The sequence below is a fragment of the Microvirga rosea genome (assembly GCF_020595095.1).
Taxonomy (GTDB): domain Bacteria; phylum Pseudomonadota; class Alphaproteobacteria; order Rhizobiales; family Beijerinckiaceae; genus Microvirga; species Microvirga rosea.
Genome location: NZ_JAJDOP010000003.1, coordinates 1 through 57,671 on the forward strand (window position 1 = coordinate 1; position 57,671 = coordinate 57,671).

Genomic DNA, 57,671 nt, shown 5'->3' on the forward strand with positions numbered 1-57,671 from the left:
CGATGTCGTGCCCTCGACCCTTCTGGCGTTTGCCGGCGGGGCGAGCCCGTTTGCGGTGTCGGGGGTGCCGGTGGACCGGGATGCGCTGGTGGCGGAAGCGGGGCTTTCCTGGCAGGCGAGCCGGAGCGTGAGCCTGGGGGCGAGCTATGCCGGCCAGATCGGCGCGAGGGCACAGGAGCATTCCCTCAAGGGCAACCTCACCTGGACCTTCGATACGCGATAAGGGGACGGCGTCCTCTTGGGAGCGCCAAATCGTCCTCGATACGAGGATCCCGGACAACCAGGATAACTCCTTGGTGTCCGGGATTTGTGACTGCCAACGTTAACCCTAGTTCATGGATTTCGGTCAATGTTCCGCTAACCATGTTAGATCTCCATCTGCCCATGTCTAAACGGCGGATCGAGAGAGTTCCGTGCAGGTTGCAACCAGGATTGACCACGAGGATTTCGTCTTCTCCATCTGGAGAGGGACGATCCATGACGTTCACGCTGCGCGGCAGTCGCATAACACAGGCTCGGTCGAAATCGGTGTCCAGGATGACGAGGGAGCGCGTCGTTCCATTATCGTGAAGCCGCTGATCTTTACGAAGCCGGGTGATAAGCTGTCTCTGGTTTTTGCTCGCCGCGCAGGCATCAGAAGCGGCGTTCTCGTGGGCTTGGTGAACCACTCGACGGGCCATTGGTGCTCGATGCCGCAGGGCGTCTTCGCGATCCGCACCAGTCCGACCATCCTGATGTGCATCATGCGGGAAGCCCAGCGGCTCACGATTCCGGGCACGGGCGTCCTCCTTACGGCCTTTGCCGCCGCATGGCTGCAGTTCACGGGCCGGACCTTCCCGGTTCTCACATGGCTGCTGATCCTCGGAATGATCCTGGCTCTCCTCTGGGCCTTTAACGAGCTTGCGAACTGGCAGGCCGAAGCCGCTGAAAAGCGGGTGTTGTTCCATACCGATGAGTTTCTCGCCGATCTGGCGAGGATGGATCTAGACACTTCCCATCCTGCCTTGACGAACAGTCACGGGCCGACGCGTGTCCTCATGGGCGAGCTTTGGACCCCCGACCTCGAAGCCGACTGGGTCGAGACAAAATCCGACGATGGGGTGCCGACGGTACCCGCGACGGTACCCGGTGCCGTGAGACAGGACTGACGCATCCTCCGGGCTGATCGCAAAAATTCCTGACTTGTCGCGCTGACCGGCACTGACATTTTGTCCGGGTTTGAACGCTCGTCGCCATTGTCGACCCATGCCATAAGGCCGCCGTACATCTTCAGGCCAGAGTCATGATTCGCGTCGAAAACGTCAGCAAGCAGAACAGTCACCGCATCCTCTTTATCGAGGCCTCCGCGACCCTCCAGAAGCAGGAGAAGATCGGTCTGGTCGGCCCTAATGGTGCGGGCAAGACCACGCTCTTTCGGCTGATCAACAAGGAGGATGAGCCCGACGAGGGCCAAGTGGCGGTCGATCGCGGCATCACGATCGGATATTTCAGCCAGGACGTCGGAGAGATGGCTGGCCGCAGCGCGGTGTCCGAGGTGATGGACGGAGCAGGTCCCGTGAGCGCCGTCGCGGCGGAGCTGAGAGAGCTCGAAGCCGCGATGGTCGATCCGGACCGGGCAGCCGATCTCGACGGGATCATCGAACGATACGGCGAAGTGCAAGCGCGCTACGAGGAGCTCGACGGATACTCCCTCGAGGGGAGGGCCCGCGAGGTCCTTGCCGGTTTGGGCTTTACTCAGGAGACGATGGACGGTGATGTCGGGGCCCTGTCCGGCGGCTGGAAGATGCGCGTGGCTCTCGCCCGCATCCTTCTGATGCGCCCGGACGTCATGCTTCTCGACGAGCCGAGCAACCATCTGGACCTTGAGAGCCTCATCTGGCTGGAAGGTTTTTTGAAGGGTTATGAGGGGGCCTTGCTCATGACCTCCCACGACCGCGCTTTCATGAACCGCATCGTCAACAAGATCATCGAAATCGACGGCGGCTCCCTGACGACCTATTCCGGAGATTACGAGTTCTACGAGCAGCAGCGCGCGCTGAACGAGAAGCAGCAGCAAGCCCAGTACGAGCGGCAACAGGCCATGCTGGCCAAGGAGATCAAATTTATCGAGCGCTTCAAGGCACGGGCCTCTCATGCGGCTCAGGTGCAGAGCCGGGTCAAGAAGCTGGAGAAGATCGACCGGGTCGAGCCTCCCAAACGCCGGCAGTCGGTGACGTTCGAGTTCCGGCCGGCGCCTCGCTCCGGCGATGACGTGGTGAGCCTGAAGAAGGTCCACAAACGCTATGGCAGCCGGAGCATCTATGAGGGCCTTGACTTCACGGTGCGCCGGAAGGAGCGGTGGTGCGTCATGGGTGTCAACGGCGCCGGAAAGTCGACGCTGCTCAAGCTTGTCTCCGGCGCGACTTCGCCGGACGAGGGAGCCGTATCCGTCGGCGGAAGCGTCAAGATGGGCTACTTCGCCCAGCACGCCATGGAGGTACTGGACAGCGACCGTACGGTATTCCAGTGGCTGGAGGATTCGTTCCCGCAGGCAGGGCAGGGATCCTTGCGGACGCTCGCCGGCTGCTTCGGCTTCTCCGGCGACGATGCGGAGAAGAAGTGCCGTGTGCTGTCGGGCGGCGAGAAGGCCCGGCTGGTGATGGCCAAGATGCTCTACGATCCACCGAACTTCCTGGTGCTCGACGAGCCGACCAACCATCTCGACATGGCCACCAAGGAAATGCTGATCGAGGCCCTGTCGCGTTACGAGGGCACCATGCTCTTCGTATCGCACGATCGTCATTTCCTGGCCGCCCTGTCCAATCGGGTTCTGGAGCTGACGCCGGATGGGATCCACCAATATGGTGGGGGCTATACCGAGTATGTAGCGCGGACGGGCCAGGAAGCCCCTGGCTTGAGAATGTAAGCACAATCACGCCGCGGCGTACCGCCGGGCGCTCCTGTCATTCCGGAGCGGCCCTTCGGGCCGGGCCCGGAACCCAGAACCGCTGAGGTTTGTGGACGGGTGCACGGGTGCCATCGTGTCTTCTCCGGGATCGTTAGCGGTTCTGGGTTCCGGGCTCTCGCGATGCTCGCCCCGGAATGACAGAGCACCCCCGTCATTCCGGGGCGCCGCAGGCGAGCCCGGAACCCATACACGCTGAGGGTGCTGGAAAGAGAACGCACCGGCTGCCATGGCTCTTTCTCCTGCACGGTCGTGGTTCTGGGTTCCGGGCTCTCGCTGATGCTCGCCCCGGAATGACGGCGGAGCGCATGACGGGCGAGCCCGTGACAGCGGAGCCATCACGGCATGGGGCCGTGTCCTCCGGGCTGGGCAGCCCGGAGGGGAAGCGATCGAGGGTGGCGCGTCGGGCAACCCGGCTCGCGGATGATGAGAAGGGAAGAGCCGAGATGCCTCTTCGCGCACGGTTCTTTTAGGCGGACAGGAGAGGCAAGGCTCAGGTATCGCCGCAGGCGGGATCCGTCTCGTGCGACGGGGGCCTGCGACCGATCCCGACAACCCGCCCAGCATCCTGGGCCTCCCGTCACCCACTCCTGCGTCAAGAGCGAGCACGGGACCGTGTCCGGTCCCGCTCTTGCGACGCCTCGCGAGTGCGCCCCTCGTCAGGACCTGATCTGTGAAACGATATAGCTCAGCTTGCCCCGTCCGTCAAGAACAAAATGAGAACGACTTTGTGACTCCGAGGCCGCTACGCGCGCTCTTCCCAAAGCTTGGCCAGCTCGACGATGGTTTTCACGGCGCTGTCCATGTCCTGGCTGCTGACGAACTCGAGGGGAGAATGGAAAGCGTGACCGCCGGCAAAGAGATTGGCGCAGGGCAGCCCCATGAACGAGAGCCGGGAACCATCGGTGCCGCCGCGAATGCTGCCGCGCACGGGGGTCATGCCGGCCCGGCTGATCGCCTCCACGGCGTAATCGACGATTTGGGGGTGCTGGTCGAGCACGACCTTCATGTTCCGGTACTGCTCCTTCACGGTGAAGGTATAGCTGGAGCCCGGATAGCGCTTCATCGTCTCCTGGGTGATGCTCTCCAGCAGAGCCTCCTTGCTCTTGAGGCCCTCCTCCGTGAAGTCGCGGATGATGAAGCTGAGGGTTGCCTTTTCCATCACCCCGGAAACACCGACCGGGTGGATGAAACCCTGGCGACCCTTTGTCGTCTCGGGCGCCAGGTCCATGGGGAGCTTATCAATGATGGCGCCGGCGATCTTGATGGCATTTTCCATCTTGCCATAGGCGAAACCGGGATGGATCGCCACGCCTTTGATCTGGATCTCCACGCCGTCGGCAGAAAAGGTCTCATCCTCGATGGTGCCGGCGGTCTCTCCGTCGAGGGTATAGCCGAAGTCGGCGCCGAGCTTGCCGAGATCCACCTTGTCGACACCGCGACCGATCTCCTCGTCCGTGGTGAAGAGGATGCGGATCGTGCCGTGCTTGATATCCGGATTGTTGATCAGAACCTCGGCCGCGGTCATGATTTCGGCCAAGCCGGCCTTGTCGTCGGCACCCAGTAGCGTCGTGCCGTCCGACGTGACGATATCGTGGCCGATCAAGTCCTTCAGCACCGGGTGCTCGGCCACGCGAATGACCTGGTTCGAGTCGCCGGGGAGTTTGATGTCGCCACCTTGGTAACTCCGGACGATGTGCGGCTTGACGTTCGTTCCGCTGAAATCCGGTGCCGTATCCATGTGGGCGCAGAAACAGATCACAGGAACGTTGTTCTTTGCCGTATTCGACGGGATCGTCGCATAGACGTAGCCGTGCTCGTCGAGATGCGCATCGGAGACACCGATTTCGAGGAGCTCCTCCACCAGCAGACGGCCAAGGTTCTTCTGCTTCTCGGTGGAGGGCTGAGTTTGAGACTTGGCGTCGGACTGGGTGTCGATGACGACGTAACGGAGAAAGCGGTCAGTAACGCTAGCGGTCATGGGGCACAATCCGGATTGCGAAAAAGGAGAAGGCAACTTGTAGCCGGGCAAAGCCTTGCCGTGAATAGGCTGTCGCGAATTCCTCGCTCCGAGGTCCTGTCGCCGTCTTCGGCAAGGGAAAAGGGAAGCCGACCGTGACGGGTCCCCAGCCGATGCACCTGCGCACGTCATGAACAAGCCAATTTGTTGGAACATGCGCATTGCCCAGGAACAATTGGCCGTGGACTTGGTTGAGGGCCAGATCTCGGTACAGGTATTCTCTCATCCCTCGGCGCTTCCCAATACCCGTCGCTCGCCCAATCCTTCGCTGAGATCCTTTGAGTAATCGTGCAAATCGACCTGCCGGTAGTCCGGTATTGCCCAGATCAATTCTAGGATCGTGTGGAATGATTACGCCTGTCCCCATCTCTTCTTTCCGAAGCTTCATCCTCGGAGGATTCGAGTGCTCGACCCACCGGCGTTGCGACGGCCAGCGCCTCGACCTTGTCGCTTCAACGGGGCACGCCGCCCTTGCTTCGACCGATTATCGGGCCCTGTCCCGTCATGGCATCGATGCGACGCGGGACGGCCTTCGCTGGCATCTGATCGAGAAGGCGCCCGGCGCCTACGACTGGTCAAGCCTTCTGCCCATGCTCACGGCGGCGAGGGACAGCGGAACCCAGGTCATCTGGGATCTCTGTCACTATGGCTGGCCCGATGACATCGACATATGGTCACCCGAGTTCGTGACACGCTTCGCCGGTTTCGCCGCCGCTGCCGCCCAGGTTGTCCGCAGCGAAACGACAGGCGACACCGTTTATTGCCCGATCAACGAAATTTCGTACTGGGCGTGGGCCGGGGGCGAGACGGGACGCTTCAACCCCTGTTGTCACGGCCGTGGAGCGGATCTGAAGCGCCAGCTGATCCGAGCGACGCTTGCGGCCATCGATGCCATTCGCCACGTCGACCCACAGGCGCGCTTCATCACGGCCGAACCTATCATCAATGTTGAAGCGGGCCTCGGCGATGAAGACCATAGCCGAGGCGCAGAGCTCTATCGCCAGGCGCAATTCGAGGTGTTCGACATGCTGTGCGGCAGGATGGAACCCGAGCTAGGCGGGAGGCCGGACTACATCGATGTCATCGGCGTCAACTATTACCCCGACAACCAATGGTACCATGGCGGACCGACGATCCCCATGGGGCATCACGCCTATCGTCCCCTGAACGAGATGCTGGCGGAAGTGTTTCGGCGTTATGAGCGGCCCCTCATGCTGTCCGAGACCGGCTCCGAAGGATCAGGTCGCGCAGCTTGGCTGCACTACGTCTGCGCCGAGGTGCGGCTGGCGATGGAAATAGGCGTGCCGATCGAGGGCATCTGCCTCTATCCGATCCTGGATTATGCCGGCTGGGACAATGGGCGGACATGTCATGTCGGGCTCCTCTCCCATGCGGACGATCATGGCCAGAGACATCCCTACGCCCCGCTCGCACGGGAACTCAGCCGCCAGGATGACCTCTTCAGGGAACTCGAGATTACGGCCGGCCGGCACGCGAATGTCCTCGCGGTTGCGGAGTGAGAACACCATGTGGAAACATGTCAGACGCGGGGTGTTCGCCCGTGCCGCCGGAGCCGTACGGCCAGCCGCGACCACAAGACCTCTCCCGCCGTTTCTGCGCGGCCCCAAAGTCTTCCTTCTCCATTATGTCCAGCGACACTCCCTGTCGTTCGTTGCTCTCTTCACGATGATCCTCGGCGCGGCGAGTTGCGCTGTCGCCGTTCAGTACACGATGAAGCTTCTCGTGGACGCGATGGCAGGTCCTCGCGAAGGCAGCGATGCCGTCTGGATGGCGCTGGCCCTGTTCGTCGGCCTGATTACGGTCGAAAGCGTGCTGTGGCGTCTCAGCGGATGGCTGGGATGTCGGACCACCGTCGGCATCGGCGTGGACATGCGCCTCGATTTGTTCGACTACTTGAACGGCCAGCCGATGCGCTATTTCGCCGAGAATCTCGCTGGCTCCCTGGGGCAGCGCATCACGGCGACAGCGGGCAATTTCGGGGCCCTCACCAACACGATCATATGGCGGGCTCTTCCGCCTTTCATCGATTTCCTGGGGGCTTTGGTGGTCTTCGCACTCGTCGACTGGCACATGATGGTGGCTCTTGGCGTGTTCGTCGTCCTGGTGACCGGCGGCCTGATCTTGTTCGGAGAGCGCGGCCATCACTATCACCGAACCTACGCCAGCAATTCCAACCGGGTGGGAGGTGAACTGATCGACGTCATCTCGAACATGTGGGCGGTCAAGGCCTTCTCCGCACGAGGACGCGAGCGCGAGCGGCTGGCACGCGACTTCGCGCAGGAAGCCGCCGCCCAGCGGGCGAGCTGGATGTACACGGAAAAGGCCCGCGTCCTCCACGATATTTCACTCTGGATGATGGCGGGGCTGATGCTCGCATGGTGCGTGCGTCTCTGGAGCAACAGCAGCATCACGCCAGGCGATGTGGTCGTGGTCAGCGCATTGACCTTTCGCATTCTTCACGGTTCGCGGGACATGGCTCTCGCGTTGGTCGACATGGTTCAGCAATTCGGCTTCATCGACGACACGTTGCGTGTCATCGGACAACCGCAGACCGTATGCGACCGGCCCAACGCTCCGGACATCCAGCGTCGGGGCGGCACGGTGGAATTCAGGGACGTTCACTTCGCTTACAGCGACGGGCGAGAGGCCGTGCATGACATCAACCTGCGGATCCCCGCAGGACAGAAAATTGGAATCGTTGGTCCGTCCGGCGCGGGCAAGTCGACGTTGATCCATCTTCTGCAGCGTCTCTACGACGTGCAACAAGGAGATATCCTGATCGACGGGCAGTCCGTCGGAGCTGTGACGCAGGACAGTCTGCGGGCGACGCTGTCGGTGGTTCCGCAGGAGATCGCTCTCTTTCATCGGAGCATTATGGAGAACATTCGCTTCGGCCGGCCCGATGCCTCGGACGAGGAGGTCTTCGCGGCGGCATGCGCCGCCTATTGCGACGGCTTCATCCGATCGTTGCCGCAAGGCTACGACACCATTGTGGGTGAACGGGGAATGCGACTTTCCGGAGGGCAGAGACAGCGGGTCGGAATAGCTCGCGCCTTTCTCAAGGACGCTCCGATCATCATCCTCGATGAAGCGACATCCGCTCTCGATACGGAATCCGAAATGGAGGTGCAGCGGGCCCTGGTGCGGCTCATGCGGAACAGAACGGTGATTGCCGTCGCGCACCGGTTGTCCACGCTTACGGCCTTCGACAGAATCGTGGTGATGATGGGCGGGCGCGTCGTCGAAGACGGCAATACCACGAACCTTCGTCAAGCGAAGGGCGTCTTCGATCGCATGTGGCGCCTTCAGGCCGAGGGCCTGTCTCTGGACGAGATCGTGGAGGATGCCGCTTAGCCGGCCAAAGCGAGCTCGCGTGAACGCCAGCGCCGTTCAACGCGGCGCCCGCGCAGCGGGCGGCACTGCCATGGCCGGCGCGAAGGCGCATCGGTACGGAACCGATACGGCGCAAAGTCATTTTCCACTCGTCAGGCAAGCGATGGAGCCGATAGGCGCGTGAGGTTCAAAAATGGTTGCGGCTGTAAGGCAAGTTTCAAGCGACAGATATCGCGAGCAACGCCGGAGCAGGCGCATCAGAGTTCGCCAGCCCGCGAAAATCGTGCTGGATCACGATACGATGATCCACTGCGAGGTTCATAATATTTCAACAGGTGGCGCAAAGCTTGACCTTGGGCCGATCGGGCCGCTTCCGGAAACCTTTACGATCTACATTGCTGGATACAGCATGATGATTCATGAAGCCCGCGTGCGGTGGCGTAAGGGTAATTACGTCGGGATCTCGTTTGAATCCTAGAGCCCGGGTTCCGTCAAAACCCTGAACTGCGTTGGCTTGTCGCCAAACGAAGAAGCCGCCTTTTCGGCGGCCCATCACAGACTTCACGACAACTTACGCTCACTCGCGGCACAGATCTGACATTGTCGCGTGGCGTGAAGTCCGGCGCGGTCGGAACCCTAACTGCGGGAAGCGGCGGGGTCTCCGGCAAGCCCTTCGTTCTTGGCCGCCTTTTGTTTCGGAACCTCGAAGCGCCCTTCCTCGGCCTTGTGGAAATACTGGCTCGCCACCAGCATGCCTTTGAAGGGCCGAATGGGAGGAATGCAGGTCAGCAACATGAACGGCACCGTGGTAAGCAGATGCACCCACAGGGACGGCTCATAGGTCAGTTCGATCCACACGCCGAACCCCGTCGCCGGAATAGCCATCGTCATCATGACGAAAAAGGCGGGTCCATCCGCCGGGTCGGCGAAGGAATAATCGAGACCGCAGGCCTCGCACCGCGGCGCGAGGGTCAAAAAGCCGTCGAACAGCTTGCCTTGGCCGCACCGGGGGCAGCGACATCTGAATCCGTACTTCAGAATGGCATCCTTCGCACTCGGGGTTGTGACCATCTCGGAACCTTTACGCTGGACCCTGATCTTCTAGGGTGTGGATTATTGTATGGATTGACATGCATACAATAATCTCTAAGAAATACTCCAGGCTGCCAATGTTTCTGAAGCTCAGGGAAGGAATTCGGAAGTTCTTGGCGCCTTGTATGCTGGCTATGACCCATACAATTGTAAGACAATGAGGTCAAGGAAACATGTTGTCCTGGTTGCCGCAGATCCGGAGCGGGGGAGGGCCGAGATATCTCGCCATCGCCGAGGCTCTGCTGTCCGATATTCAGTCCGGGCGGCTCAAGCCGGGAGACCGCTTGCCGCCGCAGCGTGAACTCGCGAAGGAACTCGGCCTCGACCTCACGACCGTCACCCGCGCCTTCAACGAAGCGAGACGGAGGGGACTGATCGAGGCCAGCCCGGGGCGCGGCAGCTTCGTCCGACGAAAAGCGTCCTTGTCTGAAGGCAACGCATCCGCCGAATCTCCGATCATCGACCTGAGCATGAACATGCCTCCGCAGCCGCCGGAGGCGCAGCTGCGCGAGCGGATCCATGCCGGCATCATGGGGGTCCTCTCCTCGCCCCATGGCCTAATGCATCTGCATTATCAGGAAAGCGCCGGGGCCCGGCCGGATCGCGCTGCGGCCGTCCAATGGCTCACGCCTCGCCTCGGGCCGACTTCCGTCGACCGGGTTGCCGTCACCGGTGGCGCCCAGGAAGCGCTCTATGCGATCGTGAGGGTTCTGGCCCAGGCCGGGGACGCCATTTGCGTTCCGGATCTCACCTATCCGGGCCTGCGCGCGATTGCCGAGCAGCTCAAGGTGCGGCTGGTCCCGGTTGCCATGGACCGGGAGGGGATCGATCCCGACGCCCTTAACGAGGCCTGTCGATGGGAGACCCCGAAAGCGGTTTACTGCGTTCCGACCATCCACAACCCCACCACCGGGACCATGTCGCCGGAGCGGCGGGCCGGGATCGCCGCTGTTGCCCGGCAGTATGGAGTAGCGATCGTCGAGGACGACGCCTACGGTGCGCTGCCGCGTCAGGCCCCGACTCCGATTGCGGCCATCGCGCCGGAGATCAGCTGGCATATCGCGACCTTGTCGAAATGCGTGACCCCCGCCTTGCGGACGGCCTATGTGGTCACACCGCGCCTGTCCGACACCTTGCGTCTGGCGGCGGAACTTCGCGCCATGACCCTCATGATGCCGCCTCTCATGGCGGCGCTTGCCTCGAGGTGGATTCTGGACGGCACCCTCGATGCCATCACGGCGGCGATCCGCCAGGAAAGCGCGGTCCGGCAGCTCATCGCGAAACGGGTCCTGCACGGGCTCGAGGTACAGGCCCATCCCGATGGCCATCATCTCTGGCTGAGGCTGCCGGAACGCTGGCGTCATGCCGATCTGAGCGTTTATGCACGGCAGTCGGGCCTCGCTCTCGTCCCGAGTCAGGCTTTCGCCGTCGGACCTGCCCCGGACGCGATCCGCGTGTCCCTGGGCGCTGCCCAGAACCAGGCCGTGCTGGAAAGGGGATTGACCCTTCTGGCAACGGTCCTGTCGCACGGACCGAGTGCTCTGTCGTCGATCGTGTGAGGGCGATATTCCGGATGCCGTCCTTGCCGGAGCCGTTCACGAGAGGCGCGGCGGAGCCCCACCCGTCGATTGAACGGAGAACGCGCCGGCCTTGATGCCAGCTGACAGGCTTCTCTCGAGATCTCGCGTTTGAAGCCAGGAATGCAGGAAGCCGGCATTGAAGGCATCACCCGCTCCGGTCGTATCGACCACGCGGACAGGGAGCGCTTCGGCCGAGAGCGAAGTTCCGCCGGAACAGGCGAGGGCGCCGTGCTCACCGCGCTTCAGGACAACCAGCGGGAACTTCTCTCGCAGACGCTGCACGATCGCCTCGTCCGTACTCTCGCCGGTCAGCGCCTTTCCTTCCTCCACATTCGGGAAGAAGACATCGACTCCGGTGCAGATGTCGAAGAAATCCGTGTTCTGGCGGATCAGCTGATCGTCCCAACTCGGGTCGAGGGAGACCGTGAGGCCGAAGCTCCGCGCCATGGCGATCGCATCCGGGATATCCTTGAGAGTGGCAAACTCCGCAATGTGCAAATGGGCGACATCGGGGGATGCGAGAGCGTCCCGCAATGTGGATGGCCGAGAGCCGCCTGCGCGCCGGGATACGAAGGCCCTCTCGCCATCCTTGACCAGGGCGACGGTCGGCTGCGGACCCGCATCCCCGGCTCGCTCGATGAAAGACAGGTCGATCCCGCTGGCTTGGAGTTCCGGATCGAGGCTCCGCGACAGGGGATCGGTTCCGAGGCGGGTCAGCAGCGCAGTGGAGCGTCCGAGGAAGGCCAGATGAGCCGCCGTGATGTAGGCGCCGCCGCCGGCCGTGATCGTGACGTCCTGCGCAAAGCGTTCCCGGCCCAGCACCGGCATGTCGGGCAGACCCGTGAAGATGATGTCGCAATAGGTCCGCCCAAGGCACACAACCCTGCTGCGTTCGGAGGGCATTCCGCTCATGGGGCTGTTAGTGCTTTCTCTGTGACCTTGTCGAAGTAGTAAAGCCTCTCCGCAGGAGCATGAAGAGTCAGCTTGTCGCCGATACGCGGGATCTGCCGCCCCGGTGCGGATCCGATGATGGTCTGCCCGGAATTCTCGATATGGACGAAGGTCTCCGAGCCCAGGGTCTCCACGACCGCAACGGTTCCTGTCACGCTCAGGCCTCGGGCTCCGGCGGTCGGGACGAGGTCCTGCGGACGAACGCCAACGAGGATGTCGGATGTCTTCGGCGAGGAGCGGGGAACCTCGATGGTGCCGCCAAGCGACAACTCGGCTCCGCCTTCCCGGAGAGACGCGGGCATCAGGTTCATGGTCGGGCTGCCGATGAAGCGCGCCGTGAACACGTCGACCGGCTTTTCGTAAAGGTCCAGAGGCGTGCCGACCTGAAGGATGTGGCCGTCGCGCATAACGACGATCCTGTCGGCCATGGTCATGGCTTCGACCTGGTCATGGGTGACGAAGACGGAAGTCGTGCCGAGCCGGTGGTGGAGCCGCTTGATCTCGATGCGCATTTGCGTGCGCAGTTGCGCATCCAGGTTGGAGAGAGGCTCATCGAACAGGAACGCGGCAGGATCACGGACCATTGCCCGGCCAATGGCGACGCGCTGGCGTTGTCCACCGGAAAGAGCCGAGGGGCGGCGCTCCAGGAGCTGCGAAAGGCCGAGCGTCTCCGCAGCCTGTTCCACGCGCCGGCGCTTCTCGTCCTTTGTGAGTTTGGAGCGGTAAAGTCCGAAGGCGATGTTTTCGGCCACGGACATGTGCGGGTAGATCGCATAGTTCTGGAACACCATGGCGATGTTCCGGTCCTTGGGCTGAAGATTGTTGACGACGCGGCCGTCGATGCGGATCTCGCCTCCGCTGATTTCTTCCAACCCGGCGATCATCCTGAGCGTGGTGGACTTGCCGCATCCCGAAGGGCCGACGAGCACGACGAATTCGCCGTCCTGAATCGACAGATCGATTCCATGCACCACGGTTGTCTGTCCATATCGCTTGACGAGGCGATCAAGTTCGATAGTCGCCATCAGCTGGCTCCAAGAAGTGCATTGAAACGGGATTGAAGATCCTGGGTGGACGCCTGCTCGCGACGCGCTGCGTCCTGCATGCGGTGGCGGACGCCCGCGAGTTCCTGATTGTACCCGGCGATCGCCCGAGACAGCGCCTCGGGAGCCGGCCCGCCGAAGCGATTGCGGACGGCAACGAAGGTTTCGGGCGAGACGATTTCGGAAAACAGCGCCTTGTCGATGGTCGTCTGCCGCTTCGTACAATGCAGAAAAGCTTTTTGAAACGCCTCGAAGCCGTCAGCCGCGATGTTACCGTTGATCGCGACGACCGAACGGGCGACTTCCGCAGCGATTTCATGCGCCTCACGGAATGAAAGCCCCTCGCGGCGCACGAGGCTGTCCGCGAGTTCGGTCACTGTAATGCAGCTGCGGCGAATGTTCTGGCGAACCCTCTCGGGGTTGATCTGGAGAGCAGGAACAAGCGCTGCGAGCAGGTCGAGCACGCGTCCTCCGCTCTGGAACGCGCCATAGCCGAAGCCCTGGCTTTCGCCTTCGCTGTCGTTCATGTCCGTGAAAGGCGTGTTGTGCATGATCGTCAGCATCGCCTGCGCCCTTCCGACGGTTTGCGATGCCAGATGCCTCATATGCTCGATGGGAACGGGATTGCGCTTTTGCGGCATGATCGAGCTGATCTGCACGAACGCATTCGGAACATAGATCTGCCCGACCTCGAAGCTCGTCCAGAATTGCAGGTCCTGGATGAAGCGGCCGAGATGCAGGAAAATCAACTCGATCGCCGAATAGGTGGAGGTGAGGTAATCGATCGAGGCGATGCACCCGTAGGAGTTCTGCAAGGGCCGGCTGAACCCGAGGAGATGGGCCATCAGATCCCGGTCGATGGGAAAACCGCTCGTTGTGATGGCCGCGGCCCCCATGGGGCTGCGGTCGACGATGTCGCGCGCCGCTTCCAGGCGGGCGATGTCGCGCAGCAGCGTTTCCAGGACGGCGGAAAGATAGTGGCCGAAAACGGTGGGTTGGGCCGGCTGGCCATGGGTGTAGGCGACGATGAGCGTCCGGCTTTCCCGCTCCGCTACCGACGCCAGGGTTTCCGCCAGTCGCGTCAGGCGCTCCAGCAGGGGATCGATCCGGTGCTTGAGACCGAGCTTGAACAGGGTATGGTCGATATCGTTGCGGGAGCGCGCCGTGTGGAGGCGGCCCGCAAGATCGGGTCCCAGGCGGGCGCGAAGCTCCTTTTCGATCAGGAAGAAGAAATCCTCGACCTCGCCGGTATAGGTCAAGGCGCTGGTGTCGACTTCCCGGTCGATCGCGTCGAGCGCCTTGGCGATGGGACGCGCCTGCTCGATGGCGAGGATCCCGGTCTCATGAAGCATGACCAGATGTGCCCGGTCGATCAGCCGGAAACCCTCGACATGATGATCCTTTGCCCCGTCGAAGAGGGGGCGGAGAACCGTTTCCTTGTAGACAGGATCCGGAAAGACGGACGTATCTTGAAAGGTGCCTGCAGTCATCGGCTCAGCCTTTAAGTCCGGCGAGCATCACGCCTCGGACGATGTAGCGTTGGAGGAACAAGAAAATGATGAGGGTCGGCAGTGTCGCGATGCTCGCTCCCGTCATGATCTTTTCCCATTGAATCGATTGCTCGACCGCGAAGCTGGAAAGCCCCACCGGCAATGTGTAGAGCTCAGCGCTGGTGGTGACGATGAGCGGCCAGAAGAATGCCGTCCAATTGCCCAGGAACGTGAAGATCGCGAGCGCCGACAGGGCAGGGGTTACCAGCGGCATGGCAATCTTCCACCAGATGGTGAACTCGTTGAGGCCGTCGATCCTGGCCGCTTCCAGGAAGTCATCCGGAACGCCTTCGAAGAACTGCTTCATCAGGAACGTGCCGAAAGCCGTCATCATGCCCGGGAACATGATGCCCCAGTAACTGTCCAGCCAGCCGAACTGGCTCGCCATGAGATACCAGGGCAGAACCAGCATCTCGGTCGGGATCATCAGGGTGGAGAGAATCGCGACGAACACGATGTACCGGCCCCGAAACCGGAATTTCGCGAGCGTATATCCAACGAGACTGTCGAAGAAGACGTTCGACAGCGTGACGATGACCGCAATGATCATCGAGTTCACGAACCATCGCGTGAAGCGTCCGTCACCCAGGATCTCGATATAGTTGTCCAGGGTCGGCGTTTCCGGGATTACACGCAGGTCGTAGACTTGCGAAGCATCCTTGAGGGACGTGGAGAGCATGAAGAGCAGGGGCGTCACCATGATGACGCCGCCGATGAACAGAAGCGTCCACGCGAGGATTCGGCCGGGCCTGATCCGCGACATGGGAAGACCTTCGAAAGATGCGGCTTTGCTCATCAGCGGTCTCTCATGATGCGCAGTTGAACGAGGGAGATCACGAGCAGGATCATGAACAGGACGACCGTTTGTGCCGCCGCGTATCCCATCTCGTAGGAGCTGAACGCCGTTTGGTAGATCATCAGCACGAGCGGCTTGGTGGAGTTCAGCGGACCGCCCGGGTCATTCGAATTGATGTTGTAGACCTGATCGAAGATCCGCAGGAAGCCGATGGACGAGAAAACGACCAGGAAGACCAGGGTCGGCTTGAGCAGCGGCAGGGTGATCTTTCGAAGGATCGCGCCTTCCGAGAGGCCATCGATGCGGGCGGCCTCGTAATAGGTGACCGGAATCGCCCGCAGGCCGGCGAGAAAGATGATGATCTGAAAGCCGAGCCCGGCCCAGACGGCGGGGGCGAGCACGGCGGGCAGCGCCTGCGTGGTCGAACGGAGGAAAGGCTGCTGCGGGATGCCGAAACTCGCGAGAAAGTCGTTGATCACCCCGATGGGGACGGGCTGGTAGAACCAGCGCCAGACCCACGCCATTGCCGCTGCCGTGGTCAGGAACGGCAAAAAGTAAAGGGCTCGGATGAACGCGTGCATGAAGCGCACGCGGTCGAGATAATAGGCGACGACGAAGGAGATGCCGAGGCTGATCGGCGTCCCGAGGATCAGATACATGAAGGTGTTGCGGAACACCTGCCAAAACAGGGGATCCGCAAGCAGCCTCTTGTAGTTTTCCAACCCCACGAAGGAGGCCGGACGCGTGATGGTCCAATCGGTGACGGAGAGGTAGAATGCCTGGAAAGTCGGCCAGAAGCGGATGACGGCATAGAAGATCAGTGGGACCGCGAGGAAGCCCCACGCCCACATCACCTGCTTCTGGCCAAGACTCATCCTCGACCAGAGGCCGCCTGGGGCGGCCTCTCGCTGTGCGATAGTGGCCATCGGTTCGTTCCTCGCGGACTTCGGTTCAGCGCTTGGCGCGGTCGATGATCGCCTGCTCCGCCTCGGCAGCCTTGGCGAGAGAAGCCTTCGGATCTTCGCCGCCGATCAGCACGCGGTTCGCCATGTCGATGGCGACCTGACGCTGAGCTGCCTCGTCCTTGAACAGGGTCGTGCGAGAATATTCGAGTCCTTTGAGGAAGGGACCGTAGATCGGGTGCGCGGTGTTCTCAGGCGTCAGCGCCGCCGCCCGGCGCGCCGGCAACTCGCCCACCACATCCATCCAGATCTTCATGGCTTCCGGGGAGGAGACATAGGTGAGGAACTTCTCTGCGGCCGCCAGTTTCTCGCCATCCGCTTTCGTGGTGATCGCGTTGGCGAAATAGCTCGCGTAGTTGCTGCGCACGCCTTGCGCATTGGCCGGAAGTTCCGTCACGCCCCATTCGAAGCCCTTGATGGTATTGAAGGACCCGAGCCGGAACGTGCCGTCGATGGTCATGGCCGCAAGGCCCGCCCGGAAGGCCGCCTGTCCCTCGTCCATGAAGCCGACTTGGCCGACCTTATGTTTCTTTTGAAGGTCAGTGTAGAAGGTGAGGGCCTTCAGCCCGGCTTCGTCGTTGTAGGCGACCTTCGTGTCGTTGTCCGTGTAAGGCACTCCGCCATACTGACGGACCAGCACTTCACGCCACCATTGGTGATCCTGCCCGGCCATGTCGAGGGTAAGGCCGGCGGAAACGATGTTGCCGCTGGCATCGCGCTTTGTCGTCTTCTCGGCGGCCGCGACCAGTTCATCGAGGTTCTTCGGAGGATTGTTCGGATCGAGCCCCGCGTCCTTGAAGGCCTTCTTGTTGTAGAACAGTGCGAGGGAGCGAACTGCTGTCGGCAGGCCGTAATAGTCGTTGCCGCGCTTCATGGCGCTGATGATCGGGAAAAAGTCGCGCTCGATATCGGCTGCCGGGAACGCTTCGGCCCGCAAGGGACGGATCATCTTGCCGGCGATGAAGTTGTCGGTCCACCCGTAGAAGAGCTGCACCACGTCCGGTCCCTGACCGGCCAGGATCGCAGCGGCGACCTTGGTCTGGTAGTCCGCGTACGGGAAGGTGGTCTGCTTGACCTTGATGTCGGGATTGGCTTCCTGAAACTTCGCGATCAGCTGGTTCATTGCCTTGACGCGCGTGTCGAAGACGTATTGCCAGTACTCGATCTCGACGGCCTTGGCGCCGGTGGCCGCCAGGGCGGCGACGCCCAGTGCGACGCTCGCAAGCAAATGACGAAAACGCATATCCCTCTCCATTTATTGCTGGCGCGGGGCGCCGACTTTCCTTTGATGGCGGCCTTCACTGTGCGGCCTTCCCGGGTTCAAGGCTCCCCCAGAGTTAATGTCCTGTCAATAAGATAATTCACTTGAGTTATTCTTATGCGCACGGCATCGTTATGGCGTGGAGAGCAAGGCGATGCCGAGAAAATCCAAACCCGGGGCCGAGGCGACCATCGGAAGCAATCCTGAGCGCAACCGCTCGCACAACCGCCGTGTCGTGTTGGACGTGGTGCGTCAGCTCGGGCCCGTGGGGCGCATGGAAATTTCCCGCCATGCGCATCTGAGCACCCAGGCGGTTTCCAACATCGTCGATGATCTCGTCGCGGACGGACTGCTCATCAAGACCGGCCGCCTCAGGGTCGGCCGCGGGTTGCCGCCGATTCAGTTCGCGGTCAATCCGGACGGCGGCATGACCGCCGGGGTCGAAATCGCCGCCGATCATATCTCCACCCTTCTTGTGGATATCGGAGGCCGTGTCCGGTCGCAGCGGAGCGTTGCGCTTCTCAGAAACGATCCTGAAACGGTGCTCCCCGTCATCAGACAGGAGATCGAGAAGGCGCAGGCAGGGTTGAAGACACCGATTCCCCAGCTTCTCGGAGTAGGCGTCGTGATGCCGGGTCCCTTCAATGTCGAGGGCATGACATCCGTCGGCCCGACGACCTTGTCCGGTTGGTTCAATTTCGACGCCACCGCCAGCATCGGGCGCATGCTGGGTCTTCCCATCACCCTTGAAAACGATGCCACGGCCGCCGCCGTCGGCGAGCGCCTGCACGGCGCGGCCAAGGATCTAAAGAACTTCTGCCTCGTCTATTTCGGGCAAGGCCTCGGCTTGGGCATCATGATCGACGGCCGTCCTTATCGCGGGGCCAACGGCAACGCCGGCGAGATGGGGCATGTGCTCGTGGAGAAGCAGGGGCGCCTCTGCTCCTGCGGCCAGCACGGATGCCTTGAAGCCTATGCTTCCATTCATGCCCTGACCGAGCGATTGGCGGCGGCCGGGATCCGGAATGTCGACTATGCGCATCTCGAAGACCTTCACCGCGAAAAGCACCCTGTCGTCGAAGCCTGGATCCGCGAGGCGGCCGGCTACCTCGCGCCGCAAATCGCGATGCTCGAAAACCTGTTCGATCCGGAAGCCATCGTGATCGGCGGCGCCCTGCCGCCGGGGCTGCTCGAGGATCTGACTCAGGCGATGCAGCCGCTTCCTCTCTCTGTCGCACGCCGGAGAAACCGGAACGAAGCGCGCCTGATCCATGGGCGAACGGGGCGGATGACGGCTGCTCTCGGCGCCGCCGCCCTGCCGCTTTTGGAAACGATGACGCCACGGCTCGACACCGCGCAGGCGGTCCACCGGGAGCAGCCCTACGAGGAGATTTCTCTTGTCGGATGACCATCGCCGCCTCGCGGGCGCGGTTCACCAGCCGGCCCTGGTGCGCCTGCACCGTGCTTTGAGCAGGCTGAAGTCCACCGTGACCGTCATGAATACCGGTGCTCACCCGGACGACGAGGCCAACGGCCTCCTGGCGGCCCTGCGGTTTGCTTATGGCATGCGCGTCGTGGTGGCCTGTTCCACGAGAGGCGAGGGCGGCCAGAACGCGCTCGGCTCGGAGCGGGGCGGTGCCCTCGGTGTGTTGAGGACCGCCGAAATGGAGGAGGCAGCGCGCCGGATCGATGCGGACGTGGCATGGCTCGGTCATGGTCCCGACGATCCGGTCCACGACTTCGGCTTCTCCAAGAACGGGGACGATACGCTCCGGCGATGGGGAGAGGAGCGGATCCTCGAAAGGCTCGTCAGAGCGTATCGCCAGTACCGGCCAGATATCGTCATCCCGACCTTCCTGGACGTGCCGGGACAGCACGGCCACCACCGGGCAATGACGCGGGCGGCGGAACAGGCGTTCGTCCTGGCGGCGGATCCCACGGCCTTTCCAGAGCATGCGGAAGCCGGTCTGGCGCCTTGGCAGGTTTCGAAGTTCTATCTGCCCGCATGGTCCGGTGCGGGCTACGCCTACGATGACGAGGTGCCTCCGCCTCCCGCGACGCTGAGCGTCGAAATTCCCGGCGGCGATGATGTGACCGGACTGGCATACCGCCAACTTGGAGAATGGTCGCGCGCCGCGCATGCATCGCAGGGCATGGGCGTGTGGCGAGATCACTCGGCCGATCAATGGAGCCTTCATCTGAAACGTCGGGCTCAAGGTTCGGCCGGCCTTGAGAACGATATTCGCGATCAGCTCCCTGCAAATCTTGGAGACATCGCTGCCGCATCGGGCATCACGAAGGAAGCGGCTGCGGCCCTGCGCATGGCGCAGCAGCATATCGATGCGGCGATCATGGCGTTCCCGAACCGGCCGCGGATCCGCGAGGCGCTCGTTCAGGCGGCGCGGCTCGTCGAAACGGCGAAGAGCGGCTTTGATCAGGATGCAGCGGATCGCTTCGGCCATCGCCTCCGTCGCACGCTGCGGGAAATCGATGCGGCCATCTTCGAGGCACATATGAATACGGCGCGAGCTTTCTTCAGCGGCTCGTGCCATCCGGGGGCTCGGATGAGCCTCGATGTCCATCTCGATGCGCCTGACCTTCCTGACGTCTCCGTCCTCCCGCGTCTTCCGGAGGGCGTCGAGGCAACGGAGACAGCCAGGAAGCCCGGACATGTTCACTATGAGATCACGGTGCCTGCATCTGCGTCCCACACGGGCAATTATCCGGCCGGTTTCGATCCTTTAGGGGGCAATGGCGAAGCCGGGATCCGCTTCTCCGGCCAAATCGACGGCCGCGTCGTCGCGATTGATCTCGACTCTGAAAATTCGTTTGGAATCGGGCCTTCGCAATCGTTGGTGCTCGACCCCACCATGATCCTGCGGAAGTCCGGCGAGGCTACATCCTATATACGGGTTCAGACCCGGGGAGCTGAACCGACGGAATGGCTGGCGCCTGAAGGATGGGGCGTCCGACGGGAGCATGGCGAATGGATCGTGGATCCACCGCCCCAGCAGGCAACTGGGCTTTCCAGTCTCGTTCCCATTGTGGACGGCCGACCGGCAAGCCGGGTCCAGACCATTGCCTACTCCCATATTGAGCCGGCGACGTTCGTTGCACCTTCGGAGCTCAAGGTTCTGACGCTCGACATCGATCTCCCGGCGAACGCGCGTATCGGTTATGTGGGCGGCGGGAGCGACCATGTCGGCGACCACATGCGTCGTCTCGGCCTCGACGTAACGGATCTCGAAGAGGCGGATCTCGCGACAGGATCCCTCGCGCGGTTTACGACTATCGTCGTCGGCATCTTCGCGTTCGGGCTGCGGCGCGACCTTCAGGCAGCGACAGCGCGCCTGCACCGCTTCGTGGAGGAGGGTGGACATCTGGTGACGCTCTACCACCGGCCGACGGACGGTTGGGATCCCGACCGCACGCCACCGCGCCGTCTCGTGATCGGTTCACCCTCGCTCCGCTGGCGCGTGACGGATCCTGCCGCCCCTGTGCAGGTCCTGAGACCGGATTCTTTCTTGTTGACCACTCCCAATAAGATCGTCGATGCCGACTGGCGGGGCTGGGACAAGGAGCGAGGACTCTACTTCGCGGCGGAATACGATCCCGCTTATGAAGAACTGCTCGCGCTGAACGACCCGAGCGAGAGGGCCTTGAAGGGCTCCCTCATTTCAGCCCGGATCGGAGGTGGGCGTCATACCCATGTGGCGCTCGTGCTGCATCATCAGTTGGACAAGCTCGTGCCCGGTGCGTTCCGTCTTCTGGCGAATCTGGTTCAGCCGGCTTAGTTCCGACAGGAGATGACGGCCCAATCCAAAACCGTCCCGACATCTTCCTCGGCACCCTTGTGGCGGAGCGTGGGATGGCTTTTGCTCGACATGGCTCTGGTCACGGTCATGCAGGCCATCGTGAAGGCAGAAGGGGATACGTATCCGGCCATCCAGCTGGTCTTCCTGCGCTCACTTGTCGGCTTTATCTCGGTATTGCCCCTGGCATGGCATCATCGGGCCAAGTTGACGGATCTATCGAACGTTCGTGGTCATCTCGCGCGGGTCGGCTTCAACTCGATTGCCCTGACCCTGAATTTCGCGGCCTTCGCGTCCCTGCCGCTGGCATTGGTGACGGCCATCGGGTTCACCCGGCCACTCCTGCTACTGATCATGGCGGCGCTTCTCCTTAAGGAGAATGTGAGCAGGATCCGTTATGTGTTTGCTCTGTTGGGGTTCTTTGGTGTCGTCATCATGGTTCGGCCGGATGCGATAGCGTGGAATCTAGGATTGGCGGCCGCGTTCGGATCGGTCTTCTTCGGCTCCCTCGCCGTTGTCCAGACCAGGCGCCTTGCCGATGAGAATACGGTTGTGCTGATGTTGTTCTACACCATTGGCCTGACGGCACTGACCGCGATCCCCGCCGGGATCGTTTGGATGCCGATCCCCTGGAACGAAGCCCCGAGCATCATCCTCATCGGCATCCTGGCTCAGATTGGGCAGTATTGCTGGCTCCAGGCCTATCAAAAGCAGGAGGCGCGGCTTCTGGCTCCGATCGGATATCTCTCAATCATCTTTTCGGGAGCCGCAGGCTGGCTCTACTTTGGGGAAATTCCGTCGTCTTCCCTGTGGCTCGGCGCCGCCGTTGTGATCTCGGCCACTCTCCTAGCATCCCCCGCCGAGCGGTGGTTCGGCCGCAGAAGACGAATGTGAACAGCGGCGTTGCGTTTCTCAAATGGCAGGACCGGATTCGTTCCGCACCGCCCTTGGTGCCTTCGGAGCGGCAACAGGGTCTGGGGATCAACTATTGTCTAGGTGGGGTTAAACAACGGAAGCTTGACGCTTTCGACGACGGAACCCAATGTTCAACCTCGGGCTCGAGACAGACCGGCTTCCCCTTTCCATGCAGTACAGCGACGTGCTCTCCATTCTGCCCAGCGGGCGCCCCTTCTTGAAGATGCACGGTCTTGGCAACGATTTCGTCGTTGTCGATGGTCGGGAGCAAGCCTTTCGACCCAGGCCCGAAGAAATCCGTTGGATCTGCGACCGCCACGTCGGCGTCGGTGGTGATCAACTGCTGGTGATCGAACCGTCAGCAGCAGGTGCAGACGCCTGGATGCGGATCTACAACGTTGATGGTGCCGAGGCGCAGACTTGTCTCAACGCAACGCGCTGCGTTGCATGGCTCCTTTTGAACGAAAGTGGCGGCGATCGCCTGGTTCTTGAGACCCTTGGAGGCATGATCGAGGCCGCGCGCACGCACGATCATGCGGTCGCTCTACGTTTGCCTGCCCCCAAATGGGATTGCTGGAGCATTCCCCTTGCGTTGGAAACCGATACCCTCGCCCTCGATCTTGCCTCAGGTCCGCTTCAGCAGCCGACCGCGGTGAATGTGGGCAACCCGCATCTCGTTTTCTTTGTTGCAAGTCGCGACGAAATTGACGTGGCTCGTTGGGCTCCGGCCATCCAGAACGATCCCATGCTCCCCGAAGGGGCCAATGTCGGCGTCGCCGAGATGGCATCACCGGATGTCATCAGGCTGGTAGTATGGGAGCGTCCAGGGATCCTGACCCGCGCCTGCGGCAGCGGAGCCTGTGCGGCCGTGCTCGCAGCTCGACGCCGTGGGCTGACACAGCATCATAGGGTCATGGTCGACATGCCCGGAGGGCAATTGCACGTCGAGGTTCACGATGACGAGAGCCTGACTCTCACCGGAACGGCGACCGTCGCATTTTCGGGGCGGCTTCCTGTGGATCTGACGACCGCCTGACGGTGGCGATCGTGCAGGCCAGGCCGTGCTCGGCTTATCGGGGATCCCTGTTTCGGTGTTAACGACGCCCTTCGCAATCACATGGCCGGAAGCACTTCGGCATGAAGGGCAAGGCCATCCTGCACCTGTCGCCGAATGTTCATGATGGCTTCGACGCATTGATCCGCAAAGGTGTTGAGAGACCGCGGATTGCCGGTGCTCTGGTTCCTATGCAGCCGGACGATATAGGGAATTGAGAAGGAGAGGCGACGCATCTCCACGCCTTGGTTGAGGCAATGGGCGGCGCTGATCGGGTTGATGATCGACACCCCGAGTCCTTGCGCCACCAGGGAGCAGACTGCTGCCGCCGTGGACACCTCCATCCTGAGCCGACGGGTGACGCCATGCTCGCGGAACACATTGTCCAGCTTTCGCCGATACATATCCTCCGCCGAGAAGTAGATGAAATCGACGCCCTCGAAGTCTGCGGGACCAAGAATGCTCTTGCGGGTGAGGGGGTGGCCCTTGGGGGCAATGCATACCTGCTCCCCGGCATTGATGCTGGTCGAACTCCAACCGGCGAAACCAAGATCCGCCTCGATGAGGCAAATGTCGTAGTGCTGCGCGGAGGCACCGGCCGACAGAACCGAATTGCCGAGGGCGTGGATGCTCAGACGGATGGCTTCATTGTTCTGGAGGAAACCGCGGCACAGGGATGGAAGGAGGGCCGTGCTGTAGGCCGGCATGCATACGATCTTGATATGGGAGGATGCATTCGCCCGGATGGCTTCCGCGGTCCGCCCAATCTCTTCCAACCCGACGAAGGACCTGCGGACTTCACCGTGCAGGGAAATGGCGGCCTCGGTGGGAACGAGGCTCCGGCCTTTTCGGGTGAAGAGCAGAAAGCCCAGGGAGCGCTCGAACTCCTTGATTTCCCGGCTCACGGTCGGCTGGGAGGTCCGCAGCGCTATGGCGGCCTGGGTGACGCTGCCGGACAACATGACGGCATGGAAGATTTCGATATGCCGAGGAGATAATGTCACACTCAGAGAGCCTCATATCAAAAATGAATGAATTGAGCAGAAGTTGATATTTGCAGAAATTATTTGCCTTTGTCACCATCCCTCAAAGGCCAGCCCCGTCAATCGCCTCGGAGAAGGTGTCGTGCGGCTAGGTCGGTAAGCGGCTTCGAAGGCCCGTGGGAGGGAGAAAAGCAAGATGGTGAACCGCGTCCTTGTGGCTGAGTTCATGCACGAGACAAATACGTTCAGCGTCCAAGTGACCGACGAGAACGCATTCCGGAACAGCTGCTACTATCTCGATAACGATATTCCTGGCGCGTTCGGCGGCACGCGCACCTCGATGGGCGCTGCATTCGAGGCGGCCGAGAAGTATGGCTGGAGCGTCGTTCATCCCATTGTGACCTCCGCGAATCCGTCCGGCCGGGTCACGGACGATTTCTTCGACGCGGTCTCCGAGCGGATTCTCAATTCCTGCCAGGGAGTGGATGGGGTCCTGTTGCATCTGCACGGGTCGATGTCCACTCAGACGCATGACGACGGGGAGGGCGAGCTGCTTGCCCGTATCCGCTCACGCGTAGGTCCGAATATACCGATCATGGCGGTGCTGGATCTGCATGCGACGCTGACGCAGAAGATGGCCGCCAATGCAAATGCCCTGATCTCCTACCGGACATATCCGCACATCGATCAATACGAGCGGACCTGGCAGGCGGCGGAGCTCCTCGAGAAGGCCATGGGGGGAGAGATTAGCCCGAAGGTTGCGGTGTCCCGCCGGCCGATCCTTTATGCGTTGGATGGCGGCCGCACGACCTCGCCGCCCATGATGGAGCTTCTGTCCCGGGGAGACCGGATCGAGGCCGCAGGGCAGGCTCTCGTGGTCAGTGTTCAGGCCGGCTTTTCATCTGCGGATGTGCAGGATATCGGGCCGTCCATTGCGGTAACGGCTAATGATCTGACATCCGCACAATCCATCGCCGACGAATTGATGGACTATGTGTGGGAGCAGCGGACGTTTTCATCGATCCACTTCACGCCTCTCGAGCAAGCGATTGCGAAGGCCAAGGCGGGCGAGGGGAGAGCCGACAAGCCGCTCGTCATCGCGGATTATTCGGACAATCCCGGTTCCGGTGCCTACGGAGACGCGACGCGCCTTCTTCAAGCCGTGCTGGATGCGGATCTGCAGAATGTCGGATTCTACGCCATCTGCGACCCCGAAGCGGCCTTGCAGGCTCAGGCCGCCGGTGTCGGAAACAGCGTGACTCTCATGCTGGGTGGCAAGGTCGATCCATCCATGGGCGGCGGTCCCATCAAGGTGACGGCGCATGTGGCCGCACTGACGGACGGCAGCTTTATCGCTTATGGACCGATGGGCGGCGGCGCGCGACGCAATTACGGTTTGAGCGCCCTGCTGCGCGTGGGCGGGGTCGAGATCATCGTGATCAGCCATAATGGTCAGGCGACGGATCTTGGACAGTTCACCTCGCTTGGTGTCGATCCTACGCGAAAATCGACGATCATCGTCAAGTCGATGCAGCATTTTCGTGCGGCGTTCGAGCCGATTTCGCGGGAGGTGATCGAGGTCGACACGGGAGCGTTGTCGACACGGAACTTCTTGGAGCGCCCCTATAAAAATATCCGCAGACCCATTTGGCCCCTCGATCCGCTGTGACCGGCCAACCCTCGCTCGTTCCTACGCACGAATGAGCATCCAAGGATGCGTTGAAGGAGAACTCTGTCGTGTCGCCTAAAGCAGATGTCGTTTTGCAGAATGGTCCGATCTGGTGCGGACGGGAGGAGGGGGTCGCCGAGGCCCTTGCGGTGTGGCAGGGCCGGGTCCTGGCTGTCGGGAGCCAAAAGGAGATTGCGCCGCTCATCGGGCCCGCAACGCGTGTGATCGATCTCAACGGACGCTTGGCGACCCCCGGACTCAACGATTCACACCTGCATCTGGTGTCTCTCGGCTTCATGATGGACTGGGTCGACGTGACTCCCGCATCGGCGCCGACCCTCGACGGACTTCTTTCGCAAGTTCGGGAGCGGGCGTCCAAGTCGCGCCCGGGTGAATGGATTCTTGCTCGCGGCTATGATCAGACCAAGCTCGACGTCGAACGTCACCCGCACCGTAGCGAACTCGACACGGCCGCGCCGGATAATCCGGTTATGGTCGTACGGACGTGCGGTCACGTGTCGATCTGCAATTCGCACGCGCTGCAGCTCGCAGGGATCGACGAGAGCACGCCTGCGCCCGCCGGCGGCCTTATCGAGCAACGCAACGGAAGTCTTACCGGTCTCCTGGCCGAGAACGCGCGCGGACCTGTCTGGGCCGTCATCCCATCCCCAACGGAGGACGACCTCGTCGCCGCCATCGAGCGGGGCGGGCGCTACCTCCTGTCCTACGGCATCACGAGCTGCATGGATGCGGCGGTCGGCCAGCGAGGAGGATTTTCGGAAATTTCCGCCTATCATCGCGCCAAACGGGAAGGGCGACTGCCTGTCAGAACATGGCTGACGCTACTGGGAGATCCTGATCGCACGATCGTTCCGCAATGCTACGAAGCGGGCCTGATCTCCGGCACGGGCGACGACATGCTGATGATCGGCGCGGTCAAGTATTTCCTCGACGGTTCGGCTGGCGGTCGCACCGCATGGATGTCCGAGCCTTATCTCGGCGAGGATCGGACGACCGGGGTCAAGATTCTGACGGATGACGAGCTCGACGCTCTGGTCATGGACGCGCATGCCAAAGGCTATCAGCTTGCCTGTCATGCCATTGGCGATGCCGCCATCGAGCAATTGATCGGCGCCTATGAACGCGCCCTCGAGGAGCTTCCCGATCCGGACCGGCGGCACCGCATCGAGCATTCCGGCTTTTCCACCCCAAAACAACATGAGCGCATGCTGAAAGCCGGCATCTATCCGTGCCCGCAACAGGTTTTCATCTACGATTTCGGCGATGCCTATGTGTCCGTGCTCGGTGAAGAAAGAGGATTGAGCAGCTATCCCTTCAAGACATGGTTCGATCTTGGTCTCAAGCCTGCCACGGGAAGCGATGCGCCAGTCTGTGATCCGAATCCGTTCCCGAATTTCTACAGCATGCTCACACGCAAGACATGGAAGGGAACCGTCATGGATGCCCGCGAGCGTGTCACGATTGAAGAGGCGCTTCAAGCTTACACGGAGTTCGGCGCGTTCTCGCAGAAACTGGAAAATACCAAGGGACGTCTCGTGGAAGGACAACTGGCGGATATCGCCGTGTTCTCGCGAAACCTCCTGACTGCGAAGCCCGAGGATCTGCTTGACAACACATATTGCGATCTTACGATCCGAGGAGGTGCGATTGTTCACGATCGTCTTGGCGTGACTTAAAAAACAAGAGGGACGCGCCTGGACGCCAAAATGCACTGACGACGGAATGCTTGTGGCCGAGCGGTCCGGCTTTAGCCGGCGACGCCGTGGACGCCAAACGTCATGGAGGATCAACTGTGTGGAAGAAGCTAATCGCAACAACGGCGCTTGCCCTCGTTATCGGTGGGGTTGCCGAGGCGCAGACCCCTCGTAAGGGCGGTACGATCCGCTTTACGGCGCCCTACGGCTCGAGTTTCGCCAATCTCGATATTCATACGTCCAACCGCGCCCAGGACGAAATCTGGGCCAAGGCCATTCATCGCACGCTGTATAATTGGGATGCGGTCAACAACAAGCCCGTACTGGAGCTTGCAAAATCGGTGAGCGTATCGAGCGACGGCTTGGTTTATACCTACAAGCTGCGCGACGATGCGATCTTCCATCATGGCCGCGCGATGAACGCGGATGACATCATCTGGACCTTCACGCGTCTGATGGACGGAAGCAAGGCCTATCCGGGCGCGCGCTATATCCGCATCATCAAAGGCGCGGTCGAGGTCGAGAAGGGGCAAGCCAAGGAAATATCCGGTCTCAAGAAGATCGACGATCACACCATCGAAATGACCCTGACCGAGAAGGTGGATCCCGGCTATTACTTCTACCAGTCGATGCTCTCGATCTATCCGGCCGATGAAGCGAGCAAGGACTCGTTCAACTCGAAGCCGATCGGCCTTGGTCCCTACAAGTTCTCGGAATATGTTCCCGGTTCCCGCCTGGCGGCGGAGCGGTGGGAGAAGTTCTATAAGCCGGGAATGCCTTATGCGGACAAGGTGGTGATCTCGATCATCGGCGAGGCGGCCGCGCGCGACGTCGCTTTCCGGAACAAGGAGATCGACGCCTCGATCCTCGGACCGGCGCAATACGTGGCTTATAAGGCCGATCCGGCGCTCTCGAAAGGGATTCTCGAAGTCGCGGAGGTCTATACCCGCGTCATGGGTCTGAATCCCACCTTCAAGCCCTTTGCCGACAAGCGGGTTCGGCAAGCGATCAACCACGCGATCGATGCCGATCTGATCATCAAGCGGCTGAACAAGGAAAAGGCTTATCGCGCCACGAGCTGGTTGCCGTTGTCCTCACCGGCGTACGACACCGGCCTGAAGCCTTATGCCTATGATCCCGAGAAGGCCAAGAAGCTGTTGGCCGAGGCAGGCTATCCTCAGGGGTTCGAGTTCGAGTGGACTGCGACTTCCAATGAAAGCTGGGGCATTCCGATTGTCGAAGCGGCGATCCCGATGCTGGAAAAGGTGGGCATCAAGGTCAAGATCAAGCCTGTCGAAGGCACGGTGCTCTCCGAGGTTGCACGAAAGGGCGAGTATCAGGCTTTCATCTGGTCGCTCTCGACGGGACCGGATCCCCTGGCCGCGCTGAAGTGCTTCCACTCGGCAACGCCACAGACGGCCTGCAATTACACCTTGTTCAAGAACCCCGAGTTCGACAAGCTTCTCGACGAAGCGAGTGCGACCTCCGATCCTGAGAAGCGTATCGAAAATCTGAAGAAGGCCAACGCCATCGTCTACGAAGAAGCGCCGATGTGGTTCTTCAACTACAACAAAGCGGTGATGGCATACCAGCCCTGGCTCAAGGGGCTGCAGCCGAACGCGACGGAACTCGCCATTCAGAACTACGAGGAGATGTGGGTCGACGAGTCCTCGCCAGCCTCGAAGTAGGCGAGGTTAAGTGCAGACGATCCACTAAATCGTGAATCCTGACGCCACGGGCTCCGCGCCCGGGCGTCAGGCTGGAGTCCTGAATGCTGACATTCATCGTGCGGCGCCTGCTGCAGACATTGCCGATCATTTTTGCTGTCGCGGCTCTTATTTTTGTCCTGTTCAGCGTAATTCCCGGCACTTTCGCATCGAGTATGAGCGAAGACGGACGCAGCGTGCTGGACCCTGAGATCATGGCGCGCATGAACAAGGAGTTCGGCTATGACGATCCGGTCTATGTCCGGTTCGGAAAGTACATCAGACAGCTTGCAAGCTTCGATCTCGGGACATCCTTCAGAACGCGTCAACCTGTGATCAGCGTGATCGCAGACCGGCTGTGGCCTACGGCACAGCTTGCCTTCGCGTCCATGGTGTTTGCGATCGTGATCGGAGTGCCGCTTGGGTTCATCGCAGCGCTGAGGTCGGATAGCTGGGTCGACATGGTGTCCATGGTGACGGCTGTTTCCGGCCTTTCATTGCCGAAATTCTGGCTCGGATTGATGCTGATGTATCTATTCGCGCTGGTTCTCGGGTGGCTTCCGAGTTTTGGATATGGCGACGGCAGCTTTCGCTATCTGATCCTGCCGGCAGTTGCTTTGGGCGTCGCACCCATGGCTCTGCTGGCGCGAACGACCCGAGCTGCGGTACTCGACATCATGAATGCCGATTTCGTCCGCACCGCGCGGGCCAAGGGAATGAGCGAACGTCGGGTGGTGCAATGGCACCTGACGCGGAATGCTCTCGTTATCGTTCTGACCACGATCGGCCTTCAGTTTGGAACCGTCATCGGCCAAGCGGTTGTGGTCGAGAAGCTCTTTTCCTGGCCCGGTCTCGGATCGCTGCTCGTAGACAGTGTCACCTTGCGCGATATCCCGGTGGTACAAGGATCGATCCTGGTGATCGTGTTGCTATTTCTGCTGATCAATACTCTCGTCGATGTCCTCTGCGCGGTCATTGATCCACGCATCAAGTACAGCTGAGGCAACGGCATGAGAATCAGAGCCAATCTTTTGATCGGTGGAGTTCTTTTTACGACCGTGGTCGTTACGGGCCTGCTTGCCCCGTGGCTGGCCCATACCGATCCGGTCATGGACGCGAACCTCATGTATGCGGAGGAGCCGCCAGGAACCGAGTTCTGGTTCGGCACGGATGCTCAAGGCCGGGATATCTATAGCAGAGTGCTTTACGGCGCCCGGGTTTCCCTCACGGTCGGCATCGTCTCTCAGTTGATCAACACGGTGATCGGCGTTTGCCTCGGCCTGTCGGCCGGTTACTGGGGCGGTTGGTGGGACGATGTCGTCAACGGCCTCACCAACATGATGCTGGCGATCCCGTCCCTGATTTTTGCCCTCGCCATCATGGCCATCCTCAGCCCGGGGCTGACCAGTCTCCTGATTGCATTGGGGCTCACCAATTGGTCATTCACGTGCCGCCTCGCGCGAGCGTCGGCTCTATCGTTGAAAAGCCAAGGCTATGTTCAGGCGGCAAAGGTCCTGGGCTACAGCGATATTCGGATCATGCTGACGCAGTTGTTGCCGAATATGCTCGGACCCATCATCGTCATCGGAACGCTTGGAATGGGTGGCGCGGTTCTTGCAGAAGCGGCGCTGTCTTTCCTTGGCCTTGGCATACGCCCCCCGTTTCCGAGTTGGGGAAGCATGCTGTCCGATGCCCGCGATCAGATCACCACGGCGCCTTGGATTTCGATTTTTCCGGGACTTGCCATTTTCATCACTGTTCTGGGGTTGAACCTGCTCGGTGACGGATTGCGCGACATTCTCGATCCTCACTCACGGACACGACGTGCATGAGCGGGAACCCCCTCCTCGAAGTCGAGAATCTTCGGATCGACCTGACTGTCGGCGACACCAGGTTTCCGGCCGTCCAGGACATCTCATTTACCATTGAGCGCGGCGAAACCTTCGGCCTCGTCGGTGAGTCCGGTTGCGGGAAGAGCATTACATCGCTTGCTTTGATCGGTCTTCTTCGCCACCCCCTCAGCATAGGCGGGGGAAAGATCCGGTTTGATGGCCGCGAGATCCAAAATCTTTCACCCGGTGAGATGCGCAAGCTTCGGGGCAATCGCATCTCGATGATCTTCCAGGAGCCAATGACGGCGCTTAACCCGCTTTCGCCGATTGGCCGGCAGATCGCGGAAATGTTCGTGCTCCACAAGGGAGCATCCTGGCGAGAAGCCGAGCGAATGTCGGTTGAGGCTCTGGCGAGCGTCCGGGTGCCTGCTCCCGAGCGACGGATCAAGGACTATCCGCATCAATTGTCGGGCGGAATGCGCCAGCGCGTCATGATTGCCATTGCCCTGGCTTGTGAACCCGATCTCTTGTTGGCCGACGAGCCGACGACAGCTCTCGACGTTACGGTTCAGGCTGAGATCCTGGAGCTGATACGGGATCTCTCTGCCGCCCGGGGAACCGCCGTGCTCATGATCAGCCACGATCTCGGCCTGATCGCGAATATGTGCCGGCGCGTTGGCGTCATGTATGCCGGGCGTCTCGTGGAAGAGCGCTATGCCGATGAGATCTTCCAAAACCCGAGCCATCCCTATACCAGCGGGCTCGTCGCCTCTCTTCCGTTGCTCGGCGCGCGCCTGAAACACGGACGTCAACGGCTCAAGGAGATCGCGGGTGTCGTCCCGCCCGTGGCAGCGTTTCCGGCCGGCTGTCGTTTCAATCCGCGCTGCTATGCGGCGACCGATATTTGCAGGGGCCAAGATCCTGGTGTGACACCTCTCGCCAATGGCGGTCTCGTTCGGTGCCATCATCATGAATAATATGTCAGACGATGTGATCCTGCGGATCGAAAATCTCGCCGTGCACTTTCCTGTCGGAGGGGGCTTCCTCGGAAAGCCACGACGCCATCTGCATGCGGTGAATGGGGTCGATCTGGAACTCAGGCGCGGCGAATGCTTGGGCCTTGTGGGAGAGTCAGGCTGCGGAAAGTCGACGCTGGCGCTCTCGATTCTGGGGTTGCAGCAGCCGACCCATGGAAGGGTCGTTGTCGGTGGTCGCGCGATCGACGACGGGCTTGACCGCATGGCCCGGGCACGGATCACCCAGATGGTGTTCCAGGACCCATATTCCTCTCTCAATCCGCGCCAGACCATCCGCAAGACACTTGAAATCCCTCTTCGTGTCCACGGTGTCAAATCCGCAAGCGAGATCGATGGTCGTATCGCGGACATCCTCAAGCGCGTGGGACTGCGTCCGGAAGCTGCCGACCGTTACCCGCACGAATTCTCCGGTGGTCAGAGGCAACGCATCGGTATCGCCCGCGCCCTAATCCTCGAACCCAAGATCGTCATCCTCGACGAACCGGTTTCCGCGCTTGACGTCTCGATCCGGGCACAGATCATCAACCTGCTGCTTGAGCTCAAGGAAACCCTGGGGCTGTCTTATATCATGATCAGCCATGATCTCGGGGTCGTCGAGCATATGAGCGACCGAGTGGCCGTGATGTATCTCGGACGCATTGTCGAGACCGGCACCTGGGAGACGATCTTCAGCAATCCGGCGCACCCCTACACCCGCGCCCTGATCGCCGCAATTCCTGATCCATTCCAGCGCGGCAGCAGCGCCAAGATCACGGGAGAAATTCCAAATCCGCTGCAGCCGCCCACAGGGTGCGGCTTCCATCCCCGCTGTCCGGAGATGGCAGATATCTGCCGCATGCCGCCCACGCCGGAGCTGGAAGAAGTTTCAGCAGGGCATTACGTGCGCTGCCGGAGAGTGCACGAGCTCTTTGTTCCGAGGCTGAAAGAAGAGCAAATTCATGGATAGCGTCCCTATGGCTCAAGTCCCGACAATTTCCATTCGTGCTTCTCGTCCAGATGAAAACCCGTCGATCGGCACTCTCAGCATCGGCGACTGGAGTATCCCATGCACTGTCGGCGCAGGCGGGTTGGCTCCCATGACGCTGAAGCGGGAAGGGGACAAGCGAACGCCCATCGGGGTTTTTCCTCTGCGCTACGGCTTCTTCAATCCCGAGGCTCTGCCTGACTTCCCTGGTAATCTCGCTTTTCCCTTCGTTCCGATGACGCCAGGCATGATCTGGGAAGAGGAAGGTGAAAACTACAACCGGCTCGTTTATGCGGCAGGCGGTGAGCGCCCTGAGGACGAGCTTTCCCGCGCCCGAGACGAGAACCTGTTCGATGTCATCGTCCCGATTGGGTATAACGACGCGGTGCCGGAGGTGGGGCGAGGCAGTGCATTGTTCATTCATGCTGCACGGAGCGACATGAGAGGCACAGCAGGATGCATTGGCGTTCCACAGGAGAAAATGACGGAGTTCATACGCCGTCTCAAGCCCGGCATGGTTATCGATATCAACTATGCGGAAGCGCCAGACGAGAAAGTCTCAACCCCTGATGATCCGTTGGAAGCGATACGGTTCGTCGGACTTCAGCCTGGACCTAAGCTGATCATCATGGGAGCGGTCCATGGGAACGAGCCCTGCGGGCCGCAAGCCATCATGCGGGCGATTTCCGATTGCCGTTCCGGCCGCCTGAAGATCCGCCGTGGCGAAGTGACCTTTGTCCCGATTGCGAATCTCAAGGCCTATCGTCAGCGCACCCGCGAGGGTGATCGGAATCTCAATCGCGATCTGCGGGACAAGCCGGTTCCTGAGAACTATGAAGATCGAGTCGGCAACAGGATTTGCGCTTTTCTACGGCAACATGACGTCCTTTTGGATATTCACTCATTCCGTGGAGAAGGTGAATCTTTCGTGTTCGCGGGTCCTTTAGACAATTCCGGGGCTATTGAACCTTTTCGATATGCGAAGCCGGAGGGCGAGTTTGCCGTTCGTCTTGGCACGCAAACGGTCATCCATGGATGGCTCGGCGTCTACGATCAATTCCTGAAGAAGCGGGCGAACCTCGGATTGACCAATCCGAGCAGTGCGGAAGGCGTCGGCTCCACTGAGTACATGCGCTTTGCGGGAGGATATGGGGTCACGCTGGAATGCGGGAGCCATGACGACCCCGCCTCCGTGGAAGTCGGGTATTCGGCTATCCTGAACGCCCTGTCCCATCTGCAGATCATCGATGCGCCGCCGCCGCAGGTCTCCGCTCAAAACGCCATCCAGATTATCGATGTACTCTTATGCGAAGCCGAAGGCGATTGCCTGGCGGGTCAATGGAAGACCGGGGACGCAGTCCACGCGGGGGAAGCGCTGGTCTCGCGAGCCAACGGCGACACTGTCGTTGCACCGGGCCCGGGTTTCATCATTTTTCCGAACGAGAATCCGAAACTCGGCGATGGGCTTTGCTATTTCGGCGTGGCGAGCGAGCGAGTCTTCTAGAACGGGAGGTCGGCTCAGCCCGATCCCTGGCGGATTCATGGAATCCGCCAGTCGGGCATTCCGGTCGAGAAGACCAGACCCACTTTCATTGGCTTCTCCCTTGTCCCCGAGCAGTGAATTGTGGAGACGCTCCTTTGTCGCCGAGTGTGACGGAGCTTGATGGATACCTTAATAGAAAGTCCAGAGAAGGCTTTCACTGAGTTCCTTCAATGCTTCGACTGCATCTGGCCGCTCCCGCGCAACAGCGATGATGATTGCGTCAGCGAGCGCGAACATCGCTGAGGGAGAATTGGGCAGAAGTCGATTTCGCGCGGGGGCAAACAAGGTCTTGTTCGCGATGCGCGCCAGTGGCGATGTCGGTGCATCGGTTAGTGCGATCAATGTCGCGCCGCGCTTCTTGGCAAGACTTATCAATTCGACGGTTGCCCGAGAATAACGCGGCATGGAAATCGCGAGTATGAGATCGTCCGGGCCCGCCGACATCATATGCCGTATGGCGTGCTCCGGCCCCACGCGAGACGATGCGAAGATGACGCTCGCATCAAGATAAAGCGCGAGGCCTTCTTCAAGGTAGGCGGCCACATGATGGCTCGCGCCCGATCCAACGATGAAAATCCGCCGGGCCTGCAGGAGCGCATCGATAATCTGGGAGCAAGTTTCCTCATCCAAGGTGGAGATGGTGTCTGCCAGATTCGCGGCCTGATCCTTGAGGGCGGTAACAAAGGTTGTGAATGTCGATCCGGCGGAGGCACGGGCGTCTGCGAGGTCGTCTACCGGGCCCATCGCAAGTTTGAGGGCGGTTGAAAGGGCGGCGCGAAACTCGCCGTAACCGCCATAACCCAAACTGCGCACGAAACGTGTGACGGTTGCGGTCGAAGTCCCGCTTCTCTCTGCTAACCCTTCGATGGTCATTGTCGCCGTATCGAGCGGATTTTGCAGGACAAAATCCGCCGCGCGACGATGAGCCCCGCTCAAGGAAGAGTAGACGCCCCCAATGCGATTGGCGAGGTCCGTCGTCGGCTTCAGAGGAGGTGACATCGGTACTCCGGATAGGTTGACGTCATAATTTTTTCATGATTTCTAAAGTTCGAAAATAAATCTGTCAAAGACAGTAACAAGGGAACGGAGATCATCCATGCGTAATCGTATGTTATTTGCGTTTGTGGCCGGCACCTGCCTGCTGAGCGGGCCTGCCCTGGCCCAGACTCTGCGGATCGCACTGAGTTCGGAGCCTACCGCAATTGATCCACATTATCATGATTTGACCCCGAACAACGCCTTGGCGGCTCATATCTTCGAAGGATTGACCAAGCAGGACGAGAAGCAGAAGCTTCTCCCCGGACTTGCCACCTCTTGGGAGAACGACGGGCAGAACAAGTGGACGTTCAAGTTGCGTCCGAACGTGACGTTTTCAGACGGCAAGCCTTTTGTTGCTGAGGACGTCATCTTCACTTTCTGCCGCACTTTGAAGAATGAGACGGCCATCGCCGGATCCTTCGCCGACATCACCGGCAACTTTGCGGCCGTCGAGGCGCCTGACCCCCAGACACTCGTCATCACGACCAAAGCACCTGATCCGCTCCTGCCGAATTTCCTTTCAAGCGTTGGCATCCTGAGCTCCTCCATCGTTCCTCATGACAAGCTCACATTCGATCCTGCCAAGAACTGCGGCGTCACCGGGAACTGGCCTGTCGTAGGGGACTTCAACGATGGTAAGCTCGCCATCGGCACCGGCCCGTACAAGTTCAAGAGTTACGTGCGTGGCACGGGAATTGAAATCGAGCGCAACGAAAAATACTGGGGTCCGGCAGAGCCCTGGACCAGCGTGCGTTTCATTCCCGTTCCCAACCCGGGTCCGCGGCTCGCAGGCTTGCTCGCGGGAGACTACGACGTGGTCGAGAACCCTGCGGCGCGTGATCTTGGCCGGATAAAGGACGACAAGCGTTTCAGCTATGTCGTTACCCCATCGACGCGCGTGATCTATTTCCAGCTCGACGTTGGGCGTGAGCAGAGCCCGTTCGTCAAGGCGGACAATGGAAAGAACCCGCTTCAGGATCCGCGGGTGCGTAAGGCAATGTCGCTGGCGATCGATCGCGACGCGATCGTAAAGCGCATTATGGATGGCGCGGCGGAGCCGGCCTATCAATTCCTGCCGACAGGGATGTTCGGGACGCTTCCGAACCCGCCGGCGCTGCGGTACGATCCTGCAGAGGCGAAGAAGCTGCTCAGCGAGGCCGGCTATTCGAAGGGATTCCAGGTCACTCTTGCGACGACGAATGACCGGTATATCAACGACAGCCAAATCGCACAGGCTGTCGCGCAGTATCTCACTCAGGTCGGCATCCGCGCGGATGTGGATGCCATGACGCGCGCAATCTATTTCCCACGCAGATCCAAGAAAGAGTTTAGCGTCGCGCTTGGAGGGTGGGGCTCCACGAGTGGCGAGGCATCTTCCTTCCTGAAGCAGTGGCCGGCAACGCCTGACGAGGCCAAGACTATCGGCGGATCGAACTACGGCGACTATTCCGATGCCGAATTCGATAAGCTGATCCGGGCTGCGATCACGACTCTCGACGATGCCAAGCGGTCCGAGTTGCTTCAGAAAGCCGGTGCACGCGTCCTCGAAAGCAATGCATTCATTCCCTTGCATTTCGAAAGCAGCGTCTGGGCCTACAAGTCCAACCTGGCTTATACCGGTCGTGCTGATCAGTTCACCATGGCGATGTCGGTAAAGCCGAAACAGTAGGCTATGCGTGAGAGCGTCTGCAGTCAGGAGCACATGAAATGATAGCTTATGTTCTGCAGCGCCTCATCCAGAGTATCCTGGTTCTCCTCGCAGTCTCGATCGTCGTCTTTCTCGCAGTCTACGGCATCGGAGATCCGATCGAGCTGCTTGTCCCGCCACAGGTCAGCGCTGCCGAACGTGCAGCGATGATCCGTCGACTCGGCCTCGATCTGCCGGTCGTGCAACAATATCTTATGTTTCTTGGTAATGCTCTCAAGGGCGATCTTGGACGCTCGTTCGTACACGGCGTGCCGGCGGTGGAACTCATTCTGGCGCGGCTGCCGGCGACCTTCGAGCTTGTGCTCCTCGCCATGAGCGTGGCGGCTGCCGTTGGCGTTCCACTTGGTCTTCTGGCCGGGCTCAACCCCGAGAGTCGTTCAAGTCGTGCGATCATGGCCGGGACCGTCCTCGGTTTTTCGCTGCCGAGTTTTTGGAAAGGGATGATGCTCGTCCTTCTCTTCAGCGTTGCGCTCGGATGGCTGCCCACCGCGGGCCGGGGCGAGACGGTCTCTGTCCTCGGTATCCAAACGAGTCTGCTGACTTTGGACGGTCTGAAGCACCTCATTCTGCCTGCTCTCAATCTCGCGATCCCCAATATGGCTCTCATGATCAGGCTTGTTGCGGCAGGAACGTCCGAAGCGATGTCTCAGGACTACGTCAAATATGCTCGAGCGAAGGGAGTCCGGCGCAAGCGTATCGTCGGACGCCATGTGCTGCGCAATATTCTGGTGCCCGTCGTCACTGTAGCGGGAATGGAGTTTGGCAGCCTTGTAGCCTTCTCGACGATTACCGAGACGGTCTTCGCATGGCCCGGCATGGGAAAGCTGCTGATCGACAGCATCTATCAGCTCGACCGGCCGGTGGTCGTCGCCTATGTACTGCTCGCGACGTTCCTCTTCGTCGCTGTGAACTTCCTGGTCGATATCCTCTACGCTGCGCTCGACCCGCGTGTGAAGCTGATCGGTGAAATGGCATGACCTCGCCGAAACCAGCCCCTCCTGCTGTCCCTCCGTACGCCGATACGTCGGTTCGAGAGAGCGTGTTGCGACGCATTCGCAATCGGCCGACGACCCGCGGAGCGGCGATCCTTCTCGGCGTCCTTGTCCTGCTGGCAGTGCTGGCTCCGGTCATAGCCCCGCAAAATCCACACGACCTCGCGTCCCTGAGCGTCATGGACAACCGCCTTGCGCCAGGTTCCGAGGGCATGAACGGCATGACGTACTGGCTCGGGACCGACGCGCAGGGCCGAGACATGTTAAGCGCTATTCTCTATGGCCTTCGCACCAGCTTGCTTGTCGGGTTGTCCTCGACTGCCGGAGCCCTTGCTATTGGTATTGCAGCGGGCCTCATCGCCGCGCAATTCGGAGGCGCCGTCGACGCGGCCATTATGCGCGTCGTCGATTTCATGCTGGGTTTCCCGTCAATTCTGATCGCGCTCGTTCTTCTGGCTTCGATAGGCCGAGGGGTCGACAAGGTCATTATCGCGATAATCTTGGTTCAGTGGGCGCAGTATGCCCGGTTGATGCGGGCTGCAGCGCTCGTCGAGCGTCGCAAGGAATATATCGAAGCCGCGATAAACTTCGGTCTCCCCACGCGTCATATTATGTTGGCGCACTTGCTGCCGAACTCGATCGGGTCAGTCCTTGTGGTTTCAACAATCAGCATCGCCGGAGCGATCACGCTTGAGGCAACGCTGTCCTTCCTGGGCGTGGGCGTACCGGTGACGCAACCGTCCCTTGGCCTTCTCATCGCCAATGGTTTCGAATTTCTGCTTTCTGGCGAGTACTGGATCTCCGTCTTTCCGGGAATTGCCTTGGTTCTGCTGATCATGTCGCTCAATCTCGTAGGGGACCGCCTCCGCCGCAGCTTCAATGTGAGGGGGCCATGACGTCGCCTTTGCTCGAGGTTAGCGGTCTCAGAACCGTATTCCATGACCTTAGAGGATCCTGGCCGGCGGTTAACGGTGTCGATCTTGTCGTGCAACCGGGCGAGATCGTGGGACTTGTCGGTGAGTCCGGCTCCGGGAAATCCGTCACGGGTTTTTCGCTGGTCCAGCTGATCGACCCTCCGGGTGAGATTGTCTCCGGCGACGTGAAGTTCAAAGGGGAGGATCTCCGGCAGGCGTCAGAGGAACGGATGCGGCGCCTGCGTGGTGATCGCATCGCGATGATCTTTCAGGATCCGCTGATGACCCTCAATCCGGTTCTGAGTATCGGCGAACAGATGTGCGAGGCCATCCTCGAGCACCGTGTGATGAGCCGGAAGAATGCCATGCGGGAGGCGGCCCAGGCGCTTTCCCGCGTGGGTATCTCTTCTCCGGAGGCCCGCCTCGAGCAGTTTCCTCACGAATTCTCAGGCGGCATGCGTCAGCGGGTCGCCATCGCGACGGCGCTGTTGAACTCCCCGGATTTGATCATTGCCGACGAGCCGACCACCGCACTCGACGTGACGATCCAGAGCCAGATCCTCTTTGAAGTCCAAAAACTGAGCCGTGAGACAGGAACGGCGGTGCTTTGGATCACTCATGACCTCGCAGTTGTCGCTGAACTCGCTGACCGCGTCGCCGTCATGTATGCGGGACGGATCATCGAGACCGGAACAGTGGACGATGTGCTGGATCGCCCGCGCCATCCTTACACCCTTGGTTTGCTCGGTTCGTCGGCATCGACTGTTAATCCCGGTGAACGGCTGAGGCAGATCAGCGGAGCCGCACCGAGTATCGATGCGCGTCCGAGCGGATGCCCCTTCCGCCCACGCTGTGAAAGGGCTTTGCCTGTCTGTGCTGAGATCGACCCGGCGCCGGAACACGACCGAGGACACAGTTATTGTTGCCACAATCCAATCCCCGAGGGGCCGGTTCCATGACGGTGCCTTTCTTCGAGTTGCGGGGTGTGGAACGGCACTTCCGTGGAAAGTCGACATTCGCTCAGCGCGTCCTGACGATGGTTGGCCAAGCCTCGCCCCCGCCTGTCTTGAGGGCTGTTGACGGCGTCGACCTCAAGGTGGCCCGTGGGGAAGTGCTCGGTCTTGTGGGCGAGTCCGGTTGTGGCAAGTCGACTCTCGCACGCGTGGCCACCGGAATTCTGAAGCCGACAGCCGGTGACGTCGCGTATGACGGACGCCCGGTAAGCGAACTGAAGGGGCGGGAGCGATTGGACTTTCTGCTGAAGGTCCAAATGATTTTTCAGGATCCGTACGCGTCCCTCAATCCACGTATGCAGGTGCGCCAGATCGTTGGCGAGGCTCTGCGCGTACACCGTCTCGTTCCCCAGAACGAAGTCGATCCCGCAGTCGATAAGGCGCTCACCGAGGTTGGTCTCGATGTGGCCTACCGGAACCGCTACCCGCATCAATTCTCCGGCGGGCAGCGTCAGCGCATCGGTATTGCCAGGGCATTGGCGGTGAAACCCGATTTCCTGGTTTGCGATGAGCCGGTTTCGGCACTCGACGTCTCGATCCAGGCACAGGTCATCAATTTGTTCATGGATGTCCGAGAGAGGTATGGGCTGACCTATCTCTTTGTCAGTCACGATCTGGGCATCGTTCGCCATATCAGCGATCGCGTCGCGATCATGTATCTTGGACGTATCGTCGAGATTGGGTCCGCTGCCAGCATCTTCGCCGAGCCGGCACATCCCTATAGCGCCGCTCTTATCGCAGCGAGCCCGTCGGCAGCCCATCGGAAGCGCGCTTTCCAGCCGCTCAAAGGCGAGCTCCCATCTCCACTCGCCCCGCCAAGCGGCTGTCCCTTTCACCCGCGTTGCGAGCACGCCATGCCGGTATGCCGCGAGGATCGTCCCGTCCTCAGGGAAATTTCTCCCGGACGCAGCGCAGCCTGTCATTTGCACCATTCGGACAAAAGATGATCACGACCACGCTCACGCCCGAAATCGGCCGTACGATGCTTCCTTTCGTGGATCGGTTCCACCCGGAACGTCCACTTGAGGTGCATTTCTATCGGCCGGCGGCCCACGGCCCCGATGATCCTGTCGTCATCGTTCAGCATGGAATGCTGCGCAACGGCGATGAGTATCGCGACTTCTGGATCCCGGCTGCGGAAAAGCACCGTCTTCTTATTGCGGCTCCGACGTTTTCGAACGAGTGGTTCCCTGGTGCCGAGGGTTACAACAACGGCATGGTCATCGGACCCGACGGGACGGTTCAGTCCTCTACGAACTGGATCTATTCCGTACCAGCCCGTGTCTTTGCCGCGCTTCAGAAAATCGGCGTGACCCGTCGTTCGAAGGCGTATCTGTTCGGTCATTCCGCGGGCGGGCAATTCTCGCACCGTTTGCTTGCGACGCAGCGCGACATTCCATTTGAGGCGGTCATCGCGGCGAATCCCGGCTGGTACACTTTGCCGACCTTTGAGTATGACTTTCCAGAAGGTCTTGGCAGTATGGCGCTCGACGAGTCGAGCCTTGCCCGATGGCTGGCCTATCCAATGAACATTTTTGCGGGAGATCAAGACATCAGTGCCGATGATCCAAACCTCCCGGCCCAACCGGAGGCCTTGAAGCAGGGGCCGACCCGTTATGCCCGCGCCCATTTCGTTTATGATTTCGCCCAGCGGGAAGCTCGACGGCTCGGCCTTCCGTTCGCATGGCGGTTGGTGCAGGTTTCCGGCGTTGGGCACGATGGTGCTGCGATGTCGCGTGCCGCGGCCGCCTATTGGTTCGAGGGACGCATCCCGGTCGCCGAGGAGCTGATATCGGAAGAACCCGCCGCCCTGTGACGTTCCGATCAACGTGAGCTCGGGGGATGTCTGTCGAGACGACTTGGTGTTTCCCTTCGTGTCGCGCTTCTCCGCACCGGGATCTGCGTCTATTCCTGTAAACTATGGAGCTGTAAATGAACGTTCGGAATGAGATTTGGCAGCATGTCGATGCGGCCAAGGACAGGCTTGTCGCCATGAGCGACAGGATCTGGGGCATGCCGGAGGTTTGTTACACTGAGGTGCGCTCCGCAAGCGAGCATGCAAAGGAACTTCGGCACCAGGGTTTCCGGGTGACGGAAGGGATCGCGGGCATCCCGACCTCCGTCATTGGCGAGGCGGGCGCGGGGGGACCCGTTATTGCATTCTTGGGCGAGTTCGACGCACTCCCCGGCTTGAGCCAGGAGGCGGGTGTTGCAGAACATCGGCCGATCGAGCCCGGAGGAAACGGGCATGGATGCGGCCACAACCTTCTGGGCGCGGGTGCCATGCTGGCAGCGGTCGCCCTGAAGAACTGGCTTGCCGAAAAAGGACTTCCCGGGCGCGTCCGCTACTACGGATGCCCTGCGGAGGAGGGCGGAGCCGCCAAGTCATTCATGGTCCGGGCAGGCGCTTTCAACGACGCCGATATTGCCATTTCCTGGCATCCGTACAGCTTCTGGGAGGTTGCGCCGGCCCTGTCTCTCGCTAACACCCGTGCCGACTTCACTTTCACCGGTCGCGCCGCCCATGCGGCGGCCTCTCCCCACCTGGGTCGCAGCGCCCTCGATGCAGTGGAGCTGATGAACGTGGGCGTCAACTACATGCGCGAGCACATGCCGTCCGATGCGCGGGTGCATTATGCTCTGCTCGACACCGGAGGCATCGCGCCGAATGTCGTTCAGGCTCATGCGCGTGTTCGCTACTCCATCCGGGCCATGGATCTGCCTGGAATGCTCGAATTGGTTGATAGGGTCCACAAGATCGCGCAAGGCGCCGCTCTCATGACCGAAACGAGTGTCGAAATGCGCATCGTCAGCGCCGTATCGAACATTCTTGGCAACGAACCTCTCGAGCGCGCACTGCACGGTGCAATGGAGGAACTTGGGCCGCCTCCCTTCGACGAGGCCGACAGGAGCTTCGCCCGTGAAATCCGTGCGACTTTATCCCCGCAGGAAATCGCGTCGGTTTACCGTGCGGTCGGTCAGAAGCAGGGCGATGCGCCTCTTGCGGACTTTTTGGTTCCACTCGACACGCCACGCAAGCCGATGGTCGGCTCCACCGATCTCGGTGACGTGAGCTGGGTGGTTCCAACCGTTCAGGCTCACGCGCCGACGGTTGCCATCGGCACTCCCTTCCACACTTGGCAGGTTGTCGCGCAAGGCAAGACGCCTGCTGCACACAAGGCGATGATCCATGTGGCCAAGGCCATGGCAGCAACCGGCATGGCGGCCGTCACGGATCCTACTCTTGTGGCAGCGGCAAAAGCCGATCTTGCGGATAGAACACGGGAAACACCTTATGTAAGCCCGTTGCCGGAGGGGGTTGAGCCTCCGCTCACCATGTCGGTCAACTAAACGAACTGTTTGACCACATCGTGCCCGGTAGACTCACGAAAGAGAACTGATTTGGACCTTTGCTGGCGATTAACGGCTCCGAGCCTGATGACCGCCGGCAGAGAAATGGCCACGTCACCTTATGCGCCCGATCATTTCCAACCGTCAAATTCGTGCTCAGGCCTGTATTTCGGAACAAGGTGACGGGACATCGTCTGATTGAGCGATCTCAGTCGAGCCCCGTCCAGGATTCAGCAAGCTCAGCAAGACCAAGATCAAGAAGATCGATTGCTCTCCGCGCCGTGTGATCAATAATCTCGGAGACAGATTGTGGCCTGCGATAGTAAGCCGGGACCGGGGGCGCGACGATGGCTCCCATCTCGGTCACCGCTGCCATCGCGCGAATATGGCCCAGATGCAACGGAGTTTCCCGGGTCAACAGTATGATCCGGCGCCGTTCCTTGAGATGAACATCTGCTGCTCGTACGAGTAAATTATCGGACAGGCTGTTCGCAATGGCGGACAGAGTTCTCATTGAGCAGGGAGCAACGATCATTCCCGCAGTTCGGAACGAGCCGCTGGCGATGGTGGCGCCCACATTGCCGATCGGATGACAACAGGAAGCAATGCTCCGCGCTTGATCCAGCGCATCGCGTCCAACCTCGTGAGCGATGGTTCGCTCGGCGCTTTCTGAGACAACAAGATGGGTCTCGCATCCAGCTGAGGCGAGAAGTTCAAGGACACGGATCCCAAGCATAGCGCCAGATGCGCCACTGATACCGACGACGACGCGGAACGGTGTCATCAGGGTACTCTCCTGAAAGGCAGGGATCCCAAGCCGAATTCGGGCCAGAGGGCGTCGATCCGGTCGGAAATCGCGGCGTCCATCTTGAGAACCTCGCCCCAGTCGCGATCCGTTTCGGGCGGGATCTTGTTTGTCGCGTCAATGCCAAGCTTGCCGCCAAGTCCTGCCTTTGGTGAGGCGAAATCCAGATAATCGATCGGAGTATCGGCGATCGACAGCAGATCCCGAGACGGATCTGACCGGGTCGCGACCGCCCACATCACGTCGTCCCAGGATCGAATGTCCACGTCTTCGTCGACGACGATGAGAAGCTTCGTGTAGGTGAATTGGGGAAGAAGCGACCACAGGCCAAGCATTACACGGCGTGCTTGGCCGGGATAGCGCTTGGAAATGGACACGATGGCAATTCGGTAAGAGCAGCTTTCCGGCGGCAACCACACATCCTTAACCTCCGGAAGCTGGCGCTGGAGAAGCGGCAGGAACAATTGGTTGAACGTCTCACCGATCCGGGACGGCTCGTCTGGAGCTCGTCCGGTAAACGTCGAAAGATAAACGGGATTCGGACGCGTCGTGACCGCCGTCACATGAAGAACAGGAAAATCCTCGACGGAGTTGTAGTAGCCCGTATGATCTCCGAAAGGGCCTTCCGGCGCCGTTTCGTCCGGCGAGACATAGCCTTCGATCACGATTTCCGCTTCGGCCGGCACCCGTAAAGGTACGCTTACGCAGGGCATGAGCCTCGGACGCTGCCCGCGCAGCAGACCTGAGAAGCGAAGCTCTGACAAGTTTTCCGGGAGCGGAAGAACAGCTGAGAGAATGGTGGCTGGGTCGGCCCCGATCACGACGGCCACTGGCATCGGTTCGCCGGTCGTCTTCCATTGATGATGATGACGAGCACCGCCCCTGTGTGCGAGCCAGCGCATGATCGCGCGGTCCCGTCCGAGGACCTGCATGCGATAGACACCGACATTGTAGTCATCCACTCCGGTTCCGTCCGGCGGACACGTGACAACCAGGGGCCAGGTGATCAGCGGAGACGGCTCTCCGGGCCAGCAAGTTTGGACTGGGAGCCTCCCAAGGTCGATGTCGCTTCCCGTCGATACCAACCGTTGCGTGCTCTTGATCTCCTTGGCACGCATGGCGAGGGCCGCCCGCGCCAGAGGAATTTTATTCCATGCGTCGGTGAGGTTCTGCGGTGGGCGCGGCTCGCGCAGTTCGGCGAGGGTCGTTCCAAGCGCGGAAAGATTATCGCGATGGACGCCAAGTCCCCAGGCGGTCCGTTCGACGGTGCCGAAGAGGTTGACGAGAACCGGCATCTCCGCGCACTGACCGTTCGGTTGAACAGGCCTTTCGAACAGCAGGGCGGGACCCTGATTCCGCAGGACGCGGCGGTGAATTTCGGTGATCTCGTGAGTGAGGGAGATCGGCTCCCAGATGCGCACGAGTTGGCCTTTCATCTCCAGAAAGGACATGAAATCGCGAAGGTCCGAGAAGGGTGGCAGATCACGGTGTGACATTAGCGTCCTTGAGGCATGACTGACCTCGTTGAAGGAAGGAAACGCTTCCGTCTTTGCGCCAGCTCAAACTCAAGCTGAGCAGTATCGTCTAAGACAGCCCCGCAAGGAAAATCGCATGACGATATCGCACACGCCTGCTGGAGCCTTCCCGCCTCTCATCACTCTCGCTCTGAGACCACTTCCGCTGCTTCCTCTTCAACTGTTCCTGTCGGCGGTCCTTCGCCGGATCCTAGGGCAGCACCCGCGCATGTTCGAGCGTCTCGGGCCGTATGCAGGACGATCCTATGGGTTGGCTCCGTCCGATCTTCCCTTCGCATTCGTGCTTCATACGGCATCGACGGCGCCGACAATCACTGTGGTCCGCTCCTTGCCGCCAGGGCTCGACGCCAGAATTTCTGGTCCCTTCAGTGCACTGATCGGCATGGCGAACGGGAATTACGACGGTGATGCGCTGTTCTTTTCCCGAACGATCGTGGTCGAAGGGGATATCGAAGCGGTTCTTGCCCTCAGGAACGCTGTCGACGACGCGGATCTGAACATCCTGCATGAAGGAGCCGCTCTTCTGGGTCCGTTGCGACAGTTCGGAGAGATCCTTCTGACGCGCCGCAAGTCGAGGCCTGCACCCGATGGCGGGGAGGGGCCCAGCCGAAGTGACAGGAGCGTGCGATCATGGAATTGATCTGTCCTGCTGGAACACCGTCTTCCCTGCGTGCCGCCGTGGACGCCGGCGCTGATGCAATCTATTGCGGTTTTCGGAACGAGACGAACGCTCGTAACTTCCCAGGTTTGAATTTCAGCCCCGAGGAACTCGCAGACGGGGTCGCTTACGCGCACCGGAAGGGCGTGAAAGTGCTTGTGGCGATCAATACATTCCCGCGGGCAGGAGCCATCGAGTTGTGGCGCAGAGCGGTCGGCGACGCCCTTGGGGCCGGCGCTGATGCCCTTATCCTATGTGATATCGGCCTCATGTCCTATGCGGCAGAGCGGTATCCAGCGGCTCGCCTGCATGTCTCCGTTCAGGCCGCCGCGGCCAATGCCGACGCGATCCGCTTTTATATGGAGCGATTCAACGCAAAGCGGGTGGTGTTACCACGCGTCCTGAGCGTTTCCGAGATTGCAGCAATCGTGCGTGAGGCCGGCTGCGAGGTGGAGGTGTTTGTTTTCGGAGGGCTCTGTGTCATGGCGGAAGGCCGGTGCTCGCTCTCGTCCTATGCGACAGGTCTGTCCCCAAACATGAACGGTGTCTGCTCGCCCGCCAGTCACGTTGCCTATGAGGAAAAAGGCGGCGCTGTCGTCTCTCGTCTCGGCGATTTCACCATCAATAAGTTCGGCAAAGAAGAACCCGCCGCCTACCCGACGCTCTGCAAGGGCCGTTTTAGAACCGAAATTTCGACTGGTTACATCTTCGAAGATCCTGTCAGCCTCGATGCCGCGACGCTTTTGCCGAGCCTTCGCAAGGCAGGGGTGACAGCTCTGAAGATCGAAGGGCGGCAGCGGAGCCGCGCTTATATAGAGAATGTGGTGCGTTCGTTTCGCGAGGCCTTGGCTGCCTTGGAAAACGAACAGCCGATCTCGGAACGGATGCTTGAGGCGATCAGCGAAGGGCAAAGCAACACCCTCGGCGCCTACCGCAAGACTTGGCGTTGAACCGGAGAAAGCCAACATGAAGCTGACCCTCGGCCCGGTGTTGTATAACTGGGAGCCAGATGTCTGGCGGGATTTCTATTTTAGGATCGCCGACGAGGCTCCGATCGATACCGTCTGTGTCGGTGAGGTTGTGTGCTCGAAACGCCTGCCTTTTTATCAGGATCTGATACCGGAGGTCATCGACCGGCTCATCGCTTCCGGGAAGGATGTGATGCTGAGTTCACTGGCTCTCGTCACTTTGGAGAGGGAGCGGAAGCAGACTGCGTCCCTGGCGAAGGGATCGGATATCGTCGTCGAGGTTAACGATATTACGGCCCTGAAGCATGTTGCAGGACGTGCCCATGCCATCGGCCCTTATGTCAATGTCTATAACGAGACGACACTGGCCTGGTTGGTACGGAATGGGGCTTTGCGGGTTTGTCTGCCGCCGGAACTTCCCGCATCGTCTATAGCGACTTTGGCCAAGGCCTGTTCCGACGTGGAAATCGAGGTCTGGTCGTTCGGACGTGTTCCGTTGGCGATTTCCGCGCGCTGCTATCACGCTCGTCTCCATAAACTGACAAAGGACAATTGTCAGTTCGTCTGCGGCAAGGATCCCGATGGATTGTCGGCCGACACTTTGGATCAACAGGCGTTCTTGACGGTAAATGGTGTGCAGACGCTGTCTGCGAGCTACGTCAGCCTCATCGAAAACCTTTCCGACCTCGCATCCATGGGTGTCAGGTCATGCCGCATCTCGCCACAGACTTGCGATATGGTTGCTGTCTCGCGCACCTTTCGTCAGGCTGCGGACGGAGCACTCGACCCTCAAGAGGGTCGGCGTTCCTTGGATCTGATCTGCGAGGGTATCCCTTTCTCCAACGGCTTCTTCAATGGGAGCGCCGGCGTCAGGTATCGCATCGCCAATGTTCTCAGATAGCCGGAGAAATTCCTGAGACTCTCTTTGTGCTGGCGCAACGTTGCATTGGAGGATTGTGCCAACATCATTACAAACCACGGAGATTCTTCCATGGGTATGATGAACGCAATTGCGAATTGGCGAGCCGTACGAACCGCGGAACGGGAGCTCGCAGGCCTCGATCCGGAGGAGTTGCGAATTCTTGCAGAGGATGTCGGACTTTCCGTTGACCGTTTGAGCCAGCTGACGGAGCATGGCGTCAAAGGCGCGGATGAGTTGCCGCTTCTCATGCAGGCTTTAGGCATCGATCCTCAAACGACTTCTCGTATGTATCCTGACGTCATGCGTGATATGAGGATCGTTTGCTCCAGCTGCCAAGCTGCGAGCCATTGCCGACGCGCCATTGAATCCGGTTGGGCGCCCGTCGTACAGCGTTACTGCCCGAACGCAGTTACCATCAAGGCGCTCTTGGAGGAGAAATAGTCCTTCCAAGCCTAAGCCGTGATCACACGTCTTTGCCCTTCAGACGTCGTCAAGTGGACATCGCCTTTGCCGATCTTGCCGACAATGGCGCGAATATCCGCCTCCGGGAGAAGGCTGAACGCCGTCGACAGTGCATCAGCCGCCGTGGCGGTAGGCATCCGGACGGTCACGCTCCGATACAACGTGGACGAAGTGCCGGTGCGTGGATCAAGGAGATGGTTGAAGCTGCCGGCAGGATCGAACCGAAAGCCGTATGCTCCGGACGTCGCCACGGCCTGATCGATGGTTTCCAGCGTTTCACTGATCTTTTCCGGCTGGCTGGGATCAGTGAGGCCGACCTGCCAGGGCGTTCCGTCGGGCCGGGCATCAAGCGCTCGGGTCTCGCCCATATCGATCAGGCTGTTGGAGATCCCGTTCGCACGCAGGATGTCGACGACGCGATCCGTAGCGTAGCCTTGTGCAATACCGTTGAACGTCAGGCTCATGCCACGCTGTCTGAACGCGATCCGGTTTTCATCGAACAGGACGCCGCCAAAGCCGGTCTGCCCGAGTGCCTTGCGGATCATTGCCTCAGGAGGGCCGTTCGGATCTGCGGATGGTTTCGAGAAGTGATCACGGTATAGCACCCAAAGAGCCTGTACGGTCGGGTCGAAAGCACCGCCTGTCAGTTCAGAGTAACGGTGGCATTCAGACAGAAGCGCTACGAGTTCCGGGGGAGGCGCAACAAGCGTGCTTTGACGATTGAGAGCGGAAAGAACCGAGTCTTCCCTATAGAGGCTGAAGATCTGTTCCAGGCGACGCACTTCTGCGAGTGAACGCTCGATCAGACGTTCCGCGGTCGTCCGATCATGATGATGGATCTGCATGGTGGCGAGCGCACCCATCGCGTGACCCTGCCAGGTGACGAGATGCGCCTCCGCCTTCGCGCGATGGCCAAATGAAATGAGACTCAATCCGGCTGCGGCTGCCGAGATCCCGATAATGCGCCTGCGGGTGAGGAGAGGGGACATCACGAGGCTTTCAATGGGCGTGATTTTGCTGGGACGGGGCTTGATCATGCTGCCCGGCTGCACCTTGCTCCTCCACGGAACTAGTCGTCTCTCCAGCCCCTAGAATGTAGTCTCGCGGCATCCCTTCGAAGGTGACGATGCGCCCGCCATTCTCGACTGCGAACTTCTCTGCGGCCGCCTTCTCAGAGAAAGGCACGGCTTCCTCGGCTCCCATGCCGCTTTTTACGCGACTTCCGATTACAAATGACGCCTGTCGCGCATCGACCCAGTTCGTTGTCCCGGGCTCATTCCAAGATGGCGCCTTGGCCATGTCTGAAACATAGATCGCGCGGATGTCCTTTGGCTCTTCGGGAAGCATGGTGAAGGAAATCGCGTCCCTCGCGGACGAGAACCAGACTGGATCCTTTCGGCTTGCGAGAATGATCTGACCTTTCGGGCCTGCATGCTCGAGAACATTCATGCCGCAGTAATGACCGATAGCTGCGGCGGTCAGCACTTTCGGAAGTGGAACGGGCTCCGCGGTTCTCATGTCGTTGCAGCCTGCCAACGCCAGCATGCCCGCCAGCACCGTCACGAATGTGATCTTCATCATAATTCCCTCCTGGAGAAGGCGAATGTTGCGAGGCTGAGCGGGATGACGACCCAGACAAACAATGCGGTGAGAAGGGTGGGCGACGTTAAGGTCGCGTTCTGTGCGACTCCGGCCATTCCAGAGAAGGAGCTGATATTCGCAAAGCCTGTCAGATTGAATAGGCGATACGCGTCTGTCGGATTGAACAGGAGCAGGCCGTTGAGTACTCCGCCAGAGATGGTTTGGCCTTGATCGACGACCAGAAGGCCGAGGAGCGCCATATCATAGATCAGAACGAAGACGAGCCAGATGCCGATGGCGATCCCGCCGGCGGTGCCGCGCTCCCGAACGAGAGAACTTACCAAATAGCCGACCGCAAGGAAAATGGAGCCGAGCAGCACCGACGATGCAATCATCGATGCAAAAGCTATCCAGCTTTCCAGGTCGATGGTGACACCGGTCGCCATAAGGGCTCCTGCTGCGGCACCGTAACCGAGCAGCGTCGCAAATGCGAGGATGGACAGGTGCCCGACGAATTTGCCGATCAACACCTGCCACCGTGCAACTGGATAGCTCAGGAGCAACAGCATGGTGCCACGCTCCATTTCCCCCACAATGGCGTCGTGAGAGATCAGCAAGGCGATCAGAGGAAGCAGGAAGATCGTCAGACTCGAAAGGCTGACAATCACGACATCAAGCGCTCGGACGCCAACATTGCCTGTCGGTGCGCTCCCGAGGAAGGTGAGAGAGAGGGCAAGGGCCGCAAGAAGCAAAGTGGTGGCGAGAACCCAGCGGTTACGCAGCCCTTCTTGGATCTCCTTGCGGGCGACAATCAGAATATTCCTCACCGTGCCGTCTCCTGGGTGAGAAGAAAATGAGCATAGAGCTCGTCCAGACTCGGCGGAATCACGTCGAGGTCGTCGATCGGGGAGCCCAGCCCGACGGCCTGCCGCAAGACATCGATTTTTTGCTCCGGTGCGACGTTGACTTCAACCATGTTGCGGTCGACCTGGCGCAGGTCGCCGATTGGCCTGAGCCATTTCGGGATATCGGGAATCCCAGGGGCCGAGAACTTCAGCCGTAGGCGGGTCGGCAGTTGGGCGATGCGGCGCAATTCATCCAGGGTTCCATCGGCGACTTTGATCCCGCGATTCATGATGACGACGCGGCTGGCACGCTCTTCCAGTTCGGTCAAGGCGTGGGAGGACAAGAGAACAGTTGCGCCGTGACTGCGGAGTTCCTCGATAATCTCGTAGAAACTCTGACGCAGGGCCGGATCCAGCCCGGTCGTGGGTTCATCGAGCAAGAGAACCCTTGGTTCGCCCAAGAGTGCTTGGGCAAGGCCAAGACGTTGGCGCATGCCTTTCGAATACGTTCCAACCCGTCGGTTCGCGGCATGGGTCAGGCCGACCCGATCAAGAAGTGGCGGCACCGCTCGCATCGACTGGCGCTTGAGGCGCGCATAGAATGCGAGCGTTTCCTGCCCTGTCAGAGCCCCATTGAAAGAAACATTTTCCGGCAGATATCCCAGTTGCCGCCGAGCTCGGAATTCCCCCGCTGCGGGATCGTCGCCGAGGACCGTGATACTGCCGCTGGTTGGTCTGATCAGACCTAGCATCAGCTTCATGAGGGTCGTCTTGCCGGCGCCGTTGTGGCCGACCAGAGCAACAGTCTCGCCTTCGGGCAGGCTGAAAGAGACTTCGCGGACTGCGTCAACCTTGCTGAAACGCTTGGAGACGCGGCGAACTTCGAGTGTACCCGTCATGGCCGGTCTCCTTCGGCGAATTTCGGGCGCGAGGGTGGCGCCATGAGGGGGTGGCTATCAACAACACCACCAGGGAGGAGGGCAGGGAATTGCGCCTGCGCCCAGCGGATCACCTGCACGGCAGGGCTGTTCATCAGAACCTTAGCCTGTGGTGCCGTCCAGAGCACTTTGTCGACGAGATCGTTCGGGCGATATGCGCTATCCCCAAGCCCATCGCCGTTCAGATCAAATGCCGGATTGTCGCTCCAATAGTTCCCGCGTCCGCCCTTGGACCAATCGAGATAGCGAGTGCCGACATACTTCACTTGGTTTCGGTTCTTTACGAACGCATTGCCGGCGATTTCGTTACCCTCCGAGCCGGCGGTAAAATGGATGCCGATCTCACAGCCTTCAAACCAGTTGTCTTTGAACGAATTCTTGTTTGCGTTGTAGATAAAGACGCATTTTGTGGGTCCAGGCCGGGCGCCCGCCGCGAGATCCGGTTCGTCGTCCTTGGCAGGAAGCCCATGCTCGCCAGCACCCTTCGACCGTATGCCAGATGCCGTCCATCTCTCTGCAGGTTGAAGACGCCCGAGGACGGTATTGCCGGAAATCTTCGAGTTATTGGCGTAGTTGAACAGGAAGCCATGATCGCGATCACCATTCGACGTGTTGCCAGCGACCTTCAAGCGATGTGAAAACATAATCGCAAACCCGACCGTATTGTCGGTTGACACGTTGTCGGTGATTTCACTGTCGTTGGTATACATATAATGGACTGCAAATCGCATGTCGCGGAAGCGGTTGCCGCTGAATACATTATTCTTGCTTGTGACGACGAAGATTCCGTCTCGCCCGTAGCGGACATCGTTGCCGATGACTTTGGCTCCTGAAGCGTTCCACACCGAGATCCCGTTCCCGGCCTCGTTCACCCGACCCTCTTGCAAGCCGACTATTCGGTTGCCTCGGGCGACGGAATTTTCAGCGCCGTGCAGGTAGACGCCATAAAGATTGCCTTCGATAATGTTGTTCTCGACCAAGGCCCCTGTGGCAGATTTCTCGACAAAAACGCCGGAATCCATCTGCGGGAGATCCATGCCGGAGCCGCGGATTGTCAGGCCGCGAACCGATGCGCCGGGAGCCACGATCGTGACAACGCTGCCCGACCCTGAACCGATCAGAGTTGCACCAGGATCGCCTTCGACCGTCAACTTGCGTCGCAAGTGGATCGGGCCGCGATGCTCGCCGGCTTTAAGAATCACAACATCGTTGTCCGCGGCTTGGTCCAGAACGGACTGCAGATTCGCTTCGCCCGGAGCAACGACAATCTGCCCGGCCAGCGCGGGCAAGGAAGGGCTGGCAGCAAAAGCTGCCGCCAGTCCCAGGCACAAAGATGTGCGGATGCGATACATATCGTCAGGCGCCTTGCGGCTCGACGAACATGCGGCCCTTCATCTCCATATGCATGGCATGGCAGAACCACGAGCAGTAATACCAATATACGCCTGGCTTCGAAGCAGTGAACGTCACCGATGCCGTTGCTTGTGGAGCGACTTCCATGTTGACGCCATAGTTGGTGATGCAGAATCCGTGAGTCAGATCCTCGACTTCGTCGATGTTGGTTACATAAACCGTCACCTCGTCGCCTTGCTTGACTTGGAAGCTATCGAGGCCGAAGGCAGGTGCGGACGATGTCATATAGACTCTGACCTTGTTGCCGTCGCGAACCACCTTGGAATCTGCTTCCAGAGTCACGCCATCGGCCTTTGCCTGCTTTACCGCATCCGCAAAGAAAGCATCGTCGCGCTTCCAGATGCTGATCGGGTTGATTTTCGACCGGTGAACGATGGTGGCATCGTGCGGTTCGGCAAAACTCGGCCCGTCATGGACCAGAATCATCTTGTCCCCGGAGATGTCGATAAGCTGATCGTTCTCGGGCTTGAGCGGACCCACGTTAAGGTACCGGTCCTTCGAGAACTTGTTGAGCGAGATCAGCCACTTGCCGTCGGCCTCCTTGGTCTGGCCCATGGAGGTGTGGTTATGGCCGGGTTGATAATGGACATCGAGTTTTTGAATGACGGGATTTACCTTTTCACCTTTAAAGGCTCGCTTGGCGAGGTCGATGTTCCACTTTACGATCTGACTGTCGAGGAAGAGCGTAGTATAGGCGTTGCCCTTGCCGTCGTAGGCTGTATGCAACGGGCCAAGGCCGAGTTCGGGCTCTGCTACTACAACGTCACGCGGCTTGATCTTGTCGTCGAAAAGATCGTCAAGCCTGCGGGCGTCAAAGACAGTCACGGTCGGCGAGAGCTTGCCGTTGGCGACGAAATGGATGCCGTCCGGCGCAGTGTTGATGCCGTGTGGGCTGTTCGGAACAGGGATATAGCGCGTGTATTTCGAACCGGCACGACCATCGAGAACCGGAACACCGCCAATGGTCTCGAATTCACCCCTCTTCACGGCTTCTTCGATGCGCTTGAGGTTAAACACCACGACCCAGTCCTGCTCCTTCGCCATCATCTCGGCGAGGGTCACGCCTTCTTCCGAGTTGTAGCAGGTGGCCCAGGCATATTTGCCCTGGTAGTCGCAATCTACGTTGTCGAGATTTCCATCGACCCTAACCTGCCAGGCGACCTTCATGGTGTCTCCGTCGACCGCAGAGAAGATCGAAGCGTACTTCTTCGGGTCGTCCAAGACCTTGCCGTCATTCGGGATCGGCACGCGGTCTTCGCCGTTGCAGAACACGTAGCCTGTTCTCGGGTACTTCTGCACGCGCAGCCCGTGGACCGTATATTGGTTGGGCAGCTGGATGATCTTGTCGCATTTCATGACGTCAAGGCGAATGCGGCAGACGCGGGTATTGGCCTTGTCGTTGGCAAAGAGATAGCGCCCGTCGTAGGAGCCGTCAGTGAACGAAAGGTGGGGATGGTGCAAGTCGCCGTTGAGGAAGACGCCGCCTTTATCCTTGAGAAAATCCTGGCTTTCCGGCGTCAGGCCTTCCGTCAGGATCTTCCGGCTCTCGTTCGTCAGCCCCCAGCCCGTGGCGCTGTCGCGATTGAACACGGGAATACGCATCAGTTCGCGCATGGAGGGCAAGCCGACGATGCGGACCTCGCCAGTCTGTCCGCTGGAGAAGAAGACATAATACTCGTCGAGCTCACCGGGCTTGACCTCGTACTTGTTGGCAGCGGTTGGCCGGGAAGCAGGAGCGTTGGATGGCGTTTGCGCCTCGGCTGCCCCGATGAGCCCTGTTTTCGAGACTGTCACGCCTCCGGCGGCTCCCGCTGCGCCAGCCACGGCGACTGCCGCGGTCGTGCCGAGCATGTCGCGTCGGCTTAAGCCCTTTTTCTCCTGATTTGCCATTAGAATCTCCTTCCTGTTTAAGAGGTCGTTGTCGGAACATCCGCTGTGGACGGCTCACCGATCGGTTTTCCCATGTGAGTGATGAGAGGCTTAGCGGGTCCTTTGCCGTTGTCTTTGTCCCCGCGCATAGAAGGAGACGAAAGAGCATCACGTTTCTCGCGCTTGAGACGGACTTGGATCATGTGCGGACAGCGATGATCGTCGTGATAGAGTTCCTGGCAGTGCATGCAGTAGATGCACTCGTTGACATTGATATGTCCTTCGGGATGGATCGATTGCACCGGGCATTCCTTGGCGCAGCGTTGGCAAGGAGAACCACATTCCGGCCAGCGCTTTAGCCATTCGAAAGTGCGGATACGGCCGGGGATCGCGAGAGCCGCCCCTAAAGGACAGAGGTATCTGCAGAAGAAGCGCTCGATGAACAAGCCGGCTGTCAGCAATGTCAGGGCATAGATGATGAATGGCCAGTCACGGACGAATTTCAGGATAATGGCTGTTTTGAAAGGTTCCACTTCCGCCAGGGTCTCGGCGAGGGCGACGGAATAGAACGACAGACCAAAAAGCCCGAGGAAAAGGATGTACTTGATTGGCCAAAGGCGCTCATGAAGACCCCAGGGCACGGTGATCTGAGGGACCTTGAGCCATTGAGCAATGTTGTTCAGAAGTTCCTGCAGGGCACCAAAGGGGCAGAGCCAGCCGCAGAACGGCCCGCGTCCCCAGAACAGCAGCCCCGCGGCGATCGCCGCCCAAAGAATAAAGATGAGAGGTGCTGCCAGGAAGAATTCCCAGCTGAAATGCGTCAGCAGCGAATTGGTGAAGGTCAGCACGTTGACTACGGAGAGTTGCGCATTGGCGTACCAGCCAAGCCACACCAGCGTGAAAGTCAGATAGGCCCGACGTACCCAGGTATAGAACATGGGGCGGCGTACCACGCTGTCTTGAAAGAAGAAGATCGCGGTAAGAATGAGAAGTGCGAGAACCGTGATGCCAATAGAAACGGTGTTCGTTTTCCAGATCTTAAGCCAGAGAGGCTCTTCGATGAGCCCAGCGGCGAGCACATCCACGTCGTTCAACGAGGGGGGTGTGATGGTGGAACTGGGAGTAGGCGGAGCCGTCTGGGGCCGAGCGGTAGCCGCCTGGACTTGATCCGAGGACACGACAGGAGCAGAAGGCTGCTCAGTGCGCAGATATGCTTCGGGCAGGGTGTAGCCGAGGTCGAAGGTCAAGAACGCCTTGTCGCGTGCGCCCACATTGCGCTGTACGAGCAATTGCAATTGCCAAGGCTCTGCGAGGTCGAGCTTGAAGTCTTCGGGGACGATGAAAAGGCCGATCTCGCGTATGTCCGGCGCGCCCTCTGCCGCGAGGGCTCCAAGGCGTGTGTGACTGCGATCGCGGAAGCGGGTGCTCTGACCATCCTGCAGCAATTCGATACGGTCGAATATGCCTCCCCGGACATAACCTGATCCCTTGAAGGAATAAGCGCCATTGCCGGCGACGATGATAGCCTGCTGGCCAGGTTTGAGGCGTGCTTTAAGCTGCTCATAGCCCGCATCCCCAAGCAGGCTTCGGCCAATGGTGGGGACGCTGACGGGCGCGAGATACAAATCGATGAAGATGTCGGACGGTTCGCCAGATTCCGGGTTTTCGGCCGCAGCCTGATTGCCGAATTGCGTAAACGCCTCATTGACTTCCCCAACGGTCGTCGACAGGCGGCGTACCGAGCCATCCCCAAGAAGAGACTGCCAATCGCGTATCTCGCTCTTAGTGGGATCAACCGTTTTTACAACAGCCGCTGCCTTGGCGCCGGTATCAGCCAGGTTCGCGGCGCCGAGACGATTGCTCCGGATGAGGCGCA

The 57,671-nt window shown here is 60.1% G+C and carries 49 protein-coding genes (1 of these 49 running past the window's edge); 30 read left to right on the plus strand and 19 right to left on the minus strand.

Annotated elements, in window-relative coordinates; genetic code table 11:
* The 3 genes from LJD17_RS08140 to LJD17_RS08150 all read left to right on the plus strand — a co-directional run.
* Positions 1–223, plus strand: a 223-nt coding sequence (locus tag LJD17_RS08140; RefSeq protein WP_227383684.1) for an autotransporter domain-containing protein, incomplete at its 5' end; no start/stop codon positions are given.
* 190 nt (positions 224–413) lie between these two features.
* The gene (locus LJD17_RS08145; protein WP_227383685.1) at positions 414–1,148 is read left to right on the plus strand and encodes a hypothetical protein; all 735 of its coding nucleotides are present in this window, start codon (positions 414–416) and stop codon (positions 1,146–1,148) included.
* Positions 1,149–1,282: 134 nt separating this feature from the next.
* The gene (locus LJD17_RS08150) at positions 1,283–2,905 is read left to right on the plus strand and encodes an ABC-F family ATP-binding cassette domain-containing protein (RefSeq protein WP_227383686.1); all 1,623 of its coding nucleotides are present in this window, start codon (positions 1,283–1,285) and stop codon (positions 2,903–2,905) included.
* 784 nt (positions 2,906–3,689) lie between these two features.
* Here LJD17_RS08150 and pepT read toward each other — a convergent pair.
* Entirely contained in the window at positions 3,690–4,925 is a 1,236-nt protein-coding gene (pepT, locus tag LJD17_RS08155; protein ID WP_227383687.1) for a peptidase T, read from the minus strand.
* Between the two features lie 386 nt (positions 4,926–5,311).
* On the opposite strand from pepT, the gene LJD17_RS08160 reads away from it, so the two are divergent.
* The 3 genes from LJD17_RS08160 to LJD17_RS24340 all read left to right on the plus strand — a co-directional run bounded on the left by LJD17_RS08160 (position 5,312) and on the right by LJD17_RS24340 (position 8,796).
* Positions 5,312–6,484 (plus strand): beta-glucosidase, encoded by a 1,173-nt coding sequence (locus LJD17_RS08160; RefSeq protein ID WP_227383688.1) that lies wholly within the window; start codon positions 5,312–5,314, stop codon positions 6,482–6,484.
* Between the two features lie 7 nt (positions 6,485–6,491).
* Complete coding sequence (locus LJD17_RS08165) at positions 6,492–8,339, plus strand: ABC transporter ATP-binding protein (protein ID WP_227383689.1); 1,848 nt, start codon at positions 6,492–6,494, stop codon at positions 8,337–8,339.
* Between the two features lie 172 nt (positions 8,340–8,511).
* Positions 8,512–8,796, plus strand: coding sequence for a PilZ domain-containing protein (locus LJD17_RS24340; protein ID WP_227383690.1), 285 nt, complete (start codon positions 8,512–8,514; stop codon positions 8,794–8,796).
* 158 nt (positions 8,797–8,954) lie between these two features.
* Here LJD17_RS24340 and LJD17_RS08175 read toward each other — a convergent pair whose 3' ends face one another.
* The gene (locus LJD17_RS08175; RefSeq protein ID WP_227383691.1) at positions 8,955–9,389 is read right to left on the minus strand and encodes a DUF983 domain-containing protein; all 435 of its coding nucleotides are present in this window, start codon (positions 9,387–9,389) and stop codon (positions 8,955–8,957) included.
* 194 nt (positions 9,390–9,583) lie between these two features.
* Here LJD17_RS08175 and LJD17_RS08180 point away from each other — a divergent pair, with 194 nt between their 5' ends.
* On the plus strand, positions 9,584–10,969 hold the full coding sequence (locus LJD17_RS08180; protein ID WP_227383692.1) for an aminotransferase-like domain-containing protein: 1,386 nt from the start codon (positions 9,584–9,586) through the stop codon (positions 10,967–10,969).
* 36 nt (positions 10,970–11,005) lie between these two features.
* Here the strand turns inward: LJD17_RS08180 and LJD17_RS08185 are convergent, their stop codons facing one another.
* From LJD17_RS08185 to LJD17_RS08210, 6 genes are read right to left on the minus strand one after another with little or no spacing between them, the layout of a single operon-like run.
* Positions 11,006–11,902, minus strand: coding sequence for a carbohydrate kinase family protein (locus tag LJD17_RS08185; protein WP_227383693.1), 897 nt, complete (start codon positions 11,900–11,902; stop codon positions 11,006–11,008).
* Positions 11,899–12,966 carry an ABC transporter ATP-binding protein gene (locus LJD17_RS08190; protein WP_227383694.1) on the minus strand — a complete coding sequence of 356 codons (1,068 nt, stop codon included), beginning with the start codon at positions 12,964–12,966 and terminating at the stop codon, positions 11,899–11,901. Before LJD17_RS08190 ends, LJD17_RS08185 begins: the two co-directional genes overlap by 4 nt.
* On the minus strand, positions 12,966–14,474 hold the full coding sequence (argH, locus tag LJD17_RS08195) for an argininosuccinate lyase (RefSeq protein WP_227383695.1): 1,509 nt from the start codon (positions 14,472–14,474) through the stop codon (positions 12,966–12,968). Before argH ends, LJD17_RS08190 begins: the two co-directional genes overlap by 1 nt.
* A 4-nt stretch (positions 14,475–14,478) precedes the next feature.
* Positions 14,479–15,330, minus strand: a complete 852-nt coding sequence (locus LJD17_RS08200) for a carbohydrate ABC transporter permease (RefSeq protein WP_227383696.1) — start codon at positions 15,328–15,330, stop codon at positions 14,479–14,481.
* Positions 15,330–16,256, minus strand: a complete 927-nt coding sequence (locus tag LJD17_RS08205; RefSeq protein WP_227383697.1) for a carbohydrate ABC transporter permease — start codon at positions 16,254–16,256, stop codon at positions 15,330–15,332. The genes LJD17_RS08200 and LJD17_RS08205 overlap by 1 nt, the downstream gene beginning before the upstream one ends.
* Positions 16,257–16,281: 25 nt before the next feature.
* Complete coding sequence (locus LJD17_RS08210; protein ID WP_406600778.1) at positions 16,282–17,547, minus strand: extracellular solute-binding protein; 1,266 nt, start codon at positions 17,545–17,547, stop codon at positions 16,282–16,284.
* Positions 17,548–17,707: 160 nt separating this feature from the next.
* On the opposite strand from LJD17_RS08210, the gene LJD17_RS08215 reads away from it, so the two are divergent.
* From LJD17_RS08215 to dapF, 4 genes are all read left to right on the plus strand, one after another.
* Positions 17,708–18,961 carry an ROK family transcriptional regulator gene (locus LJD17_RS08215; protein ID WP_227383699.1) on the plus strand — a complete coding sequence of 418 codons (1,254 nt, stop codon included), beginning with the start codon at positions 17,708–17,710 and terminating at the stop codon, positions 18,959–18,961.
* Positions 18,951–21,347, plus strand: coding sequence for a PIG-L family deacetylase (locus tag LJD17_RS08220; protein ID WP_406600779.1), 2,397 nt, complete (start codon positions 18,951–18,953; stop codon positions 21,345–21,347). The genes LJD17_RS08215 and LJD17_RS08220 overlap by 11 nt, the downstream gene beginning before the upstream one ends.
* A 69-nt stretch (positions 21,348–21,416) precedes the next feature.
* Entirely contained in the window at positions 21,417–22,259 is an 843-nt protein-coding gene (locus LJD17_RS08225) for a DMT family transporter (RefSeq protein WP_227383700.1), read from the plus strand.
* Between the two features lie 148 nt (positions 22,260–22,407).
* Entirely contained in the window at positions 22,408–23,316 is a 909-nt protein-coding gene (gene dapF / locus LJD17_RS08230; RefSeq protein WP_227383701.1) for a diaminopimelate epimerase, read from the plus strand.
* A 77-nt stretch (positions 23,317–23,393) separates the two neighbouring features.
* On the opposite strand, the gene LJD17_RS08235 is transcribed toward dapF, so the two are convergent.
* Entirely contained in the window at positions 23,394–24,338 is a 945-nt protein-coding gene (locus tag LJD17_RS08235) for a LysR family transcriptional regulator (protein WP_227383702.1), read from the minus strand.
* Between the two features lie 175 nt (positions 24,339–24,513).
* On the opposite strand from LJD17_RS08235, the gene LJD17_RS08240 reads away from it, so the two are divergent.
* The 8 genes from LJD17_RS08240 (at position 24,514) to LJD17_RS08275 (ending at position 34,744) form a co-directional block, all read left to right on the plus strand.
* Positions 24,514–25,986, plus strand: a complete 1,473-nt coding sequence (locus tag LJD17_RS08240) for a M81 family metallopeptidase (RefSeq protein ID WP_227383703.1) — start codon at positions 24,514–24,516, stop codon at positions 25,984–25,986.
* Between the two features lie 68 nt (positions 25,987–26,054).
* Positions 26,055–27,683, plus strand: a complete 1,629-nt coding sequence (locus tag LJD17_RS08245; RefSeq protein WP_227383704.1) for an amidohydrolase — start codon at positions 26,055–26,057, stop codon at positions 27,681–27,683.
* Positions 27,684–27,799: 116 nt separating this feature from the next.
* Positions 27,800–29,389, plus strand: coding sequence for an ABC transporter substrate-binding protein (locus tag LJD17_RS08250; protein WP_227383705.1), 1,590 nt, complete (start codon positions 27,800–27,802; stop codon positions 29,387–29,389).
* A gap of 83 nt (positions 29,390–29,472) precedes the next feature.
* Entirely contained in the window at positions 29,473–30,408 is a 936-nt protein-coding gene (locus tag LJD17_RS08255) for an ABC transporter permease (protein ID WP_227383706.1), read from the plus strand.
* Between the two features lie 9 nt (positions 30,409–30,417).
* On the plus strand, positions 30,418–31,239 hold the full coding sequence (locus LJD17_RS08260; RefSeq protein WP_227383707.1) for an ABC transporter permease: 822 nt from the start codon (positions 30,418–30,420) through the stop codon (positions 31,237–31,239).
* Positions 31,236–32,216 carry an ABC transporter ATP-binding protein gene (locus tag LJD17_RS08265; protein ID WP_227383708.1) on the plus strand — a complete coding sequence of 327 codons (981 nt, stop codon included), beginning with the start codon at positions 31,236–31,238 and terminating at the stop codon, positions 32,214–32,216. Before LJD17_RS08260 ends, LJD17_RS08265 begins: the two co-directional genes overlap by 4 nt.
* On the plus strand, positions 32,209–33,222 hold the full coding sequence (locus LJD17_RS08270) for an ABC transporter ATP-binding protein (protein ID WP_227383709.1): 1,014 nt from the start codon (positions 32,209–32,211) through the stop codon (positions 33,220–33,222). The genes LJD17_RS08265 and LJD17_RS08270 overlap by 8 nt, the downstream gene beginning before the upstream one ends.
* Entirely contained in the window at positions 33,215–34,744 is a 1,530-nt protein-coding gene (locus tag LJD17_RS08275) for a L,D-transpeptidase family protein (RefSeq protein WP_227383710.1), read from the plus strand. Before LJD17_RS08270 ends, LJD17_RS08275 begins: the two co-directional genes overlap by 8 nt.
* 168 nt (positions 34,745–34,912) lie before the next feature.
* Here the strand turns inward: LJD17_RS08275 and LJD17_RS08280 are convergent, their stop codons facing one another.
* The gene (locus LJD17_RS08280) at positions 34,913–35,782 is read right to left on the minus strand and encodes a MurR/RpiR family transcriptional regulator (RefSeq protein ID WP_227383711.1); all 870 of its coding nucleotides are present in this window, start codon (positions 35,780–35,782) and stop codon (positions 34,913–34,915) included.
* Positions 35,783–35,879: 97 nt separating this feature from the next.
* On the opposite strand from LJD17_RS08280, the gene LJD17_RS08285 reads away from it, so the two are divergent.
* The 7 genes from LJD17_RS08285 to LJD17_RS08315 all read left to right on the plus strand — a co-directional run bounded on the left by LJD17_RS08285 (position 35,880) and on the right by LJD17_RS08315 (position 43,799).
* The gene (locus tag LJD17_RS08285; protein WP_227383712.1) at positions 35,880–37,490 is read left to right on the plus strand and encodes an ABC transporter substrate-binding protein; all 1,611 of its coding nucleotides are present in this window, start codon (positions 35,880–35,882) and stop codon (positions 37,488–37,490) included.
* Between the two features lie 38 nt (positions 37,491–37,528).
* On the plus strand, positions 37,529–38,506 hold the full coding sequence (locus LJD17_RS08290) for an ABC transporter permease (protein ID WP_227383713.1): 978 nt from the start codon (positions 37,529–37,531) through the stop codon (positions 38,504–38,506).
* Positions 38,503–39,417: an ABC transporter permease gene (locus tag LJD17_RS08295; RefSeq protein ID WP_264478325.1), complete on the plus strand. Its 915-nt coding sequence runs from the start codon at positions 38,503–38,505 to the stop codon at positions 39,415–39,417. Before LJD17_RS08290 ends, LJD17_RS08295 begins: the two co-directional genes overlap by 4 nt.
* Positions 39,414–40,394: an ABC transporter ATP-binding protein gene (locus tag LJD17_RS08300; protein WP_227383715.1), complete on the plus strand. Its 981-nt coding sequence runs from the start codon at positions 39,414–39,416 to the stop codon at positions 40,392–40,394. The genes LJD17_RS08295 and LJD17_RS08300 overlap by 4 nt, the downstream gene beginning before the upstream one ends.
* Positions 40,391–41,395 (plus strand): ABC transporter ATP-binding protein, encoded by a 1,005-nt coding sequence (locus LJD17_RS08305; RefSeq protein WP_227383716.1) that lies wholly within the window; start codon positions 40,391–40,393, stop codon positions 41,393–41,395. Before LJD17_RS08300 ends, LJD17_RS08305 begins: the two co-directional genes overlap by 4 nt.
* Entirely contained in the window at positions 41,392–42,264 is an 873-nt protein-coding gene (locus LJD17_RS08310) for an alpha/beta hydrolase (RefSeq protein WP_227383717.1), read from the plus strand. Before LJD17_RS08305 ends, LJD17_RS08310 begins: the two co-directional genes overlap by 4 nt.
* 116 nt (positions 42,265–42,380) lie before the next feature.
* Positions 42,381–43,799, plus strand: a complete 1,419-nt coding sequence (locus LJD17_RS08315) for a M20 family metallopeptidase (protein ID WP_227383718.1) — start codon at positions 42,381–42,383, stop codon at positions 43,797–43,799.
* Positions 43,800–44,007: 208 nt separating this feature from the next.
* Here the strand turns inward: LJD17_RS08315 and LJD17_RS08320 are convergent, their stop codons facing one another.
* Both LJD17_RS08320 and LJD17_RS08325 read right to left on the minus strand, forming a co-directional pair.
* Entirely contained in the window at positions 44,008–44,583 is a 576-nt protein-coding gene (locus LJD17_RS08320) for a UbiX family flavin prenyltransferase (RefSeq protein ID WP_227383719.1), read from the minus strand.
* Positions 44,583–46,100, minus strand: coding sequence for a UbiD family decarboxylase (locus tag LJD17_RS08325; RefSeq protein ID WP_227383720.1), 1,518 nt, complete (start codon positions 46,098–46,100; stop codon positions 44,583–44,585). The genes LJD17_RS08320 and LJD17_RS08325 overlap by 1 nt, the downstream gene beginning before the upstream one ends.
* A 115-nt stretch (positions 46,101–46,215) precedes the next feature.
* Between LJD17_RS08325 and ubiT the strand changes: the two genes are divergently transcribed.
* The 4 genes from ubiT (at position 46,216) to LJD17_RS08345 (ending at position 49,128) form a co-directional block, all read left to right on the plus strand.
* Positions 46,216–46,779: a ubiquinone anaerobic biosynthesis accessory factor UbiT gene (gene ubiT / locus LJD17_RS08330; RefSeq protein ID WP_227383721.1), complete on the plus strand. Its 564-nt coding sequence runs from the start codon at positions 46,216–46,218 to the stop codon at positions 46,777–46,779.
* Positions 46,770–47,747, plus strand: a complete 978-nt coding sequence (gene ubiU / locus LJD17_RS08335; protein WP_227383722.1) for a ubiquinone anaerobic biosynthesis protein UbiU — start codon at positions 46,770–46,772, stop codon at positions 47,745–47,747. The genes ubiT and ubiU overlap by 10 nt, the downstream gene beginning before the upstream one ends.
* Before the next feature lie 16 nt (positions 47,748–47,763).
* On the plus strand, positions 47,764–48,666 hold the full coding sequence (ubiV, locus tag LJD17_RS08340) for a ubiquinone anaerobic biosynthesis protein UbiV (RefSeq protein WP_227383723.1): 903 nt from the start codon (positions 47,764–47,766) through the stop codon (positions 48,664–48,666).
* A 90-nt stretch (positions 48,667–48,756) separates the two neighbouring features.
* Positions 48,757–49,128: a hypothetical protein gene (locus LJD17_RS08345; protein ID WP_227383724.1), complete on the plus strand. Its 372-nt coding sequence runs from the start codon at positions 48,757–48,759 to the stop codon at positions 49,126–49,128.
* A gap of 11 nt (positions 49,129–49,139) precedes the next feature.
* Here the strand turns inward: LJD17_RS08345 and LJD17_RS08350 are convergent, their stop codons facing one another.
* The 7 genes in view from LJD17_RS08350 to LJD17_RS08380 are tightly spaced (at most 17 nt apart) and all read right to left on the minus strand, a layout consistent with a single transcriptional unit that may run on beyond the window.
* Entirely contained in the window at positions 49,140–50,186 is a 1,047-nt protein-coding gene (locus LJD17_RS08350; RefSeq protein WP_227383725.1) for an FAD:protein FMN transferase, read from the minus strand.
* Complete coding sequence (locus LJD17_RS08355; RefSeq protein WP_406600780.1) at positions 50,149–50,730, minus strand: nitrous oxide reductase accessory protein NosL; 582 nt, start codon at positions 50,728–50,730, stop codon at positions 50,149–50,151. The genes LJD17_RS08350 and LJD17_RS08355 overlap by 38 nt, the downstream gene beginning before the upstream one ends.
* Positions 50,727–51,557, minus strand: a complete 831-nt coding sequence (locus LJD17_RS08360; RefSeq protein WP_227383726.1) for an ABC transporter permease — start codon at positions 51,555–51,557, stop codon at positions 50,727–50,729. The genes LJD17_RS08355 and LJD17_RS08360 overlap by 4 nt, the downstream gene beginning before the upstream one ends.
* Positions 51,554–52,474, minus strand: coding sequence for an ABC transporter ATP-binding protein (locus tag LJD17_RS08365; RefSeq protein WP_227383727.1), 921 nt, complete (start codon positions 52,472–52,474; stop codon positions 51,554–51,556). Before LJD17_RS08365 ends, LJD17_RS08360 begins: the two co-directional genes overlap by 4 nt.
* Positions 52,471–53,865 carry a nitrous oxide reductase family maturation protein NosD gene (locus LJD17_RS08370; RefSeq protein ID WP_227383728.1) on the minus strand — a complete coding sequence of 465 codons (1,395 nt, stop codon included), beginning with the start codon at positions 53,863–53,865 and terminating at the stop codon, positions 52,471–52,473. The genes LJD17_RS08365 and LJD17_RS08370 overlap by 4 nt, the downstream gene beginning before the upstream one ends.
* Before the next feature lie 4 nt (positions 53,866–53,869).
* On the minus strand, positions 53,870–55,816 hold the full coding sequence (gene nosZ, locus LJD17_RS08375) for a TAT-dependent nitrous-oxide reductase (protein ID WP_227383729.1): 1,947 nt from the start codon (positions 55,814–55,816) through the stop codon (positions 53,870–53,872).
* A gap of 17 nt (positions 55,817–55,833) precedes the next feature.
* Positions 55,834–57,671: the 3' portion of a NosR/NirI family protein gene (locus LJD17_RS08380; protein WP_227383730.1), read on the minus strand. Its footprint extends 460 nt past the window's final position; the window shows 1,838 of its 2,298 coding nt (coding positions 461–2,298); the start codon falls outside the window, past its right edge; its stop codon occupies positions 55,834–55,836.

Coding starts and splice junctions, on each gene's coding strand:
- LJD17_RS08285 (WP_227383712.1), top strand. CDS start 35,880: ATGCGTAATCGTATGTTATTTGCGTTTGTGGCCGGCACCTGCCTGCTG.
- LJD17_RS08265 (WP_227383708.1), top strand. CDS start 31,236: ATGAGCGGGAACCCCCTCCTCGAAGTCGAGAATCTTCGGATCGACCTG.
- ubiV (WP_227383723.1), top strand. CDS start 47,764: ATGAAGCTGACCCTCGGCCCGGTGTTGTATAACTGGGAGCCAGATGTC.
- LJD17_RS08275 (WP_227383710.1), top strand. CDS start 33,215: ATGGATAGCGTCCCTATGGCTCAAGTCCCGACAATTTCCATTCGTGCT.
- LJD17_RS08200 (WP_227383696.1), bottom strand. CDS start 15,330: ATGAGCAAAGCCGCATCTTTCGAAGGTCTTCCCATGTCGCGGATCAGG.
- LJD17_RS08185 (WP_227383693.1), bottom strand. CDS start 11,902: ATGAGCGGAATGCCCTCCGAACGCAGCAGGGTTGTGTGCCTTGGGCGG.
- LJD17_RS08305 (WP_227383716.1), top strand. CDS start 40,391: ATGACGGTGCCTTTCTTCGAGTTGCGGGGTGTGGAACGGCACTTCCGT.
- LJD17_RS08315 (WP_227383718.1), top strand. CDS start 42,381: ATGAACGTTCGGAATGAGATTTGGCAGCATGTCGATGCGGCCAAGGAC.
- pepT (WP_227383687.1), bottom strand. CDS start 4,925: ATGACCGCTAGCGTTACTGACCGCTTTCTCCGTTACGTCGTCATCGAC.
- ubiT (WP_227383721.1), top strand. CDS start 46,216: ATGACGATATCGCACACGCCTGCTGGAGCCTTCCCGCCTCTCATCACT.
- argH (WP_227383695.1), bottom strand. CDS start 14,474: ATGACTGCAGGCACCTTTCAAGATACGTCCGTCTTTCCGGATCCTGTC.
- LJD17_RS08350 (WP_227383725.1), bottom strand. CDS start 50,186: ATGATCAAGCCCCGTCCCAGCAAAATCACGCCCATTGAAAGCCTCGTG.
- nosZ (WP_227383729.1), bottom strand. CDS start 55,816: ATGGCAAATCAGGAGAAAAAGGGCTTAAGCCGACGCGACATGCTCGGC.
- LJD17_RS08215 (WP_227383699.1), top strand. CDS start 17,708: ATGCCGAGAAAATCCAAACCCGGGGCCGAGGCGACCATCGGAAGCAAT.
- LJD17_RS08290 (WP_227383713.1), top strand. CDS start 37,529: ATGATAGCTTATGTTCTGCAGCGCCTCATCCAGAGTATCCTGGTTCTC.
- LJD17_RS08260 (WP_227383707.1), top strand. CDS start 30,418: ATGAGAATCAGAGCCAATCTTTTGATCGGTGGAGTTCTTTTTACGACC.
- LJD17_RS08190 (WP_227383694.1), bottom strand. CDS start 12,966: ATGGCGACTATCGAACTTGATCGCCTCGTCAAGCGATATGGACAGACA.
- LJD17_RS08295 (WP_264478325.1), top strand. CDS start 38,503: ATGACCTCGCCGAAACCAGCCCCTCCTGCTGTCCCTCCGTACGCCGAT.
- LJD17_RS08205 (WP_227383697.1), bottom strand. CDS start 16,256: ATGGCCACTATCGCACAGCGAGAGGCCGCCCCAGGCGGCCTCTGGTCG.
- LJD17_RS08270 (WP_227383709.1), top strand. CDS start 32,209: ATGAATAATATGTCAGACGATGTGATCCTGCGGATCGAAAATCTCGCC.
- LJD17_RS08345 (WP_227383724.1), top strand. CDS start 48,757: ATGGGTATGATGAACGCAATTGCGAATTGGCGAGCCGTACGAACCGCG.
- LJD17_RS08210 (WP_406600778.1), bottom strand. CDS start 17,547: ATGGAGAGGGATATGCGTTTTCGTCATTTGCTTGCGAGCGTCGCACTG.
- LJD17_RS08240 (WP_227383703.1), top strand. CDS start 24,514: ATGGTGAACCGCGTCCTTGTGGCTGAGTTCATGCACGAGACAAATACG.
- LJD17_RS08300 (WP_227383715.1), top strand. CDS start 39,414: ATGACGTCGCCTTTGCTCGAGGTTAGCGGTCTCAGAACCGTATTCCAT.
- dapF (WP_227383701.1), top strand. CDS start 22,408: ATGTTCAACCTCGGGCTCGAGACAGACCGGCTTCCCCTTTCCATGCAG.
- LJD17_RS08310 (WP_227383717.1), top strand. CDS start 41,392: ATGATCACGACCACGCTCACGCCCGAAATCGGCCGTACGATGCTTCCT.
- LJD17_RS08370 (WP_227383728.1), bottom strand. CDS start 53,865: ATGTATCGCATCCGCACATCTTTGTGCCTGGGACTGGCGGCAGCTTTT.
- LJD17_RS08160 (WP_227383688.1), top strand. CDS start 5,312: ATGATTACGCCTGTCCCCATCTCTTCTTTCCGAAGCTTCATCCTCGGA.
- LJD17_RS08175 (WP_227383691.1), bottom strand. CDS start 9,389: ATGGTCACAACCCCGAGTGCGAAGGATGCCATTCTGAAGTACGGATTC.
- LJD17_RS08320 (WP_227383719.1), bottom strand. CDS start 44,583: ATGACACCGTTCCGCGTCGTCGTCGGTATCAGTGGCGCATCTGGCGCT.
- LJD17_RS08355 (WP_406600780.1), bottom strand. CDS start 50,730: ATGATGAAGATCACATTCGTGACGGTGCTGGCGGGCATGCTGGCGTTG.
- LJD17_RS08165 (WP_227383689.1), top strand. CDS start 6,492: ATGTGGAAACATGTCAGACGCGGGGTGTTCGCCCGTGCCGCCGGAGCC.
- LJD17_RS24340 (WP_227383690.1), top strand. CDS start 8,512: ATGGTTGCGGCTGTAAGGCAAGTTTCAAGCGACAGATATCGCGAGCAA.
- LJD17_RS08325 (WP_227383720.1), bottom strand. CDS start 46,100: ATGTCACACCGTGATCTGCCACCCTTCTCGGACCTTCGCGATTTCATG.
- LJD17_RS08180 (WP_227383692.1), top strand. CDS start 9,584: ATGTTGTCCTGGTTGCCGCAGATCCGGAGCGGGGGAGGGCCGAGATAT.
- LJD17_RS08365 (WP_227383727.1), bottom strand. CDS start 52,474: ATGACGGGTACACTCGAAGTTCGCCGCGTCTCCAAGCGTTTCAGCAAG.
- LJD17_RS08280 (WP_227383711.1), bottom strand. CDS start 35,782: ATGTCACCTCCTCTGAAGCCGACGACGGACCTCGCCAATCGCATTGGG.
- ubiU (WP_227383722.1), top strand. CDS start 46,770: ATGGAATTGATCTGTCCTGCTGGAACACCGTCTTCCCTGCGTGCCGCC.
- LJD17_RS08150 (WP_227383686.1), top strand. CDS start 1,283: ATGATTCGCGTCGAAAACGTCAGCAAGCAGAACAGTCACCGCATCCTC.
- LJD17_RS08255 (WP_227383706.1), top strand. CDS start 29,473: ATGCTGACATTCATCGTGCGGCGCCTGCTGCAGACATTGCCGATCATT.